Source organism: Paenibacillus eucommiae, assembly GCF_017874215.1.
Lineage (GTDB): Bacteria > Bacillota > Bacilli > Paenibacillales > NBRC-103111 > Paenibacillus_AI > Paenibacillus_AI eucommiae.
This window is the reverse complement of record NZ_JAGGLB010000022.1, coordinates 1-57671: the sequence shown is the minus strand read 5'-3', so window position 1 is coordinate 57671 and position 57671 is coordinate 1. Positions and strand designations below refer to the sequence as shown.

The following is a 57671-nucleotide window of genomic DNA, read 5'->3' as shown; positions in this document are numbered from 1 at the left end:
CCGGGAGGGCGGGGAATCATAGATAAGCTGCAAGCTTTATATGAGCTCAAGGATGAACAAACCCGGGCCAGCCGCTCTGTACTTCGCGATTATGGGAACATGTCATCAGCAACGATTTTGTTCGTGCTTCAAGAAATGAGAGCAGGGCTTCGAAGCCAACTGCCGGTTCTTTCTGGACAAGATCCCAAAAGGGGGATTGCTTTGGCATTTGGCCCGGGGCTTAGTATGGAATTGCAGCGGATCACTTATATCGAGCCCTCGTTTTATTGGGGGGAAGCATGCGATTAAAAGGGTTGAAGCAGCGCGCAGAAGAGCCCGAGCTGATGGACGATTTTACCAGCGGGGGGAGGAGTCTGAAAGAAGCTTTACGGCAGCTTCGCTGGTTAAATCGGATTTTCGGAGCGGCAGGCCCGACACTATACGGCGTAAAGCGCTTATGGCTGGCAGCTGGAAAGCCTAGTCAAATGTCTATTCTGGACATCGGCTCAGGCTCAGGTGATGTGAACAGGATTTTGCTTCGTTGGGCGGATAAGCATCATATTGATCTGAAAATCCGGCTGGCCGACATTACTGAAGAGGCTTGCGGGGAAGCCAGACTGCTCTATCAACATGAATCACGCATTGAGGTTATTCAACATGATGTTTTTGAATTGCAGCAGGGTATGGCTGATGTCATTACGGCCTCTCAATTTGTTCATCATTTTTCTTCCAAAGAACTGCCTGTGATAGTGGGGCGCATGTTAAGTGCTTCCCGATTCGGCATTGTGATCAATGATATCCATCGGCATTGGATTCCTTGGCTGGCTGTTTGGCTCGTTACCCGAATGCTGTCGCGCAACCGTTATATTCGCCATGATGGTCCTTTGTCAGTAGCCAAGGGCTTTCGGCTGGCAGATTGGATGAGCCTAAAGATGAGCCTCAAGGAGGGCTTTCCTGAGATCGCGTTTTCCTTCTCGTGGAGACCTCTGTTCCGATATGTAGCGATTGGCCTGAAAACATCAGAGGAGGGCTCGTTCGAGCCTCTTGCTGACAATAGTGACGATAGGGTTGACTCGGAAGAAAAGGAAGCAATTGGAGCTGATCAAAATGGGACGGATGTATGATGCAATCATACTTGGCGGGGGCCTTGCCGGAGCCAGCATGGCGGGAGTGCTGTCGGCAGGGGGCTGGAGTACAGCGCTGATCGATGGGCATACCTTTCCCCGCCATAAGGTTTGTGGAGAGTTTTTGTCCCCCGAGTCCCAAGGGATTTTGGCTTCTCTTGGTTTAAAGACGTTGATGGATGCACTGCATCCAAGTGCGATAGATCGAGCCCAATTGACTTTAGCCAGCGGACTTTCTCTACATATTCCACTTCCGGGAACTGCTCTGGGGGTGAGCAGATACCTGCTAGACCACGCGCTGCATCAAGCTGTGCGAGATCAAGGGGGAGAAGTTCAGACGGGTGTAGTCGTGTCCTCCATCTGCCGCAGCGAGCAGGGCTATCACGTAGAAACCCAGCTGAATCAAGAACGCAGAACGATGGAAGCACGCATTGTTATTGGAGCCTGGGGGCGAAATCCGCGCTCTGGTCTGACAACTCCTCATGAGCCTAATCTTTCCCCTAATTCTGATCCTGACCCTAATCATAGCCATGGTGCTAAGTCAGGTTCTGCTCCTAAGACCGCAAGCCGGCATTCATATATAGGCGTGAAATCTCATTTTACGGGTATTCAGCAGGGACGGGCTGTAGAGCTTTATTTTTTCCCTGGCGGCTATATGGGTGTTTCACCGATTGAAGGGGGCCGTGTGAATGCAGCCGCTCTGTTGACGCGAGAAGCCTTTAATAAAGCTGGAAAGAGTGTGCACGGGGTTATGGAAGCAGCCTCGCGGCTAAACCCTGCACTGCATCGCAGGCTGGAATATGGCCAAATGGTTCCTGGCAGTCAGGCGGCTACCTTTCCGGTAATAACGGGCCGTAAACCGGCTGCCTGGGACCTCGTTCCTCATATAGGCGATGCCGCAGTTGTTATTCCTCCTCTGTGCGGGGACGGGATGGCGATGGCTCTCAAATCGGTGGAGCTGTGTGCACACTTGGCGGATCGCTATCTAAAAGGAGAAATTTCCTTAGAAAATTGGCGAGACGAATATACCCAGGCTTTGATGAAGGAATTTGCGGCACCACTGAGATGGGGAAGTCTTCTGCAGTATGCGCTCGGCAAACCGCTGCTTGCCTCCATGCTGCTGCGCGCAGGATTGCTGTCACCCCGTCTTGCTTTTCGTCTGGTCCAAGCGACCCGAATATAGAGTATAAGGAAGAAAACAATCAGATGGAGGATAATCCACATGGATAAAAGGGTCGTGATTACCGGAATGGGATGCGTGACACCGCTTGGGCTTAGTAGAGAATCGACCTGGGATCGGATGAGGTGCGGCGTATCCGGTATTGATTTTCTTACTAGGGCATCCTCAGACCTTTTATCGGTGAAAGTCGCCGCTGAAGTAAAGGAGTTCGACGCGCTGCAGGTAATGGAACGGAAAGAAGCGAGGCGAATGGACCGCTTTATGCAATTTGCCGTAGCGGCGGCCGTGGAGGCTGTCCTTGACAGCGGGCTCGATATTGGCGGACAAGCGGATCCGCAGCGGACCGGTGTTTGGATAGGCAGTGGGGTAGGGGGCGTAGGCACATTCCAGGACGGACTTGAGGATGCTCTGCAAAAAGGTTACAAGCGGGTGTCCCCCTTCGCCATCCCGATGTTTATTGCCAACATGGCATCCAGCCAGGTGGCGATGAGGATGGGAGCAGAGGGGCCGGCAGGCTGTTCTGTCACCGCCTGTTCTTCCGGATCGAACTCGATTGGCGAAGCATTCCGCGTCATTCAAAGAGGCGATGCGGATGTTATGATCGCAGGTGGATCAGAAGCTCCGATTTGCAATATCGGGCTTGCCTCTTTTGCAGCTATGCATGCCTTATCGCTAAACCCGGATCCGGCCTCGGCCTGCTGTCCCTTCGATCAAAGGCGGGATGGCTTTGTGATGGGAGAGGGAGCGGGTATTGTGATCCTGGAGTCGCTGGAGCATGCTGCTGCCAGAGGCGCGGACATTTATGCTGAGTTGCTCGGCTACGGCTCCTGCTGCGACAGCTATCATATTACGGCTCCGCGTCCGGATGGACAAGGCTGGGCGCGAGCTATGAAGCTGGCGCTCTCTGACGCCGGTGCAGCGCCTGAGGATATTGATTATATCAACGCCCATGGCACAAGTACGGCCTATAATGATCTGGCGGAAACAAGGGCGATCAAAGCCGTCTTCCAAAAGCATGCTTACGAAGTTAGTATCAGCTCGACGAAATCAATGACGGGGCATTTGCTGGGAGCATCCGGCGCAGTGGAGGCTATCGCTGCTGTTATGGCTATTCGTGATCAGGTGATCCCTCCAACGATCAATTATCAGCTTCCTGATGAGGAGCTGGATCTGGATTATACACCCAACTTGGCCCGCGGCAAGAAAGTGGAAATGACTATGTCCAATTCATTCGCCTTTGGAGGGCATAATGCGGTATTAATTTTCGGGAAATACGAATCTGGACGATAGCTGAGGGGGAGAGCGGCTTGATCTATGACATACTGGCCAACTTCTCAATTCGACATGCCAAGGCGGTCATCCTCATTTGGATTTGTTTTCTGCTGTTTTTTGGACTTTTTGCGGTCAAGCTCCCAAATGCTCTTAAAGGTCATGGTTTGAAGGTAGATGGCTCTTATGCCAAGGTTCAAAGCATCCTTTCCTCGGATTTTCACATGCCAGACAACCCGGTCATCCTCCTTTTTGAAAAGCAAAAACAAGTTTCCCAAAAGCAATTTCATGTATTTATAACAACTGCTTTAGATCGGATGCAGGAAATCGAAGGTTTGCATGAGGTTTTATCGCCTTTGTCCAAAGCAGAGATGGAAGCCGGGAATTTGGCCTATGCCCTGCTTTCTTTTGATCAGGAAGATCATGATTTAAAGCCGGTGATTGCCCGTATCCAACAATTGCTTCCCAAGGATTCGCATATGTCGGTGAAATTGACCGGAAAGCCTGTTGTGCAAGAGGACGTTAATAAAGCCAGTCAAAGCGATTTGCAAAAAGCGGAGATGATAGGAGTTCCGATTGCTTTTGTGGTACTTTTGCTGTCGTTTGGCGGATTGATCTCATCGCTCCTTCCCATACTTGTAGGCCTTATTGGCGTCACAGGCACGATGGGGATCATGTATCTGCTGGGTACAAGGCTCGAATTATCTATTTTTGTTTTAAACGTTATCCCTATGGTTGGACTTGCGCTTAGCATTGATTTTGCTTTGATGCTGGTCAGCCGGTTTCGCGAAGAGCTGCGGGAGCATTCAGTTCAGCAAGCACTCCCTACAGCTATGAGAACGGCAGGAAGGGCAGTTATTTTTTCAGCTTTATGCGTATTGCTTGGATTAGCCGGAATGCTGTATATCCGTATGCCAATTTTTTATACAGTGGCCTTGGGGGCTATGATTGTGCTGGTGATTTCGGTGCTCCTTACCTTGACCTTGCTTCCAGCGCTCTTATCGATAATGGGCAGCCGCATACAGATTGAAGCGAGGGCTCGCTTTGACACTGGAAGGACAAGTCTATGGCTGCTTGCATCGGCTTATGTAATCAAAAGGCCTATTCGCATATGCTTGTTGGCCTCCTTAGCGCTAATAGGCTGTATCATGCCGTTAAGCCAAATGGAGGTAGCGGTTCCTGACGCCGGATCATTACCTAAAGGCTATGAATCCCGCGAAGCTGCTGAGCAGTTCTCCAGGCATTTCACGACTGCGTCCGGTTCCCGGGTGTTTCTGATTAAAGAGGGGGAGGGGGCTGTCTTGCAAAAAAAGGATTGGGCCGCTGCCTACGAGGTTGTGCAAAAGCTGAAACGGAATCCGGATGTGATCAGGGTAGATTCCATCTTCTCACAGCATCCACTTTCAGCTGAGGAATGGGATGTGGTTTACCGGGATGCGGTTTTGAAAAAGAAGTTTGCAGCTGCTCTGGAGCCGTTCGTTCAGGGCAAACGAATCCTGATAGCTGTTACGCTGTATGGGGATGCTTCTTCCAAACAGGTTAAAGATTGGGTGAGAGAATTTGAGGCAGCTTCCTTGGGCAGCTCTTTGCTCATTGGCGGCGAACCCAAGTATGAGCAGGAGGTCTATGACGAAGTATTTACGAACATAGGCCGCGTTCTCCGCTTCATTATTGCCTCCAATTTTATTATTTTGTTTATCGCTTTCCGCTCCATTTTAATCCCGATCAAAACGATTTTTATGAATCTTATGAGCCTTGGGGCCGCATTTGGCATTCTTGTTCTGGTGTTTGAAAAAGGGGTTCACGGTATCGAGCCGTCTAGCATCGCTATCATGATTCCGGTATTTATTTTTGGGTTGACCTTTGGGATAAGCATGGATTATGGCGTATTCCTGTTGTCACGAATTGCCGAGATCTACAGGCGGACCGGGGATAATGACCTCTCTATCCAAGAGGGGCTGGCGTCGACAAGCCAAATTATAACTTCTGCCGCGGCGATCATGATCGCTGTAACTGCCCCCTTTGCATTTGGAGAAGTTTCGGGTGTGAAGCAGCTCGGAGTCGGAATTGCCGCAGCTATCCTCATAGATGCTACGGTCGTAAGAATGATGCTTGTCCCGTCCCTGATGAAGATGCTTGGAAAATGGAATTGGTGGGCTCCTTAGCACCTGTTCGAGCTTAAGCTTAAGCTCAAGTTCAAGCAACTGGCGCCGCTGCAGGAAAACCAAGGGAAATTATTGCACCACCTTGCTTGCGGTTGCCAGCTGTAATCAGGCCGCCGCAGCGTTCGACGATAGCGCGGGAGATCGCCAGCCCGAGTCCTGATTCGCCATCCTTGCCTTTCACAAACCGATGGAACAGATAGGGGAGCAGGTCTTCGGATATCCCCTTGCCATCATCGGAAACGGATAATTCAACACGGTCTCTGCTGATGCGGGCATGAATGTAAATATGTTGATTGGCATACCTGGTTGCGTTGGAAACAACGTTCAGCAGCGCCTGCAGGAGCTTATCCCGGTCCGCCCAAATCGTCAACGGTTCTTGATCATTGTAAGAGGTATGCAGGGTCAGGCCTTTTTTCACCAGTTGCGGATTCATACGTTCGATCGTTTCCTTCAAAAGATCCTGCAAGCAGATGGTCGCAGGCTGGAAAAGATCCTCTTCGCTATCCAGCTTCGCAAGCAGCGTCATCTCTGTGACAATGTTTTTCAATCTTCCGCTTTCACTTAGGATAATGTCCAATCCCTTGCCGATACTTTCACCTTCGAAGATACCGTCACGAATTCCTTCTGCGTACCCCGCAATGGACATTAAAGGTGTTTTCAGCTCATGGGATGCGTTTTGGAAAAATTGCTTCTGTACGTGGTTAAATCTGTTCAATTCACCAGCCATCTCGTATACAGTTTGAGCTACTGAACCGATCTCTCCTCCTGCTTTGACCAGCTTAACCTCTGAGAATTTCCGTGCTCTTACTTTAGTTAATTCAGTTCTTAATCGCATAAGCGGCTTAATCAGCCTGTTCGTCATAAGCAGACTGAGCAGAAACATCATAGCTCCTCCTACGCAGAAAACAATGAGCAGCCGGCCAAGCAGTGCTTGTTCGATAGCTTTGATCTTGCTTACTGGTGTATAAAGGGTCAACGTTCCTTGAGGGATGGCACTTACTTCTGTGATGAAACGCCTATCTGTTCCGTTCTGTATTTGTTGTAAACTCGCAGTGGATGCTTCCAATTGCGAGACTGTGCCTATTCCAATCACTTCTGTTGCTTCTAGCTGTACGGACTTATTTGGTACAAACCCGGTAACAATGTTCCCATTTAAGTCGGTAACAACAGCTTCAACACCCTGTGAAGATGAAATTACCGTTGGAATTGCGGCGGCTGTAGTTCCCCCGTTCAGTGTGTTTAGAGTAGCTGATTGTTTCAGTGTGGCCGTCATTGCTGCTCCCATCGTTTTCAAATCCTCTTTCTGCACCCCGATAAAATGATCCAGCAATACATAATGGATAACGATGGCTGTTACCGAAAGGACGAGCACAAGAGATATGGCAAAAGCGAGATTTATTTGATGTACCAGCTTCATATTAACGGTCACTCCCCTCTGTTCTCATCCTGTAGCCATGTCCCCATACCGACTCGATAGGCAAATGCTCCAATTTTTTGCGCATTCGTTTAATCAGATGATCGACAGCACGATCACTTCCGAAATAATCGTCACCCCAAACGAAAGTCAGCAGTTCATCTCTCGTAAAAGCACGATTCGGATGCTCAGCAAGCACTTTGAGCATGGCAAATTCCTTGCTGGTCATGTCCACCTCTTCGCCGTGCCAGAACACACGTCTTTCTTCCAGCTTCAATAGCAGCTTGTCGATTTCGATCAGAGAGACAACGGCGGCGTCATCTGTAACGGACAGAATGGTTTCTTCGGCATTTTTGAGTTTATACCACCTTTGAAGCTGCCTTTTAATGCGGGCAACGAGCTCACGGGGACTGAAAGGCTTGACCATATAATCATCGCTTCCCAGCTCAAGACCCAATATTTTATCCACCTCATTATCCTTGGCGGAAATCATAATGATCGGCACCTCGGCCTCATTCCGAATTTTCCTGCAAAACTCGTAGCCATCCATGCCTGGAAGCATAATGTCAAGCACCCACATGTCTGGCGGGCAGTTCTTCCACCAAGTCCAAGCCTCTTCGGCGGTTTCCAGACCTATGGTCCGATAGTTTTCCTTTTGTAAATAGGCCTCAACGAGATTGCGTATATGTTTGTCATCGTCGACAACGGCAATGAGATAGTTATTATTCATGTTATTGTTGTTATTCATGGTATTCATTCAAGGTACCTCCCGGTTATTTCTTCTTTAAGTATATCAAGACTTCTGCAATTAGGGTGAAGTGCCATTGTTTTTCCACAAATCAGCCTATGTTCTGCCACACTCGTTCGGTACACTAGGACCTGTAAGACAAATCAAACTCAACGAGGAGTGTTATCCATACTATGAAACACACAATGATTTTCAAAAGAGCTGCCATGTCCGCCTTATTGTTGTCTGCTGTCGCCAGTCCGGTTATAGCCAATGCTTCTAATGTTTCTAATGTTCAAAAGCTAACAGATCTCGGTCCGCTGCCAAGCAGCATCTCCACTCAAATAGATGGAAAGACTGCATCCTTGGCGGTTGTTAGCAGCTTTGATAATCCTCTGGAATTGGCCAAAATCTACGCACCTGACACCGTAAATGACTGGAAAAACACGCTGGACAAGTACGAAAAGCTCAGTGGCATTAAAACATCTAACGTATATGGAACTCTAGAAGCTGTCCCTGCGGTGTTGATGGAAAAAGGTGCCAACAATGAGACTACCAGCCCTGATGCCAAAATCGCTAGCGCGGTAATCACATCAGCTTCTATAGCAGCAGTTGAAAATAGCGGCCTCAAAATCTCCTTTAAAGAAGTCAAAGAGGGAAGCGGGTTAGCTTCAAAAGAAGGGAAAGCCCTACTCATTAATGGAAAGGAAGTTACCCTAAAAGAGGCCACAGGAGTCCCGATGGTGACACTGACTAAAGAAACTGGGGCTAAAACAGTATCTACAGGTACTGCAACTGCGGGCAATAACGAAGCATTTGTGCTTGAACCTGGAACGGTCATTGAGTCCACAGAGGCCACATTAGTGGACGGGGCCGAAGGCACTATGGGACTCTTCAAAGCAGAGATCGAGCTGGCCAAAGCTGCCGAATCCAAAGATTCGGAAGTAATCAAGCAGTCGCTTGGCAAGCTTTTGGAGCAGTACAAGCTGCAGATATCTAATTTGGAAGCTGCAAAATAAAGAACGTAGCGTGGGAACATGTGATAGAAACTGTAATGAGAACATACGTTAAAAGCGTGCATTAGAAATTCAGTAAGAAGGCACAGTAAGATGGTACAATAAGAACATTAAATAAACATGAAGTAGAATCATACAGAGATGGAAGTGGGCAATAACCACTTTCTAGGAGATATAAAAATAAACAATCCCTGCTTCAGCCAGTCAGCTGTCAGGGATTGTTTATTTTTGGTTGTGTCTGCGCTTTCGGTAGGGAGCGGACTCGATTGGAACTATTGAGGGGCAGTTAGTGATGAAAAACATCGTTAACGAGCCAAATTTCCGGGACTTCGTCACTTTAACGATGAAAAACATCACTAAGTAGAGACAATTTGCATGTGTCCGGCATAGATGAGCCTTTTAGTGATGAAAAACATCGTTATCGCGCAGAGTGCTGAAGTTTTCATCTCTATAGCGATGAAAAACATCGTTAAAGTTCATTTTGGCACGCGAGAGTAGCCTTTTACTGGGTGTGATCCCTGGCGGAACAAAGTGGAATGAATGAGAACAGACTATGGAAAAGATATTTGCAGGAGTTGGAAGATGTACAGGCAAGCGGATTTTATTTGAGTGAAAAATGGAATACATCGCGCCAGCTTATCAATGAGGATATCCATAAGATGATTCTCGAGGGTGTGGATATAAACCAAACATTGAAATCGTGGACAAGGTTTGCCTAGGCTCCTAGACTCTAGCTTTTTGATTGCCTTTAATAAAGAAACAGCTGACGCGACATATGAGGTCGCAGCAGCTGTTTCTTTGTGTTATATAAAGTTGGATTGGTTTTAGTTGCTTTCATAACGTACGTTATATACTATATTTGGAAGCACAGTCAGTTCATATAGATGATTGCCTTTGGCTTCGATGTTACCATGATCGGCGGTCGGCTCCGTGGCACTCTGGAAACGTAGCAAGCCAGTTCCTGATCCGGCAGTAACCTTAATATGCTCCTTGCTCACATGAAGCTCGATATCCCCGTCCGGAAGTGGCACGGCACCTTCGAACCAATTCAAGTCGCCAAGCTGAGGCTCGATGAGATAGGTTTCATAGCCAGGAGTTAGCGGGCGAATGCCAAGAACATGCTTGCCTGCCAGATATAATGGACTTGCTCCCCAGGCGTGACAGAGGCTTTTGGCAAAAGGGCGGCCATACATGTCATAGTGCTGGACACCCGATTGCGTGGGATCAAATGTTTCCCAGAAGGAGGTCGCACCGAGATCAAGCATTCCTCCCCAATAGCTGCGGATTTCTTCAAGCACCCAGGAAATATCGCCAACCTCACATAATGATGCCAGCTCATAAAAGCGCATATAAGGAGTGGTGATAGGCTGAACAGCGTCGTTCAACATCACTTTGTGTTTGACCGACTCATACCGCTGCTCATCCAAATAGCCAAAGGACATGGCAAACATATTGGCATATTTGGTTACGTGGTTGTTCAGCTTTCCTTCATAACGGCTGTGCACAAGCCCTCCGGCCTCGTCATTCCAAAACACCGAGAAAATGCGCTCCTTCAGCTGGCGGGCACGCTCCTCATAGTTCTGGGCCAGCTCTGGATTCTGAAAAAGACCGGCAAAATAGCTGCCAATTTCCAGACTGCGGCAGAACAAAATCTGCTCAAAGCAAACCTCGCCGCGGTTATCGATTTCGCTCCAATCAACGAATACCCAGTCATCCTTATAACCTTCCATAAAGCCTTCCTCGTTAGTCCGGCCGATGCAAAAATCCAATAACGTATGTACTTTGTCAGCATTTTTCTGAACGAAAGCCAAATCTCCCGTATATAAGTAATAGTCATACAAGCCAAGAATCCAATAGAAACTATAATCTAAAATATGATTAATATGGGTTTCAACAGGATCTTTGCCGCGGAGAACCGTTAATGTGCGGCGGCACACATCATTGTCAAAAAACGTATAATAATTCATTAAAAAGCTTTGATAAGCGTCCCCTGACCAAACCCAGCGGTCCCGTTTGATACCGTCGAGGAAAAACTCCCTCGTTGTCAAATGCATCGTATACAAAGAAGTATCCCAAATAGTGTTGATCCGTTCATCGGAACAGCGGAAACGTCCCCGATAGTTAACTGGCAAGTATTCATATAACGCCGTCATGTCTCCGATTTGCAGGGTTTCCTCCGCAACGATTTGAACATAGCGGAACGCTCTGGAATTGGGAACGGTGAAGAGGTTCGCATTGGAATTCGAGACGGAATCAGAATTAGAATCGGAATCGGAATCGGAATTTTGGCTAGCAGACTTTTCAGCTAAATGGACCTCATCTAAGGTTTCGCATTGCTCAGTGGCCAGCGCCTCTTCACGTGACTCCCCGTAGTACAAGCTCACTTTACCGCTGCCTTGCAGCTCGTGGAATTGAACGTAACCGAACGTTTCTTTACCGAAATCGAGCAGGGTCGCTGTATGGGATAGTTTTTCCACAGTTAAAGGGCGAATCTCCTCTGTAGCGAGACGATAGGTTGAAGGCTTATATGTGGGAGTGTCAAAAATCCAGGATGCCGCCTGCGGCGATTTGTGGTTATTTGTTGACACGGTCCATGTGTTGTCGGTGGATAAGGTTTTTCCTTGCAGAAAAATAGCTGGAACGACGGTTTCTGCAAATACGGAAATAATCAGATGATGCTTGCCGGCAGGAAGAGTGAAGGTTTCCGGATTGCCATAGATGTACCGACTATCCAGAGCGATGTTGTATACACCTTCTACATACAGGGAGACTTCCTCTTCCTGCTCCAGATCATAGTCCTTGCGAAATTTAACGTTGGCGGTATGTGAATCCAAGCGCCAAAAAGGAGGAATCACTGAACCTCTCTCATCACGTCTTATACTGACCTCTTTATGCAGCCAAAGCTCGAAGTCTCCTGGGTACCAAATCCATGCTGCCTTGCTGATTTCTTGCATTTGTAAGCCTCCGTTGAAAGATTATTAGTAATCCTAGGTCTATTATAGCAGCAAAATATATAAATAACTCATTAATTACTTGTTAATTACTCGTGTTATTGTTTAGGTTTCTGACCGCGACAGTACCGCCTTCAATACGTGCAAATTCAGAAAAAGAATAGACTTCACCATGTTGACCAGGATTATTAATAATTTCGATGAGATAAGACACAGTTTTTTCAATCTCCATTTCACAAACATACAGAGTTGTTAAGGGGGGAATACTCAACTTTCCCAGCTCGGACAAACCTGATCCAATCAAACTTACATCCTTAGGCACGGAAATGCCGCTGTCTTTTAGACGCTGTAAAGCACCAAACTGTATGACTGTATTTGCACAGAATGCTGCGGTGAAATTCAATTTCAGCAGTTGCATCCTTTTGCATAACTCATATCCGTTCTCACCATCACTGACTTGGATCAGAGATTTATCAAGTGGAATGTTGGCATGTTCCAAGGCATCGGTATAGCCTTGGATGGCTTTCTGATGAATAACGTAGTCTAAGCTTCCCAGAAAAAGCGCAATTTCACTATGACCTAGAGAGATGAGATGGCTAACCGCATCAAAAGTTAATTTACGATCGTCGATTGTAATGTGATTAAGATTGTACTTTGTTACTTCAGGCAATAGACCCAGGAATAAATAAGGAGAACTTGAGCTTTCAAGCAGCTCACATAAAGAATCGTCTGCGTCACCTGTAATAATAAAGCCTTCCATTTCGTGGCGATCCAATAATTTATGCAATTTATTCAGTGATTCTCCTGAAGAATCGACACTAATAAACATCAAACCATAATCTGACTTGCTAGCAGCAGCTTCAATTAACTGTAAATATTCAAGATAACGTGGATCGTTGGCCTCGCGGTTGTATAACACAAAGCCTATTTTGGGGCTTATTTCTGTATCGCGGTATCCTAATTCTTTGGCTGCCTGGAGAATTTTCTTTTTGGTTTCCAAAGAAATGGTGCTACTTGGGGTGTTATTTAAAGCTAATGAAACAGCAGTTCGCGAAATACCGAGATGCTCGGCGATATCTTTCTTAGTAACCAACTTTTTTTCGCTCCTTTGTTCAACTAATAACGATAGTTATATTTTAATGTATTTGAACAAGTGGAGTCAAATGCATTATATGTAAAATAACTAGGGAAGATTAGATCGTATAAGGCTCCTAGCTCATAAAATTGCATATAGGGAGCGGTAATAGGCTGGACAGAACTGTTCAACATTGATTTGTGTTTGAAGACTCTTAGTGCTTCTCATTATTAAAAAAAGTAAATTAAATTAATCGTTGACATCACAATATAACGAGTGTTATTATTTTTTCAATAAAAAGTTTACTGGTGTATGCCTGTGAAGAGGGGGAGACAACCACTGTGCGTCAAATTACTGCTGTCCTCATAGGAGCAGGAGCAAGAGGAAGATTTGTTTATGGGAAATATGCCCAAGATTATCCTGGAGAGCTAAAGATAGTTGCTGTTGCAGAACCAATTGAAGAAAGAAGGAGGCTTGCTGCTGAAGCATATAATCTTGAACCATCTCATGTATATGAGAGCTGGGAAGAGGTCTTTTCTAAAGCAAAAGTTGCTGATGTAGCGGTAATTTCCACTCAGGACAGAATGCATTATGAGCCGACGATGAAAGCGCTGTCTAAAAATTATCATGTTTTGTTGGAAAAGCCAATGTCTCCGTTCGAGGATGAAGTTATCGCGATGGCCGATGCATCCTACAGGTACAAACGGCTATTGACAGTCAGTCATGTGCTGCGCTACACCCCTTTCTGGTCAAAGATAAAGGCATTGCTTGCTGAAGGCTCTATCGGACAGATCGTATCGGTTCAACTGAGCGAGAATGTCGGATACTTTCATATGGCGCACAGCTTTGTGAGGGGAAATTGGCGCAATTCGGATGAAACCAGTCCGATGATTTTGCAGAAATCTTGCCATGATATGGACATCATCTCCTGGTTAATAGACCGGCGCTGCCTGCGCATTCATTCTTATGGCTCGCTAATGCACTTTCGGCAGGAGAACGCTCCTGCAGGCTCTACAACGCGCTGCACCGACGGATGTCCTGTTGAGCGTGATTGTCCTTATTCAGCGCTCAAAATATATGCGGAGGGTCCTACCCATGATTGGTCCAGATTTATTACGAACAAACTAACTCCAGAAGGGATCCATGAGGCGCTTCAAGGTGGCCAGTTTGGGCGCTGTGTGTACCGCTGCGACAATAATGTCGTTGATCATCAGGTAGTGAACATGGAGTTTGATAGTGGAGCCACTGCGTCGTTCACGATGTCCGGATTTACACATGATTGCTCCAGAACCATCCAAATCATGGGCACTCATGGTGAAATTAGAGGATATATGGAAAAAAATGAAATTGTTCATTATCCATTTGGAAAAGAGGCCGTAACAATTCCGGTTCAGGTTCACGAAGGAGGTCATGGAGGAGGTGATGAAGAGCTTGTCCGCTCCTTTCTTCGGGAGGTTAGAAATTATGCAGGCGGACAAGGGTTGACGTCAGCAGAAGTGTCAGTGCAAAGTCATTTAATGGCGTTTGCGGCTGAGAAATCAAGGCTGGAAGGCGGCAAATCTGTTGAAATAAACAACTTGCTTCCACAATTATAATAGGGGGTTAACAAAAAAATGAAAAAAGTAAGTGCTATTTTATTGTCATTCATGATGGTTCTTGTGCTGCTGGCTGGATGTACAGGCGGTTCCAAGGATAAGCAAGAGAGTTCAAGTACGCCTGCAGCTACTAGCAATGAAGGGACAAATGCAGAAACAAATGTGTATCCAGAAAATGGTTTGTCCAAGGATGAGAAAGTAACGATCAAGGTAGGTTTCTGGGAAAGTGGAGCTGGTCGTGCCTGGATGGATTTAGCTGTAAAGAACTTTACAGCTAAATACCCGAACGTTAGCTTCGATATTACAGCGACACCGACACTGGAGACCATTCTGGAGCCGAAAATTGCTTCTGGAGACGATAAGGAGATGTTTGATTTATTTTTTCCGAAGTTCTCTGCAGGCGGGCAATTTGAGCGGCTGGTTGAAGCGGGTAAGTTTGAGCCGCAGGATGACTTGTGGGAACGCGATTTACCTGGAGAGACAGGTAAAAAATTGAGATCTGTGATTTCCGATGATGCCTATGAAGGTGCAAAAGCTTCTGGTTATACAGCAAGGGTACCTGTTGGCGGCTATACAGCTGGCTTATTTTTCGACCAAAACCTGTTCGATCAGAAGGGGTGGAATAAAAACCCTGGCACGTGGGATGAGTTTGTTGCCCTGTTAGATCAAATCAAGGCCGATGGGGTCATACCTATCACTTTTCCGGGTGTGTATGCAGGCTACCTGACTGATTATGTGTTCAATTTGATTCAATTCGATTTAGCCAAGTCCAATGGAAGTTTCGATACATACCTTGATAATTTCCGTAATTATGAAGGAGCGCAATACACGACTGAAGAGAACAAGGAAGCATGGAACAGGCTGTATGAATTTGGCAAAAAAGGTTATTTTCCTGCCGGGGTAGCTGCGCTTAATCACACTCAATCACAGATGCAGGTGCTGCAGCATAAGGCTGCACTCGTATCTACGGGTGATTGGGTCGGCAATGAGATGAAGGAAAGTACACCAGCTGACTTCAAATGGGGCTTCATGGCACTTCCTGCAACTAACGATGCAGACCAGACCATTTTTGTGAATTCTGGAGTGGCTGATGTTGGTTTTGTCATTTGGAAGGAAAAACCTGACCTAACCAAAAAATGGGCAAAGGAATTCATTCTCAGTCTGTATGATTTCAGTATTCAAGAAGCGCTGGCAACAGATGCAGGAACATATCCGGGACGGCTTGACTACGGAGATGATCCTGCACGCATTGGGAAGCTGCAGCCTACGCAGGCCGCAGTTATGGAATACGCAACAAAACATAAGATTCAATACTTGTCTTTTAGGCGCAACTTCGGCCTCACAAGTGCAGAGAGCGGACAGGCCGGGAAATTGGTAAGTGAGATGATTACCGGTGTTGCCACGGGTAAGAAGGATCCTGTACCCGTATTGGAGCAAGCGGAAAAGCTGATTCAAAAAGCGATTGAAAAAGATCGTCCGAAGCAATAGGAAGACCGGGAAAGGTTAAGCAGGTTCGGGAGGAAGTTATTCCTCCCGTTTCATTATTCAGGTAAGGAGGAGACTCTTTGAATATAGAGATGAAAGGAAATGAAGGTATCATACGGAAACGGAGCGGAACAAGCCAAGCGAAAAGACAGAGATTCATCTTTTTGCTAGTTGCAGTCGCTCCATCGCTGCTCGGTTATTTGCTGTTCACCTTATATCCGAATGTATTGTCCATTTATTACTCATTGCTGGATTGGGACGGTCTGACCGATCCCAAGTTTGTAGGGTTCGATAACTTTGTCAATATGGTCAGTGATAGTTTTGTTTGGCGGGCGCTGTATCATAACCTTCTATATATGATTGTTGTTCCAGCGTTCATCGTTTTGATTTCACTTGTGCTTGCCTATTTACTGAACAATAAGTCGTATAGGGAAAATCCTTTTTACAAAGTACTCTATTTTTTTACGAACGTGCTTTCCACGGTCGTTATTGCCCTGTTGTGGGCATTTATCTTCGACGGCAGCTTTGGAATGCTTAACGGGATTCTGGGTATTTTCGGGATTGATATGAACAGCTTTTACTGGTTGGGAGATTCGAAAACGGCCTTCTGGGCACTTGTGCTGCCTATGGTGTGGGGGGGCGTTGGTCTATATGTCGTTATTTTCATTAATGCAATCAGTGCGATTCCTAAATCTCTGTATGAGTCGGCTATTCTGGAAGGCGCCCGTCCAATGACGATGCTATTTCGCATCACTATTCCGCTTATTAGAAGTGTTATTCGCGTGTGTGTGGTGTTTGTAGTTCTTGGTACCATTAAAGGATTCGAAATTATTATGATTATGACCAACGGGGGACCGGAAGGTTCGACGGATGTAATTGGTCTGTATATGTTCAATTTGGCCTTTGGAAAAGAATACCACAATTACGGTTATGCATCGGCTATCGGAATGCTTTTGTTCGTTATTTTGATTGCAGCCAAACTAATTATAGATAAATATTATCCTGAGGAGAGCGTCGAGTTTTAGCTCAGAGGATCAAGTGGGGGAGATATCAATGCAAGAGCGACGGACGTTTATGGATGGGATATGGAGACTCTTGCTTTTGTTGTGGGCGCTATCTATTATTTTTCCGGTCGTTTGGATTCTGTACCAGTCGCTGCGAACGAATGTGGAGTTTTTTCAGGATATTTGGGCGCTGCCTACTGAGTTGCATTGGAGTAATTATACGAAAGCCTGGACCGAGTACAACATTGGCCAATCTTTATTAAATACTCTGTATTATGTGGGTGTCAGTCTGGTTTTAGGCACATTTTTAACGACACTTAACGCCTATGCGCTTACGAGGATGAGGTTTCGTGGAAGGAAATTTATCTGGTCTTTGATCATGCTTTCACTCTTTTTACCTGGCATTAACGCATTGGTGCCGCAATATATCCTGATGAAAACACTGAATTTAACGAACAGTCTCACGGGTCTGATTATTCTGGACAGCTTTGGGGAAAATGTGTTTTTTCTCATGCTTCTTGGCGGGTTTATGTCATCACTTCCTAAAGATCTGGAAGAGAGTGGATTTATAGACGGTGCTTCGCTGTTCCAAATGTTCTGGAAAATAATCGTGCCTTTGTCTACACCGGGTATCGTAACGGTCGCTATATTTAAGTTTTTAGGTCTATACAACAACTTTCTGGGACCGTTCATTTATCTAAGTGAGCCATCGAAATATACGATCGGGGTCAATATGTATCAGGCGAATATGAAGATGCAATATACCTCTGATTGGGTGACCATGTTTGCGGGAGTCATTATTGTTATGATTCCATCGATTATTTTTTATGTGATATTCCAAAAAAGAATAATGGCTGGTGCTACAATGGGAGCCATGAAAGGATAGCCATACTAAGATAATGTCATTCTTGGGCTTACCCAGTCATGGATTCGCATGGCAGTTCCCGACTGTCTGGTTGCAGGGGGAACTGTCGCACCTGTTAATCGTTCGCTTTCTTTAAAGATTGAACTGAGATCGCTTTCACAGATGTAGAATATGACTGTGCACAGCGAGGGAGGTGAAATAGCAAGGCTGGGACTGTTAATTTAAAACATTTATTAAGGAGAGATAGCCATGGTTCGAATGAAGAGCAAGAATTGGCGTATATTAGTACGTATTCTCATCGTATGTTTAACGGTACCTTATATCTTAGTTGGGGGATCGGCTTCCAGTGCTCAGGCTGCCACTACAACCAATATAGGACTCGAACAAGGCCAAGAATTGGAGCCGTATCAAATTTGGACGGCTTCCAATACGATCAATATTTTAAAATACCAAACTCCGATTGAGAACAGTAGTCATAGTATTATGTTGGATATGGCAAAAAGGGAGTATGAGAGCGGCCAAGTACTGGTTACTGCAGGAGAAGACGGAGCTGAGGTGACAGGGGTGAGCATTACCGATCTTACCTCAGACAACTCAACAATATCTTCTCAAAACATACAAATTATTGTTCAGCATTACGTAAACGTTACCAAAGGCACAACTGGTATGCTGCCCCTGGGTTGGTATCCGGATGCGCTAATTCCAATCGATTCTTATATGGCACTTCATGGAAAAATTGATGTGGAAAAAGGAGCGAATCAGGCATTTTGGTTTACTGTCCGGACGGATGCAGGCACACCTGCAGGACTGTATTCAGGCTCAATTAACTTAATTGTAAATAATAAGGTGAACACCGTCCCGATTCAAGTAAAGGTTAGAAATTTTGCGCTTCCAGAGGAAAATCATGCAGAGACTGCTTTTACAATCTGGGGTGGAGACATGCTGCTGGCAGGTCATCCTGGTGTTGCATTCAATAGCCCCGAATATTGGGAGCTGATGAGAAATTACTATGCGCTTATGCTGGACTATCATATTACACCAATGGATCTGCCTATACCTTCAGACAATTACGATCAATTTGTGCTTGATGCTGCACAATATGTAAACAATCCACGCGTATCGTCTTATCGGATTCCTTATGAGGCTTCAGACTTTGACAATGGAAAAGCGGCAAAGCTGGTTCATGATTTGGATGCGGCAGGACTTCTTGATAAAGCCTATTACTATTTAGGCAGAGACATTGATGAGCCGACTCCGCCTCTATATCCGAAAGTCATTGATTTTAGCAATAAAATAAAAGCTATTGATCCTTCACTGCGCCATATAGTTACTAGCGGAATAAAGCCGGATTTAATGCCGTATGTAAATACGTTTTCCCCTTTATTTAGTGAGTTTGTAACGGAACAAGACTTTGAAATGGTCAGGCAGCATCAAGCCAATGGGGGGCATATTTGGTGGTACGGATGTATAGCCAACCAAAATCCTTACCCTACGTATCATATTGATGATAATTTGATCAGTGCGCGACTTGTGCCTTGGATGCAAAAGTCATACGGAATTGAAGGCAATCTGTACTGGGCGGTCAATATTTTCAAGAAATATAATGGAGTTCAATATGTGGACCGGGATATTTGGAATGATCCGGTTGGATTTGTCGGGGCAAATGGTGAGGGCACTTTGTTATATCCGGGAGCAAAATACGGTATTCATGGAGCTATTCCTACATTGCGAATGCAAACGATCCGCGATGGCAATGAAGACTATGAATACTTATGGCTGTTAGAACAAAAAATTAAAGCAACTGCCCAATTTTTAAAAGTAGACGTTAGTGAAGACGATATCATGAAGATATATAATGATGTGTTATTTAAAAGTGTGAAATCTTTTACTTTAGATCCGCAGTTGCTCCAAAGCGTGCGCAGTGAAGTGGCAGATATGATAGAACAACTGGATCAGAATCCTGCTGCGCTTCTTGTCATTGGTGACCCTTCCACAGGAGTGATGGAAAAGGAAATCACAGTTTATGCTGAGATAGGTACAAATGTAAAGATCAACGGTGAGGACATTGCAGGAACAACCGTTAGCGGAAGCAGCACAGCACATAAATATGTAACACGTATGCCTTTAAAAGTCGGTAAGAATGAAGTTACGATCGTATTGAATAAAGATGCCCAGCAGCAAGTTATCACTAGAAGCTTTTTGCAAAGCTCACGAACCATGCAACCGATTATGAAAAAAGTTCCTTTGAATGATTTCGAAGATGAATTGTCATTGCAAGGAGTGGGTGTGTATGATGGGGTAACTCTAGAAGGATTGTCGGAAGAACATGTGACTAGCGGCAATAAATCGTTAAAAGTCAAGATTCCCGATACGACGGGTGGATCGTACCCAGGTATAATGCTATCGGTTAGTTTAAATAACAAAGATATTTCAAAGGCTGAGAGCTTGGAATTTGACATGTTTAATGCTTCGCAATCTTCCATGCTGCTTTTTGTCAAGGTTTTTGATAAGTCCGGTCATGCCTCTGATCACCCGGTAGGCGGATTAACGCCTGGAGCTCATCATATTTCCTTTCCTATTTCGCAATTGACAGGTATTGATAATAATAATATAACGTCTATTTTTATTTGGACTTACCCCGGTAATTCGGATGTAACCTTGTATATGGACAATTTTTATTTCTTAGAAATCGATGCAGAAGCGATGAAGCAGATGGAGATCAACTATAGTCCGATCATACCGCGTATTGATGGTGTTTTAAATGATGCGACTTGGAAGGTTGATAAGGAGTTGGCTTACAAAACGGGGGAAACGAATAATGAAGCAAAATTTGGCCTCCTTTATAATGATCAATATTTGTTTGTTGGAGTTAACGTCAAAGACGATTATGTGGTGAATTCGAACTCGGCAAAGCCATGGGATGATGATTCTGTGGAAATCTATATCGACGGTGACGGAATGAAGGGAGCGTATACCGATCATACCGTAAGATATGTATTTCGTTATAATGATGAAAACGTATATGCCTATGGAACAACAAAAAAAGAAACGAATGGCATTAAGCATTACTCGGTTAAAACAGACGAAGGATACATGCTGGAAGCGGCGATCCCATGGCGTGTGCTTGGCGTGACTCCTGGAGATGAGAATGTCATTGGTGTTAATATTCATGTCAACGATAAAAATGTTGAGGATGCAAATAGCCACGCGCAAGGAAAGCTAAGTTTAACAGAAGATATTTCCCAAGATACAGTTTCTTCGCTTCATTGGAAAGACAGAGTGTTCTCGAAAAGAAAATCTACTTTTACAATCCCTAAAATCTTGCAGAATGAAATTCTGATCGATGGCAATCTGGATGAACCGACCTGGGATTTAAATTACAACCTTGGGTACGGTACCTACGGTCAAACCAATAATAAGGCAAAATTAGGTCTGAAGTGGGATTCTAAATTCTTATATGCTGCCTTTGATGTGACAGATGATGTGATTCATGCTCCTCAGGAGCGTCCTGTTTGGGAAGAAGATAGTGTGGAGCTGTTTATTGACGGCGATTTTCTACAAGGCCCGCGTACGGGTGATCATGCACCCCATTATTTGTTCAGATTTGGAGATGACACTGTTTACCTCGATGGTTTTCCGAGCGAATTAACTAAAGGGATCATTCATCATTCCGCACAAACGGATACTGGATATACTGTAGAAATAGCTATACCTTGGGAAACAATCGGCATTACAGCAGCCGAAGAACAATGGATTGGCATTACCTCGCATATAAATGACAACGATAACCCAGACATCGGTGTTCTCGGTTTGACAGAGAATGGGGGCATGGATGGGGCGAATACAAATAATTATTTAGCATTTCAGCTTAAAGGGGTTCCTGTGTTAGAGCAGCCTAATCATATTTCATTGGATCAAGCGGAAGTCATGCTGGCAGTTGGAGAAAGTGTGAAATTAAAAGCAACTGTGTTACCAACAAACGCATATGACAAAAGAGTGAAATGGTCGGTATCTAGTCAATCCTCCGATCATGTGGTCAAGGTGAGTGCAGACGGTGTGGTTACTGCAGAAAATTTGGGTACGGCAGTGATAAGAGCTTCCACGGTCTTAGACAATGTTTATGCAGAGAGTCTCATTACAGTCAATAAACTTCAGGATGTGACCGTGGATGAGATTCAACTCGAGCAGACAGAGGCAATATTGAAAGTCGGAGAATCGCTGCAGCTGAATGCTACCGTATTACCTGAGAATGCCACAAATAAGACGGTGATTTGGTCTGTATATGGCGAACAGCCGAATGGAGTGGCCCAAATTTCGGATACTGGATTGGTTTCCGCACTAACACCGGGGACGGCGGTGCTTCGCGCGATTAGCAAGATGGATGCAACGAAATTTGCTGATTTCAGCTTGACAGTTAAAGCAGTGGATGAACCTGGGGGTCCGGTAGACCCAATTGATCCAGTCGATCCAGTAGGTCCCATAGGCCCGGTAAATCCCGGCAAAACAGATGTTCCTGGTGCTAACGGATCGGCAGTTCTTAAAGTAGAAAACGGTACGATTCAAGTAGAGACTAAAGTAGACGGTGATGGATTAACTGCGAAAGCTGAAGTAAACATGGAAGCTATAGGGAAGGCATGGAAAAGTACTGCTGTAGACAGCTCGGGGCTGGCCACAATTCGGATTGAAGTCAAGGGAGAACAGGGTAAAAAGAGAACGGAAATTTCGATTCCTGCTGAGGCTATTACCGAAATGAGCGCTGAGCAGAACATTGAACTCGTCACACAGCGCGCACAAATTACATTATATTCCAATTTTATCCAAGAAAATGCAGCAAAGAATGCCAAGATCGTTACTATAGTTATGGAAGAGCCAGAAAAAACAAAATGGTCTCAGCAACTGATAGATCAAATTGGCAGCCATCCGGCAATTCGTCTCTCCATGAAAATAGATGACAAGGACTACGCTGGGAGCCAGCTGAATTCACAGATAGAAATAAAAATACCATATGTGTTGTCAGCAATGGAAGCTGAAACGCCGAATCAACTGATTGTAGCGTCGATTAACGAGGCAGGAGAAGCAGCTGTAGTTTTGAACGGTAAATACGATCCAACGACAAAAAGCATTCGCATTAAAGTAAGCCATTTCGGTTCTTATGGGGTTATGTTTGTTCATAAAACCTTCGCGGATCTTGATAAACACACATGGGCAAAGGCAGCGATCGAAGGATTGGCGGCACGAGAAGTCATTCTAGGGATGGATATCGACACATTCGGGCCAGCAAAGAATATCACACGGGCAGATTTTGTCACGATGCTGGTCAGAGCTTTGGATGTAAAAGCATTCTTAAATGGAAACGGTAGTGGACAAGATCATGAAAATTTCAATGATGTATTTGGCAGTGATTATTATTTCGAGGCTGTAAGTATGGCTAAGCTGTTGAGCATCATTGAAGGAACAGGCAACAATAGCTTTAATCCCAAAGGTGAAATTTCCCGTCAAGAAATGTTTACCATCGCTGCCCGTGCATTAACAAAGCTCGAAAAATTACAAATAAGCGGCAACAGGGAATCATTGTCTGGCTTCATTGACTATGGAAGTGTTGCCGATTATGCTGCCAACAGCATAGCGGGGTTAATTCATGCAGGGTTGATTGAAGGAGCGGGCAATTCCCTTCATCCCCAAGCGAAGGCAACCAGGGCAGAAGTGGCTGTGTTCATGGAAAGGATGTTAAACAGTATCGATTAGGATTAAATAAGTGTATAAGGAGCTGTCCCCAAAGTCGTAACATGACTAAGGGACAGCTTCTTTTAAAACATGGAAGAGAGAAGCAGTGATCATGATAGAAGATGGTGAAGACCGGTACTATCCATTGGGTCTCTTCAGACCTTTAGGACAACTCCTTCACGGCAGCAGCCAAACATTCGACTGCCCAATCAAAGCTTTTTTGCTATCGATCAGCTTGACTTCAAGCCTGTGGACTTTACCTGTGCTGAGTGTCACGTCTTCGGGAAGCTCTGCGGTTAAGCGGGTTCCGCTCTGATAACTCGTTGCCAGTTCTTTGCCATCGAGGTATACCTTCGACTGGGGGAAGAATAATCTGCCTTCGACAGTGAGTGCATGATCCGTGTCCGCAGCAGTGGCCTTGACGATAACCGGATTTCCATACCCCAGCATATAATCGGGATCAATGATACTTTCTTTAAAGCCAGCTGCTTCATAAGCATAACGTTTACCGAAGAGAATATCGTACTGCAGCTTGCGGTAGGCGGCTATGTCGCTTTCACTAATTCCTGCTTGCGCCCAGTCTTCAGGCCGCGGTACAACCGGGAACTTTTTGTAAAATTCCTGTAAAAAATCAGTGTAATAGCTTCCTTCCAGGCCGGCCATATTGAGGATGTAGGGGCCTAGGTAGGCCGGGCTTATATGGAGCTCTTCTTTAGCGGCAGGCAGATAATTGTTCCAGATCACGAAAGGCGTCATATGGGTTTTGTTATAAAAGTCCGGATCATCCTCCAGCAAATACCCGCTATCGCGATAAACCATGTAATCATCCCCGAGAGCGGGCATATGATCACCGAAAAATAACAAAATCGTAGGCTCGCCTTTTTCTGTAAAGTAATCGGTCAAAGCTTTTAAGCTATCATCTGAGGCGGAAATGCCCCGTGCTAAAGATTCAAGCATACCCTTGGATAAGTCGGTTATGGGGCCGCTTACCTCGATATCCGTATCCCTGAACTTTCCTGGAGGAAAGGGGCCGTGATTTTCCATCGTACTTGCAAAGATGAAATCGGGACCAGGGCTTTTCTCGGTTTCCTCGATCACTTTTTGTACAATTGTACGGTCAGCGTAATTAGGTCCTGAGAAATCATTGGGAAAATATTCGCTGCTAATAAAGCGTTCAAAGCCCAGATGCTTATTGACCTTCCGCTGCTCAAAAAACCAGCTAAAAAACGAATTCGTTGCCATGCTTGCGTAGCCTTGTCTGGACAGGATGCTAGCCATCGAATCTATGCCATGATTGATATATTGAATGTAAGGCAGAACCTTATCCGGATCAAAAGGGAGCAGACGCATCGAGTTGCCGGTCAACACCTCAAATTCAACATTGGCTGAACTCCCGCCGAATTGAGGGGTTAGCAGCGTTCCGCTTGTATAGGTTTTCTGAAGGGAACGGAAGTAAGGAATAGGATCTTTGCTAAAGCTGACATTGGTCATCTGTGTTGGATCCCAGAACGACTCGCTCAGCACGAAGATGATGTTTGGTTTTACTGGTTCTGTCTGCTTGTTCGGTGTATTCTGTTCGATCTGTTTATTCACTGGAATATTGTCCAGAATGCTGAGAATCTCTTTTTTGCTGTAATTCTCTGGCTTCTCCGTTTTCAGGAAATCGCTCATCATCATCGTCGAAAGCACTAAGCCATTGATATCATAGGTTAATGTTGGATCCCAGGGAACGGTGTAAATGCTGTTGGCGTTCTTGAAAGGGATCGGCTTGTCCGTGACAAGGCTGAATAGGAGAAAGATAGCGATAACAGCGTATATCCCGCGTTCGAGGCTGACAAGCTTGAAGAGCTCAGACTGTCGGCGCCGCGCCGAGAAATGAAGCAGTATATAACAGATTGCCGCAACAATCACGATATACACAAAGATACGAAAGCTGAAATATTGGCTGAAAAAAGCCCCATACCGGACATCCTGATTGTTGAAAAAAATATCCCAAGGATACAAGGGAGCCCCGATGGCTTTAAGCTTGCTCCCGCTGAAGGCGGCGAAAGTAAACAGCAAGCAGCCAAGCACCCAGAATGAAATTCTGCTGTAGCCTGTCGCGCCAATCAATAGCAGATAAAGCGCGAGAACTATAAGATATGCCAGAAAGAAAGCAGGAGGGTTCTCGGCAGCCCACCCAAAGGTTTCACCTATCGTGCCACGGTTGAGAAATTCGGTAAACATCATCAAAATGAGAGGCAATACTAAGATCCATATTCGCGATAGGAAACGTTGAACAATTATGTACATGACTTTGCTACTCTCCTGTTTAACTAAACTGAAGCTATTATAGCATAAATGTATGATTTGGTAGAGTTTGATAGCATATTTTGAAACGCCTTTTGAAACAACGTGGGTACAAATAAGTCCCGATTTTCAGCAAGAGTTGAAGGGCTTCTGCTTTTGTTCTATTATAGTAGGTGTAGCAGCAATTTTAGATTAGAAAAGAACCTGACTTGATGATATGGGAAAACATAAACGATTTACGATAACGATTTACAATGCGCGATATTCATGCAGATGAATTTATTTTATAGATAAGAAGAACGGCTGCCAAGAGGCGGCCTATTGCACTAATGGGGGACATACTCAGCTGGCTATAAGCTTTCTTAGCTCTTAATCAGCTCTTACCATCATAAAATGTGAATAGGCAACGAACTATTTAAGAAAATGGTTGAAGTGAACAATGGAATAACGGGGGAAATTTGGGAATACGATGGAAATGGAAAATAGGAATGGAGGGGGAGCCGCTATGGAAAGCAGTATTGGCAAAAGGTATTTGCCAGAAAAAGCAATGCTGCCGCTGCCGAACGGCATGATTTATACGGGTGTTGACCTTTCATTGAAAAGGAAAGTTTTTCTTTATACCATTGATAGCGCGGATCAAGCTTATTTGACTAATTATCTCCGTCAGCTTAGAGAAGCTTCGCGTTTTTCTGGGGAAACGTTTATGCATATCCTTGATATTGATCTTGATGAGAAGTCTAACCGGCTAATGGTTGTGCTTAAATATAGTAAAGGGAGCTTTTTGCGTCGGGAAATTGAACTGCAGGCCTTGACATTTCGCGAACGGGTCAAAATAATTTATGAATTGTCTTTGGCGACGCAAACTGCGTTAAAGGAAGGTATTGTTGAATTTTCGGTCGGAGCGGACAATCTATGGCTGGATGATGAGAAGCATCTGGTCGTTATGAATTATTGGGAACAGGGATCCAGCCGGGAAAGAGGCGTGACAGGGCTTAACGGCCTGCTGTATCAATTGGTAACTGGAACTTCTTCGGTTCCGGATGAATGGGGAACGATGGAAACCAATCTGCGAAATTCGCTTCGTGGAAATCCGGTTCAACATGAGCAAAAGGATTCTTTAATGTGGATTATGCAGCGTGTCATGCAGGAGGATTGCACATTAGCTTCCTTTACCGTGCACCTTGAGCAATTATTGGCTTTTAATGACCAGCAAACCGGGGAACGAATATCTTCTACTGCGATGCTTCAGCGGAGTCAGATGGAGCGAATTAGAGGCGGTTTTTCTCATGAAATGACTAGAACGGCGATTTCTGCTCTGAAGGAAGAGGATTCCGAGGATGAGCTTACAGAGCATGAGGAATTGCAGGGGAGCGGAACGTCACCGAAACGGCGAAAGCGAGTATTAATGATAGGTACTGCATCAGCAGGATTTGTGTTAGCTACATTTATTATTATCGGAATTTTGAACCGCGACTCAGATCCAGAGCCAGCAGGGAAAATAACAGACACAACCATTGTCAAGCAATCGCCTGCACAAGAAACGTTAAAACCACAAGAAACTGTCTTGGTGACAGATGCGGAGCCAGATCCAGCCCCAGCCCCAGAGTCGTCTTCTATCCCTGAGGAGGGTTATATCCAAACTCCCAATTTAGTTGGCCTTCAGCGTGAAGAAGCCGAGGAACAAGCTCTGGCTGTAGGGCTGCGCTATGAATTCAAAATGGAAGAAAACAAACAGGGGCGTGGTGTTGTATTCAGACAAGATCCAGAGCCAAAGACGGAGATTCCTACTGGTGGGAGAGTCACATTCTGGGTGAGTAAAGGACAATGACCATCATTCCCCAGGAAATATTAACTAAATGAACATGTAAGGCTCTCAAAATCAAAAATGAGGGTCTTTTCGTGCATGCAAAAAGCGTAATAAAATCGTTGTGAAGCGCAGTATTACAAAACGCTGTAAAGGTAATGTCTGGTGAGGTATAATAATAAAAAATGGCTGCATGATTATTGAAAGTGAGGATACGATGGAACATCAGCACAGCACTTATAATGAAGCATTAATTATTATTTCCTGCATCATTGCAGTAGTGGCCTCTTATTCAGCACTTGATTTGGCTGGGAGGATCAGTACGACAAAGGGCAAGGTTCGCAGTCTCTGGCTGATTTGCGGTGCTGTTTCCATGGGACTTGGGATATGGTCGATGCATTTTGTCGGTATGCTGGCCTTATCTTTGCCGATGGATATTTACTATGATATGAATTTGGTTTTTTTATCTGTGGTATCAGCTATCTCCGTGTCCTGTATTTCCCTGTACATAGTGAGCCGAAATGAGCTTGGCCCGAAGCAAATGTTAATTGGTGGCGCATTAATGGCTACGGGTATATCAGCCATGCATTATATTGGTATGGCGGCTATGAACGTAGATATTACATATAGCTTTGGTTGGGTTGTTCTTTCAATTGTGATTGCAGTTGTTGCCTCCATAGCAGCTTTGTGGCTTTTGTTTTATTTTCGAAAAGATCAGTCCAGATTCACAGTTTTTTATAAATTAGGCAGCGGTCTTGTTATGGGGGCAGCTATTTCCGGGATGCATTACACTGGAATGGCTGCGGCCCATTTTCATCAGGCAAAGCAGTCGATGCTTTCTTCCGGCATGCGGATTGAACCTGAGGTTTTGGCCTATTTGATTATTGCCGGAACTTTTATTATGCTTGGGATGACTCTGTTTGGTGTATTCATTAACAAGCGTCTAACTCAGAAGGACTCAGCTATTCAGGAGCATGAAAGATGGTATACGTCTCTCTACAACAACAACTCGGATGGCATTATTTCAGTGGATATCGAAGGAAAGATTATTGGTTTTAACCCTGCGGTTTTTAGGATAACCGGATTTAAAGAAGATCAGTTTCAGAACAAACACATTTCCAGCTTCGATATGTATATGTCTGAGGATATACAAGAAGAAAAACAAGTATACAAGATGGATGCCGATCAAAATCAAAGCCCTCACGAAACCACACTTATTCGCAAGGATGGCAGTCTTGTCGAACTATATATTATAAATGTACCTGTCGAGATTGAGGAAAAGGTCGTTGGCAATCATATTATTATAAAAGATATAACCAAAGAGAAGCATTCGCGGGAACGCATTCAATATCAAGCTTTTCATGATGAATTGACAGGCCTTCCGAATCGGAGGATGTTTAATCAAATGCTTGCCCAATCGATCGATACACGTCATGATCGGCCATTCAAATTTGCTGTGATGGTTCTGGATATTGACCGCTTCAAGATGATTAACGACTCCCTTGGACACACCTATGGAGATCTTTTCTTGCAAATGGTGAGTTCACGGATTAGTAAAGCTGCAGAGCAATTTGATGTGACCCTGGCACGTATGGGCGGAGATGAATTTACTGTTATTTGCAATAATTGTGATAATGAAGCGGAGGCTTCCCTCTTAGCGGAGCGAATCGTGAGAGAGATTCAACTACCTTATCGTTTGAAGGATAATGACTATTTTGTTTCGGCCAGCATTGGAATTGCTTTCTATCCCGAGCATGGGACAGATGCCGTGCAGCTTCTCAAGAATGCAGATACAGCTATGTACGAAGTGAAAAAAAATGGGAAGAATGGCTTTCAGTTTTTTACTCCTGAGCTGAATGCCCAATTGCATGAGAAGATTGAATTGGAAGGCGAATTGCGCAAAGCGATTGAACGCAGCGAGCTGCTGCTGCACTATCAGCCCCAAATTCGCACGGGTGACAGTCTTATGGTTGGGGTCGAAGCTTTGGTGCGCTGGAATCATCCGGCCAAAGGTCTTTTGGCTCCAGGCGTGTTCATTCCTATTGCTGAAGAGACCGGCATGATTTACGATATCGGAACATGGGTGTTGAGAGAGGCATGCCGTCAAATGCGCGAGTGGCATCGCGGAGGGGGGCCGTTAATCCCGGTTTCCGTCAACTTGTCAGCCCAACAATTTCACCAGCCTAACCTGGTTGGCTATATCCGCAATATTTTGGAGGATACAGGTCTGGACCCGCAATATTTGGAACTCGAAATAACGGAAAGCATGATGATGGATGCCGCGGTTTCGGCTGAAATTCTTAATGAGCTGAGCCAATTTGGAATTCGAATCAGTCTGGATGATTTTGGAACAGGCTACAGCTCACTTGGTTATTTAAAGCTACTGCCGATAGACAAGCTGAAAATTGACCGCTCGTTTATTACCGATATTACAATGAATGAGAGTGACAAAGCGATTGTATCCACAATTATTGCAATGGCTCATCATCTTAAGATGGATGTTATTGCAGAAGGAATTGAGACGAAGGACCAGCTGGATATTTTAACAGCTAACAAGTGTGAAGAAATTCAAGGCTATTATTTCAGCCGGCCCTTGTCAGCTACGGATGTGGAGGCTGCATTCTTTGCCCCGATGAGGATAAACATATCGGGGGATGATCCTAAGCTCTAGAGATCCCTTGCTGGTTTTCCGTTTGAAGTACCGTGTTCCTGCTCAGTAGGCTGAAAGAGGAGATGGACGATGGGGTGGAGAGCGGTAGCGTCCGCATTTAAAGATGGGTTCCTTCCGCTACTTATAGTATATATTCAGGGAACCCATCTTTAACAGCGGTGGAATCCATCGTTCATTTCCTCTCCCAGCACTGGCGCCAGGAACACGCTCCTCAAAGGAAGCCACAAGGCATCTTTCTTTTTAAAAAACATTTGACCTTGAGAATCATTATCAGTTAAAATAGAACTAAGAAAGACACACTTGCAAGTTCAGCCCGCTCCATCCGGTAACGTTCAGGAGGATGAATAAATGAAATTGCTGCTTGGCATGATATTAGTCTTGTTATTTATGAATATAGCGCTGGTGGTACTCTATATCTGGAGTAATCGAAAAGAGCGTATAAAACAGAAATAGGACATTAAATGTTAACCCTCACGTTTTTGCGTGAGGGTTTGTTGTGTGAGCAGCTAATTTGACAGGCTCTTTTCATTTTGCCTGAAATATGCGGGCCTTCTTGTTTCGAGATAAGGGCTATATTTGGGCTGAGAACCGAACAGCAGCCAGGAGTTGCGGAAGTATTTGTGAGCCAGACCTACCAGAGCCCAAGATATCAGCAGGCTTGCTAAATAGCCGCCTCCTACATAGAGATAATAAATGACTGGTTTATAAACCGCAGATATTTTGAAATAGAAGAACAATACTCCTGCATGGACAATATAGATTCCAAAAGAAGCAACACCTAAGTGAATCAGGACATTGGTCACCCTGGGATGCAGCTTGCGGTACAGCAGACTGGATAGCTGCATAAGCACAAGCGACGTTGTATAGGCGTGTACGAAGGTTAGGCCTTGATAGTATAAAGAATTGGTGGTGGAGTCAGTTACCCTTGTCCAATACCACAGATATACATCGCCTAGGCTTGCAGTGATCCAAATGATCCAGAGAGCTATCCAGACGAATGCTTTGCTCGTGAACAATGCTTTTTTCGTAATGATGATCCATTCTTTTATGGAATTATAGTAAATACCACAGTAGGCACCCAGAAAATAATTGGCGATATAACTGATGGCGAGCTGCCCGGTATCCGCGTACTTTAAGCTAAAATGATTGTACAGGGCAAAGCCTAGCTGCAGGACGAAACCGATCCAAATTAAATGTTTGGTAATCGAGGGCTTACGTTGAAAAATCCACAGTAAAATTGGGAAAAGCACGTAGAACTGTATACTGATAAAAACAAAATAAAGATGATAGAACGCTTTGCCCCACAAGAGCATGTGAAGAAAATCAGCTAATGATGCCTGCTGTGCAAACTGCTGCCAAGTCTCACCATAAGAATAATAGATTTGAATGACATAATAATAGATCGAGCAGAAAAGGTAAGGCAGTAAAATATACAGGAATCTCCTCTGGAAAAAGGTAAGCATCAATTTTTTGTTCATAGGCCGGTCATAATAATTGTAAAATAAAACGAAAGCGCTTAAAAAGATAAAGGTTGGCGTACCGAATCTATTGAAAATATTAAGAAAGTTAAAGTATAGAAACATGAACGAGGTTTTGTCGACAATGGCTCCGATGGGAATCGAACTGACATGAACAAAAATGACGCCCAAAATAGCGAAAGCACGAACTAAATAAATCATATGGAGATGCTCTTTCGCTGCGAGTTGTGGATGGCTCAGGCGAATCATTCCTTTCTAATGAGAATGGGATGGCGCGACGACAGACAGGCAGACATAAGTTTTCTTCATGATTATGAAGTTCGAAACTTAAATTAAGCTTAAATGCATGTAAAGATATTGTTAATACCAGGAAATAAACAACTGAATTTTTGCCGGGGAAATGACGATAAGATTAAAGGAGCGATGCATATTTACACAAAAAAAGTAAAGCTGAAAGCGGGAAATGGAGCTAACCATCATGAAGAAATTTGTAGCTAATTGCAAGAAAATCAGGCAGGACAGAGGTATTTCAATTGAGCAAATTACCCGCTTTAGTGGAATACCTGCTTCAAGGATTGTGGATTTTGAAGAAGGAGACCAGAACCTGACTGTGGATGAACTGGAAAAATTACTTAATTTCTACAGTTTAACATATAATGAAATATTATCCTATAAAAGTTTCTCTAAAACCATGAGATTGTCGCTTATAGCAGCATTACTAATTGTTTTAAGCACAGCCATTATTTATAGATCCCAGATGCAGCCAGACAGCAATTCTGCTACAAATAATGGTGTCACGACAGCAGTTGTAGAGTCTTCTCCAACTGAAAATAAGGCAGATGAGGTCGATGAACCAAACAAGCAGCAAGTGGCCTCTCAGGAAACAGACGCTACGGATGGGCAGAAGCTGGAAAAGGAATTGGAGGAGGAGAAGGCACAAGATAAAGTGACATTCCGATTTTGGGGAAACTCGCTTTATAATTCCGTCAGCTTGCCAGAAGTCCAAGACCAGGACCAGGACCAGGACCAGGACAATGATAAAACCATTGATATTGTTCCAATCGAACAATTGGACAGCCTTCAACCTGCATGGTTAAAAGAACGCAATGTGGAACATTTCATTTTAAATGCAGGTACTTCTGACATCTGGACCCCATCAACTATTGAAGCCTACCAACAATTAAAGAAAGAGAAATATAACTTGCTTGGCTTGGGAACTGCTCCAGAGGTATACGAGCCTTTGATTTGGCAAGTGGATGCAAAAAAAGTAGGATTTCTCTCTTTAGCCGGGCTTATTCATAAGCCGAATGAAGTAGCAGAACGCTCTAGGGTCGGACTTCCTAAAGCTTACATCAAAAATGATGTTCTGCAGATTGTAAAGGATGCCAAGTCCAAGGTTGACTATTTATTCGTTTTGATTGATTGGGGGAAAACCTGGGAGAATACGCCCAATTCAGCGCAAAAGCAGATGGCTGAGACGCTGGTTCAGGGAGGCGCTGATTTTATCGTGGGGAATCATCCCTTTGAAGCTCAAGATATAGCATTTGTCGGTGAAACACCTGTTTTTTATGCTCTAGGCCATTCGGTTTCGGCTTTTAAGAAGGAAGGTTCCTACCATTTTGTTCTGGAGGTCGATTTTACTTCGAAGCTGGAAGAAATCCGCTTGAAAGCCGGGAAAGTTTCCAAAGGAAAGCTTGATTTCACTTTAAGCCCAGAGGAAAAAAATGAGGTCACCAGCCTGTTTGGCAGGTTGAATCAAGCAGAAGATGCAATCAAGCTGGAATATGAATAAAAGACAGATTAAAGATTTGTCTTTATACCATGAATTCTCCTACAATAGAGTTGAAAGTCTGGCAGTCTTATAAAAGTCTGCTTGCCAAATCACTTTTTAAATCAATGAATACTTACGAGGCAAGCTTTATACCAGAACTCACCCGAGGAGGATGAATGGATGAAATACCGGGCAGCGATTGTAGGCGGAGGGGGCATTGCCGTAGGGCACCTTGAAGCGTTAGCAGGAATGGACAGAATTGAGTGTGTAGCGGTTGCGGATGTACAGGAGGAGAGGGCGCAGAAGCTGGCGTCAACTTATGGGATTCGTCCGTATGTACAATATAAAGAAATGATTGAGCGTGAGAAGCCTGATATTGCCGTAATTACACTGCCGCACTTTCTGCACAAGGAAGCGGCCGTTTTCTGCGCGGAGCAAGGCTGTCATGTGCTGTTGGAGAAGCCGATGGCATTGAATACAGAGGAGTGCGATGAGATCATAGCAGCTGTCCGCCGCAGCAAAGTAACCTTGCTTGTTGGTCACACGCAGCATTATATTGCGGAAAATCGTGAAGCCAAGCGGATTATGGAGCAAAACTGGCTAGGAGAGCTGGTTATGATCATCGATGCCAGACACACGAATTATTTCCAGGCGCAGCGTCCTCGATGGTTTCTGCAAAAGGAGCTGGCTGGCGGCGGGATTTTGACGAATCTTGGATCCCACTCTGTGGATAAAATTCAATGGCTTGGCGGAGCTCCTATTGCCAGAGTCAGAGCAGCGGTTAGCTATGAAGCGGCGGAGGGGAATGTAGAGGGAAGCGGCCTTGTCTTCCTGGAAAATAATAATGGAGTGCCGGCTACGGTTTCCCAATCAGGCTATGGCGGTGCACCGAAGGATGAAACGGAGCTGATTTTCACCAAAGGCATGATTAAGCTGCATACGGGACAAAGTCTCTGGATCAGCGAAGGCGGCACTTACGTTCAGGTCCCTGTGGAGCCCCAGGAGGCACCCTTTGTCCTGCAGTTTAACGATTTATTGAACTGTATAGAGACAGGTGCGGAGCCGGAATGCTCCATGGAATACTCGCGCAGTATCGTAGCGGTTATACAATCGATTTACCGCTCGCATGAGCTGAAGGAAGAGCAAACCGTACCAATGTAAATGTTGCTCCTATGGCAGTTGGATGATGAATATCATATAATTGTTAATAAACGCATTCAAAGGATGACGGACCTATGATCATTGATTCTCATCAGCATTACTGGAAAATCTCACGAACCGATTACGGCTGGTTAAAGCCGGAGGTGGGACGGATTTACCGGGATTATTTGCCGGAGCATCTGACGCCTCTGCTGCAGCAGTATGGCGTACATCAAACGGTAGTCGTACAGGCGGCTCCAAGTACTGAAGAGACAGAGTTTATGCTGCAGTTGGCTGATAATGAGGAGACGATTGCGGGTGTCGTCGGCTGGCTGGATATGGAAGCCGAGAGTTTCGGGCAGCAGTTGAATCATTACCGGAAGCATCCTAAGTTTGTCGGAATAAGACCAATGATTCAGGATCTGCCTACAGAATGGCTGCTTCAGGATCGGGTGCTTGGACATTTAAAGCTGCTCGCAGAAACTGGTTTTCCCATTGATTTGCAGGCTAATACGCGGCATCTGCCAGTTATTGTAGAGGTTCTACGGTACATTCCGGAGCTTCACGCTGTTATTGATCATTTGGCCAAGCCTGACAGGCTTGGAGGCGCTCTGCAGCCGTGGGGAGCGCAAATGGCTGAAATTGCCGCTTATCCTAACATTATGTGCAAGCTTTCCGGTATGGTGCCCGAAAGCGAGGACGCTCCCTGGTCGCAAGCAACCATTTCCCCCTTTGCTGAGCATGTAATCCGCATATTTGGCAAAAATCGGGTGATGTTTGGCAGCGATTGGCCAGTATGTTTGTTCTCGGCGACTTATGAACAGGTCATGGAGTTGTTTGCCTCGTTTATCGGCGCTGATTGGACTGAAGCTGAGATTGAAGCCGTTTATGCGCAAAATGCGATTCGTTTCTATCGTTTGGGATAAAATTGCTCTTCTATAGCTATTTTCGCTAAGCCAAGGCTCTCCTTTTGCGAGCCTTGGCTTAGCTTCGATTTCTGCTGCTATTTTTTTGCCATACAATACCGAACACAGAAAGCGAAATACTATAAAGCACATGACCGGCAATCCACCAGCACAGCGCAGATACATCATAAATAGAGGGTGTCCGGTGGGACAATAGCGTTAACGGAATAAATAAAGGAACTGGAACAAGACCAAGCAGTGCTCCCCACAGCCAGGGATTTGGGCGATATTGTATCAGCAGAGTAAAAACAATGCCAATAACGATTGCAACGATTAAATGAAAAGAAAATTCCTGCCACTCCGGCAGCGGTTCTGGGAAAAAAGGGAGAAAATCAACATTAAGAAGCAGCGTGTATACGTCTGCAAGCCCGTTTGCTTCAATGAGTTTGAAGAAGAACCCGAGAATGAAGCCGGTTATTAAGCCATAAACGGATCCCCGAAAAACGATTTTAATCATTGGCATAGAGGCAGACTTCCTTTTTAGCTAATATATTTTATATCATTCCATAAGTTTTCAAAGTTTCTGATAGTTTGTCACATCCTGATCATGGATTGTATTCGGGAAAGGAAAAACATTTCCTGCTCTTTATATGAAAAAAGATTGAATGTGGTAAAGCTCTGAAGCAAATGGTACAATAATGCAAGTGCTAGCTATATGTAGGAGGCAAAGTTTATGACAGTAACGAACAAATCTATTGAAGAACTCGCGGTCAATACGATCCGCACACTAGGTATCGACGCGATAGAAAAGGCCAAATCGGGTCACCCTGGAATCGTAATGGGCGCCGCGCCAATGGCTTATGTACTTTGGACTGAGCAAATGAAGCATAACCCGGCTAATCCTGAGTGGATCAACCGCGACCGCTTCGTTTTATCTGCAGGTCATGGCTCTATGCTGCTTTATAGTCTGCTGCATCTGTGCGGCTATGACTTACCTATTGAAGAAATCAAGAATTTCCGCCAATGGGGCAGCAAAACACCGGGGCACCCGGAATTTGGCCACACTGCAGGCGTAGATGCTACAACGGGTCCACTTGGTCAAGGTATCGGTATGGCAGTTGGCATGGCTATGGCTGAGGCTCATCTGCGTGCAACTTATAACAAAGAAAATTTCCCTGTTATTGATCACTACACCTTCGCAGTTTGCGGGGATGGCGATATGATGGAGGGCATTTCTTCCGAAGCCGTTTCTTTAGCTGGACATCTAAAGCTGGACAAGCTGATCATGCTGTATGATTCTAACGATATCTCCCTAGATGGAGAGCTGAATATGTCTTTCTCTGAAGACGTGCAGAAGCGCTTTGAATCTTATGGCTGGCAGGTGCTTCGCGTTGAAGGGCAGAATGATCTGGAAGCAATCGCTAGTGCATTAAGCGAAGCCAAGGCAGATACAACCCGTCCGACATTGATCGAGGTCAAGACGACGATTGGTTACGGCAGCCCGAACAAAGGCGGCAAAGGCGGTCACGTTGGCCCCCATGGTTCACCGCTTGGTGCTGATGAGACCAAGCTGACTAAGCAGTTCTACGGCTGGCCTGAAGAGCCGGATTTCTATGTGCCTGAAGAAGTGAAGGCCCATTACGCGCTCGTTAAAGAGAAAGGCATTCAATCTGAAGCATCATGGAACAAGATGCTTGCAGAATATATAGAAGCTTACCCGGAGCTGGGCAAGCAATTCAATCTGGCTGTCAGCGGCGAGCTGCCTGAGGGCTGGGATGCTGAGCTGCCTGTTTACACGACTACAGACAAGCCTATCGCGACACGCGCAGCATCCGGAAATGCCATCAATGCCATTGCCAAGCATTTGCCGCAATTATTCGGAGGCTCTGCAGATTTGGCCAGCTCGAACAATACGATGATTAAAGCAGACCAGGATTACACGGCGGCAAATTACTCTGGTCGCAATGTCTGGTTTGGGGTTCGTGAATTTGGCATGGGCGCGGCTATGAACGGGATAAGCCTGCATGGCGGACTCAAGATCTACGGAGCTACATTCTTCGTATTCTCTGACTACCTGCGTCCTGCTATCCGGCTTGCTGCCCTAATGAATCAGCCTGTCGTTTATGTGTTTACACATGACAGCATTGCTGTGGGCGAGGACGGACCTACTCATGAGCCGATTGAGCAGCTTCCCGCACTTCGTGTCATTCCAGGTATTACGGTCCTGCGTCCGGCTGATGCGAACGAAACCTCCGAAGCATGGCGTTATGCGCTGGCACAAGCGGATGGGCCTACTGCCCTGCTGCTAACCAGACAGAATCTGCCGATTCTCGAAGGTTCTGCAGAGCTTGCCAAGGCGCATTTAAGCAAAGGAGCATATGTCATTTCCGATGCGGAAAATGGTCAGCCTGCTGCCCAAATTCTGGCTACCGGCTCCGAAGTGCAACTGGCTGTAGCGGCTCAAAAGCTGCTGGCCGAAGAAGGCATCCAAGTTCGCGTGATCAGCATGCCAAGCTGGGAGCTGTTCGAGAAGCAGTCGCAGGCTTACAAAGATTCCGTTATTTTGCCTGATGTGAAGAAACGGCTTGCTGTGGAAATGGCACAACCTCTTGGCTGGGAACGTTATGTTGGAGATCAAGGAGCTATTCTTGGCATCACAACCTTCGGAGCTTCGGCGCCTGGAGATACAGTGCTGAAAGAATATGGATTCTACCCCGAGAACGTGGCGGCTAAAGTAAAGGCTTTGTTGAATTAAGATTTATAGAGGAGGAAGAGCGGCATGTCAAGCTTTGACAACGTACAAGTCGTAAAGAAAGCCAACGTATATTTTGATGGTAAAGTCACGAGCCGCACGGTAGTATTCGCCGATGGTACCAAAAAAACTTTGGGAATCCTGTTGCCAGGCGAATATGAATTCGGTACTGATACTGAAGAAGTGATGGAAATTCAATCAGGCGAGCTTAAGGTACTGCTTCCTGGGGAAACTGAATGGATCAACATCAAGGAAGTTGGCGTCTTCACGGTTCCTGCCAACACCAAATTCAAGCTCGAAGTACTCACAGTAAGTGACTACATCTGCTCTTACAATTAGGCATAGAAGCCTTAATAATAGCAACGTCAAAATGCGCCTCTCCTTTTTCCAGGAGAGGCGCATTTGCTTTAAGTGCACAGAGGCAGGGGGGAGGGCGGCATTTAATCATCTTCAAGAAGCCAAACACTTCTTTAACGATGAAAAACATCGTTAAAGAGACAGATTTACGGCAAAAGCCTGACTTAGCGATGAAAAACATCGTTAAAAGTCCAGAAGTCAGCCAAAAGTGGAGTCCAAGGCTGATTTAACGATGAAAAACATCGTTAAAGAGCCAGATTTATGGCAAAGGTCTGACTTAGCGATGAAAAACATCGTTAAAGTGCAGAGAGTCTTTTTTTCACTCTTCCTCTTCCTCTTTCTCCCTCTCAGCTCAGCTCCAATAGATCGCAACGCTGCACTAACTAGTTAGGCTTCCTGTGACTCTCATGACTCTCATGACTCCTGTAATCCTGTGACTCCTATAACTCGCATAGATCCCATAACTCCCATAATTCCCATAATTCCCATAATTCCCAGAACTCCCGTGGCTCCTCTGTGACTATCCTTGCAGGGAATGCTGGTTAGAATGATCAATATGATCATCTATGTACTGCTCAAGCTTAATCTGCACATAAGGAGGAATGCCGGATAACAAACAGCCGTAGTGGAACAGGCCGCCGCTGGATTTGATTCGAATTACTTTAGATGTGATGGGTGGAAGCTTGGCATCCTGTGGAAAATGAATAACAATGAACATATCAGGCGCCAGTGGAAATTCCGATGTAATTTGCAGCCCGCTTTCTGATAAATCAATAAGTGTGCCGTCAATATTCTGCCCGGAGAAGGAGCCTTCCTGCTCCCATTGGTAGATGGACAGCTGCAGCTTAATATTCAGCTGTACTCTCGTGTCGCGGCGGCGGTTCCGGGCAGCGGCCGGACCGTCCGGCTTGTCTGACAAGTACATGGAGGAAGCGGTAGAAGCATCCGGCCGTCGAATGGCCTGCTGCTGCATCCAACTCTCGTAGCATACGATTACAGCGCATAAATCTTCTTCGCCAAGGCCTTTGCTCATGCCTATCTGGAACATACCGGTAGCAGCATGCAGAAGAGGGGCAGGAACGCCCATTTGTCCGCTTAAATCAGAAGCAAGCAGCATATCCTTGAGCATCAGCTTTAGCGAGAATTGATTGCTGAAGTCACGATCAATGATTTTATCTCCTTTGAGCTCAGCTTGCTTGCTGTTGGCGCCTCCAGCTTTGACGATTTCTAGGAAGCTTGCCGGATCTATGCCTGCTTTGGTGGCAAGGGAAAGTCCCTCGGCCAAACCAACGGCATTGATACCGACCATGGTATTGTGGGCAATTTTGGCATAGGAGCCAGAGCCTGAAGCTCCCAGAAAGAGCGCTTTGCTGCCCAGCACATGGAACAGGTCGATCTGCTCTTCGAAGGCTTCCTTGCGGCCGCCAATCATGAATGTCAATGTGCCGGCCTCTGCGGCAGGCGTGCTTCCAGTAACAGGCGCATCCAGAAAGTCCACAAGGTGGCTGGCCAGCTCCTCAAACAGGCGTTTGCTCGTCTTAGGTGAGACGGTACTGCAATCAATAACGGTCAGTCCAGGATGAACGCCTTCAAGAACGCCTTGCTCCTTGTAGAAAATATCAAGAAGGGCATCATCATTACTTACCATGGTGAACAATACATCTGAGTTCCTGGCCGCGTCAGCCGGTGTTAATACGACTTCTGCGCCGAGCTGTGCGAGCTCTTCCGCTCTCTCTACGGTCCGATTATATACGATTACGGAATAACCATTGCTTAGCAGGTTTGCCGCCATAGGTTTGCCCATAGTGCCAATACCAATAAAACCGATACGTTTCATAACAATCACCTCAAGCTTAATATATCATGCCGTGAGGTTGCTGTGAATAACGAGTTGACTTGCATTCGCGCTTGCAAATAAGTATGCTAATAAAAGAGTACATAATGTAGTAGGAGGGAACCTGGAGTGACAAAATTACAGTTTGATTATAGCAAAGCTTTATCTTTTTTAGGGCAGCATGAGGTAGATTATTTGACGGATCAGGTTCGCCTGGCTCACGACCAACTACATAATGGAAGCGGAGCAGGCTCCGACTTCCTGGGCTGGATCGATTTGCCTGTTGATTACGATCAAGCGGAATTTGCCCGCATTCAAGCTTCTGCTAAGAAGATTCAAGGGGATTCTGAGGCTCTTGTCGTGATTGGGATCGGTGGATCCTATCTTGGGGCCAGGGCTGCTATCGAGATGCTTTCGCATTCTTTTTATAACTTACTGCCTAAAGACAAGCGGAAAACACCGGAGATTTACTTTGTCGGTAACAATATCAGCTCCACCTATGTAACACATTTGATACAGCTATTGGAAGGGAAAGACTTCTCTGTCAATGTCATTTCCAAATCAGGAACAACTACTGAGCCGGCGATAGCTTTCCGTATTTTCCGCGAGCTGTTGGAGAAGAAATATGGGAAGGAAGAGGCCCGGGGGCGTATTTATGCTACAACGGATAAAGCCAAAGGGGCGCTTAAGAAGCTAGCTGTAGAAGAAGGCTATGAATCTTTCATCATTCCGGATGATGTTGGCGGGCGTTATTCTGTACTTACTGCTGTGGGGCTTTTGCCAATCGCAGCCGCAGGCATTGATATAGAGTCGATGATGAAAGGCGCGGCGGATGCGCGTGCTGAATTTGCAAATCCTCATTTGCATGAAAACCTCAGCTACCAATATGCAGCCGTGCGTAATGCGCTTTACCGCAAAGGCAAGACGATTGAAATACTCGTTAATTACGAGCCTTCACTGCACTTCTTCTCCGAATGGTGGAAGCAGTTGTTTGGCGAAAGCGAAGGAAAAGACAATAAGGGGATTTATCCGGCAGCCGTGGACTTCTCAACAGATCTCCATTCCATGGGGCAATTCGTCCAAGAAGGCAATCGGATCTTGTTCGAGACTGTAATTCTGGTGGATCAAGCTACAGAGCAGATTACAATCGGAACGGATGCGGATGATCTGGATGGACTTAACTTCCTGAGCGGCAAGACGATGGATTTTGTTAACAAAAAAGCGTTCGAAGGTACTATGCTTGCGCATTCCGATGGAGGCGTGCCGAACCTGATTGTGACGATTCCGGACATTTCGCCATACACCTTTGGTTACTTGGTTTATTTCTTCGAGAAAGCCTGCGCGGTCAGCGGCTACCTGCTCGGAGTCAATCCATTCGATCAGCCTGGTGTTGAGGCTTACAAGAAGAATATGTTCGCCTTGCTTGGCAAGCCGGGCTTTGAAGAAGAGAAAGCGGCTCTTGAAAGCCGCCTGCAGAAATAATACCGTATGAAGCATCCATCCTTAGGGGTGGATTTTTCTTTAACATCCATGCTTTTTTGATATAATATGAACATGCAGGTCAATATCAGTATTCGGAAAGGGCGGCCATGATCGCACATTACAAAACACTTCGGCAGTACGGTACCTCTGAAATTATCATTAAGAAATCGCGCTTCATCGGACATGCCAGGCCGGTTCAATCGGAAGAGGAAGCACTTGCTTTTATTGAGGGAATTAAGAAGGAGCACTGGTCCGCAAGCCATAACTGCTCGGCGTACATCATCGGTGAAAAAGACCAGATCCAGAAGCAGTCCGATGACGGGGAGCCGAGCGGTACAGCCGGGAAGCCGATACTTGAGGTGTTGAAGCAGCAGGGAATGAAGAATGCCGCAGTAGTGGTTACCCGCTATTTTGGCGGCATCATGCTGGGGGCTGGTGGTTTAATTCGTGCGTACACGGATGGTACTGTAGCAGGCATTGAAGCTGCGCAGCCGATATATATGGTTAATCACCGCGAAGTCAGGATCGAGGTCGACTATACCTGGTACGGCAAGCTGGAGAACGAGTTTAGAAACAGGGGACTGCTGCTTGGAGATGTCCGGTTTACGGACAAAGTGGAAGTGACCTGCTATCCGCTGGATGCCGAAGCAGAAGCATGTATGAACTGGATAACGGATGTTACACAGGGCCAGAGTATGGTCCATTTCGGTGAGAATGAGTATAAAATACATACGGAGTTACCAGGTTAAAGTCTAATAAGCTAACACCAGGCAGACAAACGTGCTACAATGGTAGGCAAACAGGGTAACAGAAATAGAGAGGATGAACGATCTATGGATTTAACGCAGCAGTCTGAAGAAAGCGTACAGTTTATGTATGAGAGCATTACGAGAAAGCTGAGAATGGCAACAGGGGGTTCCATTAAAGCGGGGCTGCTGAAAGAAGAGGCTTTTGAGGATTTAAAGGACTTATACGATATTGTGATGAGCAAAAGCAATTTTAGTATCAGTGAGATTGATGCGATTACTTCTGAGCTTGGTAAGCTTAGAAAAGTTTAGACCAGCGTTTCAATAAAGCCTGCGAGAAAAGTATGCTCCTGCGTATTTTTAGTTACTACCGGACAACTAACCACTCCACTTCTGTATAGATGTCATATCCTATAGAGCAATGCTATCCCTGATAGCGAAGGAGGTGGACGTTCGTGGAATCTAAAATCCGCAAGGAAGAAATAAAGAAGCTGATCGGCAAACAAGTTTACGCTTTGAAAAAGGATGGATCGGTGCATACTGGCAAGCTCGTCCGAATCAAAGGAAGTACGCTAATCCTTGCGCCCAAAAAAGCAAAAGGGGTTCAAACAAAGGCTATTATTCCGCTCGTATTGTTTGATCTTCTTGCCATAGGTACTGCACCTTATGCTTACGGTGGTTATGGTGGTGGATTTGGCGGCGGTTATGGCGGTTTCGGAGGTGGCTATCCAGTCAATGGGTTTGGTGGCGGCTTCGGAGGCGGCTTTGGCGGATATCCAGGATTTTGGTAAGCTTCAAATAAAACAAGAGCAGAGACTCCTTTCAGGTGAAAAGGGGTCTTTGCTCTTGTTAGAGGGAAAGGATATGGGAGGAAGAGCGATAGTAGCGGTCCGCCTCCCCCCGAAAAAATGAAGTGTGCGCTTCACATAACGATGTTTTTGATCATTAAAGGGAGTGTTTCCCGGTCAACCGTCATGTTAATGATGATTTTCATCGTTAAAAGAGGAAGGATGGCCTCTCTGGGTGGCTAAAAGGATTTTAACGATGTTTTTCATTGTTAAAGTAAGGTTGTGGAGGGGAACTGGTGCTTTTAGCTATGAAAAACATCGTTAAAGCACCAGTTCCTTCTCAGCTGCGCGCGCTTTTCATTCCCAGCGCCTGCGCGCTAGGAAATCTCCTCTAATCAAGAGAAAAACCCTTGCTGGCTGTCCGTTTGAGCTTGGTGTTCGTGCGATTGTAGCTAGAGAGAGGGAAGGGGTGTGGGCGGAAGAGCGGAAGCGTCCGCCTTTAAAGATTTGTTCCAACCCCCTCATCCATTCCATTAAAGGGAACAAATCTTTAACAGCGGCTGGAGCCCACACCCCTTCCCTCCACAACGCTCCCACGTCACGAACACGCTTATCAAAGGACGTCGCAAGGCGTCTTCTCAATCAACGATGCAGTGATCGCTCATCTGCCAGCTTTTGCTGAGCCATTCGCACCATTTCCCGTACCATAGCGCCGCCAATCGGACCGCCGATTTTGCCGGCATCCTCAGACCTCAGATCCCCGTTGTAACCGGGCTGCAGGGGTATGCCCAAGGAGCGGGCTACTTCATATTTCACGGCGTCAGGGCGGCTTGGATTCACGTTGTAGCCCTTATCTTTCATCACTTTCATTTTAAGCTGGTCAAGACTGGACTCAGCTCCGGGGACAAGAGCCCGATGATTTCTTCTTCTGGCCATTGTAATCTCACCTCTTTGAGGTTAGGATATCCCAGCGAATACAATTCTATCAGCGTTAACGAAGCGATAACGAAGAATTAACTAAGAGTTAACGATCCGAACCTCGCCCGCGCTCTAAACTTGACACGCTCAATTCCTTGGCGGGCAGCGCAGGAGTGCGGAATGTGAAATATTTATGACCTAAGTAATTGCTAATCGTGTACATACCGTTACCGAAAAGAATGGCTGCGTTATGAACCCATGTTTGGTTAGTGGACGGAAACAGGGAGGACCACAGGTTTCCGAGCAGCAAGCTGGTGCCGTAGGAGAAGCCGTAGCAGCACAAAATAACAAGAGCGAACTTCCACCAGCTGTTTTGAACGCTGACCTTAGAACGAAAGGTGAAGCTCCGATTCAACACAAAGCTGAATGCAGCACCAATCGTATTTCCTAAAAATGTTGAAGGCCAATATCCGAGATGAAGCACATTGTACAGCACAAAGCTTAGTCCTAGCCCAACAAGCGTGTTGAGGATGCCAACTAATAAAAAGCGGGCAAAGCTGCTTTTGTACCAAGAGGAACCCGCCGCTGTCATTGTAATCTCCCTATAGTCGTGGTTTCCATTTGCTGAACCGGCAGGGGGGCTTTATTGGTGTTTGCAGCTGCAAGCACCTCTTTTTCGATAATAAACAGGGGGCGCTGCTTCACTTCTTTATAAATTTTGCCGATATATTCACCAATCAAGCCTAAAGCAAGCAGTTGGACTCCGCCGATAAACCAGACAGATAGAACCAGAGAGGTCCAACCGGTCACGTTAGCACCTGTCAGCTTGCCCACAATTGCATAAATAGCCGCTCCAATGCTGACAACGAACAGTAGAAAGCCCATCAACGTAACAAACCGGATCGGAGTTATACTAAATGAGGTAATTCCGTCAAAAGCGAACCCCAGCATCTTTTTTAATGGATATTTGGATTCACCGGCAAAGCGTTCTTTGCGGTCGTAATGAACCTTGGTGCTGGGAAAGCCGAGTAAAGGTACGATGCCGCGCAAGAAAAGATTCACTTCTTTAAACCGCTCAAGCTCCTCCAGGGTTCGTTTGCTCATTAACCGGAAGTCAGCGTGGTTGTTATGAATATTTACGCCCATTTTGATCATTAGCTTGTAGAAGCCTTCCGCAGTTGCTCTTTTGAAAAAGGTATCGGTTGTACGGCTTTGCCTGACACCGTAGACGATATCATAGCCTTCATGGAACTTGATAACAAATTCGCGAATCGCTTGAACATCATCCTGAAGATCCGCGTCTATAGATACTACACAATCCGAGTAGGCTTTCGCTTTCATAAGCCCTGCTAACAGCGCGTTCTGATGACCGGCATTTTTGGCCAGCTTCAGGCCCGTAACACAAGGATTGGCGAGATGGAACTGTTCGATTAATGACCAGGTCCGGTCTCTACTTCCATCATCAACGAACAGCAAAGTGCTGTTGTCTGTGATAAGACCTTCTTGAATCATATCTTTTAATATTTTATTTAGCTGTGTGATGGTTTCAGGAAGCACTTCTTCTTCATTGTAACAAGGGACTACTATAGTTAAAACGGGTTTAGACACAAAATTCGACTCCATCCTAAAGTGTGCTTGAGCTTGCTTGGAACTATTATAGCTTAATAGCAGCAGGGTTGCTATTGCTCCGGCCTTCAAATCGCTTTCCGTGTGTGTTATGCTTTTGTTCATTAATTAGTAATTCATTAATTAGAATTATCGCTACACTAAATTATTATTACGAAATGACAGGTGATTATGAAGACAGGACAGCAGCAACGGATTTACCGATTCTCACAAGCACCCATCTGGGAGCTGCAGCGAAAATATTTCGAAGAGCAGGGAATCCAGGCTTGGCAGTCTGGGGAGGTCCCTCAATATATTACCAGCAATCCAACGATGGCCCAAGCTTATGCCGAGATCATTTTTGGTTTTTTACGCGACAGGGCCGTAATGGGACTTACCGCTGATCCGGTATATATACTTGAGCTTGGCGCCGGGTCCGGCCGCTTCGCTTATCATTTAATGAAAGCATTGTGCAGGCTTCTGGATGATTCAGGGATTAAAGCTGCCCGCTTTTGCTACATTATGAGCGATCTTCCTGCTAAGAACGTCGCCTATTGGCAGCAGCACCGCTATTTGCAGCCTTTCGTTCAGGCGGGTCTTCTTGACTTTGCGCAGTTTGATGCTGAGCATGCTTCTGCTCTGCAGCTTACCGAATCGGGTCTGAGCATCCATCCTGGTGATTTGCAGCAGCCGCTGCTCATTGTGGCCAATTACTTTTTTGACAGCATTCCTCAAGAGCTGCTTTACGTAAATGAAAATCAGATCTATGAATGTGGAATATCTTTGCAGTATCCTGAAGAGGCTGCTGATCTGAGTACGGGTGAGCTGCTGGAAAGCTTGAATCCGGAATATCATTACCGCAGAGCAGAGGAATACGAAGCCAATTCGTATGTTTATAAAGATCTCATAGAGTTATACAGGCTTCACCTTGATGATTCTCACTTTTTATTTCCCGCGGTTGGACTAAGCTGCCTCGAAAGGCTTGGCCGGCTTTCCAGCCAGGGCTTGATGCTGATTTCTGCTGACAAAGGCGATCATAGATTGGAATACTGGGAGGATCGGGAAGCTCCCAAGTTAATTCGTCACGGCAGCTTCTCACTGACTGCTAATTATCATGCTCTGCAGTACATATATGAGCGCAAGGGAGCCAAGACCTTGTTCACCTTGCATCATTACAATCATTTGAATATAGGCTGCATACTTATGCTTGACGATCCTGAAGGTTACAAGGACACCAGGCTTGCCTACCGCCGATTTGTGGAAAATTTTGGACCCGATGATTTTTTTAGCTTGAAAAATATGCTTGACCTGCACATGGACAGTATGGAGCTGGTACAGCTGCTTGCCGTTTGGCGGTTAAGCGGGTATGATGCCCAATTGTTTATTCAAAGCTTCAATCGAATCCTGGCTATGCTTCCCACAAGCACTGAAGCCGAAATGCAGGATATAGCCAGAGCCATTGATTTTATGTGGGAAGGCTACTACCCTATTGAGGAAAAGCATGATTTAGCCTTCGACTGTGGACTGCTGTTGTATGAAATGGACATGCTGGAGGAGGCTCTTGTTTTTTTTGAGCATTCCCTAAGCGCTTATGATGCCCATGTTGCTGTTTACTACAATACGGCGATTTGCCACTATCAACTGGGCTCTGATGAACAGGCTGAAGCTTTTGCTCTGCAGTCGTTAAGCCTTGAGCCTGAGCATGAAGGAGCCCTTGCGCTTATAAAGCTGCTGAAAGCTCCGTAAGCGCTGCTCTGGTATTTTATTTTTGAAAGGGCCGCATAAATTTCTCCGGAATGCGGCTCTCGAATTTCAGCGCTTTGCCAGTTGTTGGATGCTCAAAAGCAAGAATGCGGGCATGAAGCCCAAGACGGCCAATGATGTTCGTTTTCGATCCATACTTCTTGTCGCCAACAACGGGATGTCCAATGTCTTTCATATGCACGCGAATCTGGTTTTTTCTGCCCGTCTCCAGTTCGACCTGAAGTAACGAAAATTCGCGGGTTGTTTGCATAACCGTATAATGCGTAATGGCTTTTTGTCCGTCATCCTCTTTGTGACTGGAATACATAAGTAGTGTCTTGCTTTCTTTGAGCCAGGAAGTGATCGTACCCTCAGGCTTCTTAACCTCACCTTCGACTAACGCGATGTAACTGCGCTCCAGCACGGCATCCTGCCAGGCGTTCTGCAGCGCCTGCTGGGTCTTCTCATTTTTGGCGAACATCATCACACCAGATGTATCGCGGTCCAGTCGATGTACGACAAAGATCCGATTTTTGGGATTGCTCCTGCGTACGTACTCCATAAGCTGACGGTATGCAGTTACTTCCTCCACATCTTTGGTCGCTGAGACAGACAGCAGCCCTGCCTCCTTCTGAATGACAATCAGATCCTCGTCCTCATGCAGGATATGAACCCCAACCAGCTTAACTTGCTCCATGACCTTAGCCCAATGAATGCTAACCTGCTGTCCTGGCTGCAGGGGATGATTATATTTCGTGACAGGCTTGCTGTCGACGAACACTTGACCACGGGCGAGAATCGATTTGAGTGCATTACGGCCCCGGCTTGGCATCGCCTCGATTAAGAAGCTCATCAGTTCAGCAGGCTCTTGAACCTTTAGTATCGTTATTTTTTCCTGAGCAGGGCTCGATTTGCTTGTTTTATGCTTATTCATACCAGTTGTTAGGCTCCCCATACTATATTTCCTTCCAATATATCACGCCATAGGGGGCAAAAGAAACTTTAATGTCGACAAATGATGACCCAAGTGCTCCGCAGCTCAGCCCCCTAAGATCCAAATTACAGGGAAGTAATTCCAGTTTGGCCAGGCTACTATGCTATAATAAGCGTAATTCAGGGACGGGAGGCAGTCAGATGCACAATAAAATCGTGATGATTACCGGTGCGAATTCGGGCATGGGATTAGCTACAACGATTGAACTTGCGAAGCTGGGGGCCAGAGTCATTATGGTCTGCAGAAGCAGGGAGCGGGGCGAAGCAGCGCTTCTAGAGGCAGTCAAGCAAAGCGGTTCCGAGCAGATCGAGCTGATGCTTTGCGATTTGGCATCGCTTGCCGATATAAGAGCGTTTGCGGAGGCGTTTAAAGCCAAATATGATGTGCTGGACGTGCTGATCAATAACGCAGGGGTAGTTTCAATAAAGCGGGCGAAAACCAAGGATGGCTTTGAAATTCAGCTTGGTGTGAATCACTTGGGGCACTTCCTGCTGACGAATTTACTGCTTGAAGAGCTGAAGCGTTCGCCACAGGGCAGAATCGTGAATGTATCATCTGCTGCGCACAAATCAGGAGATATCAATTTCGATGATACGCTTTTCCCAAAAGGATTTAATGTGTGGACGGGATATGCCCGCTCTAAGCTTGCCAATGTACTTTTTACCAAGGAGCTGGCCAGACGATTAAAAGGGACTGCCATCACTGTGAATTCTCTTCACCCGGGTGCTGTTGGTACGCATATTGGCGTTAATCGGGAAAGTGGTTTTGGAAAGACGATTTGGAAATTGGTCCGCCCGTTCTTTCTTTCAGCGCTCGAAGGCTCACGAACCGCGATCTATCTGGCGACTAGTGATCAAGTGGCAGATGTGAACGGAGAATACTTTTACAAAGAAAAAATTGCACCTGTGTCCAAAAAAGCAAGCGATCAGCAGCTGGCAGAAAAGCTATGGATTTGGAGCGCAAAGCAAGTCATGCTGTGAGTGTAAGGGAATGTAAGAAAGTATGAGGAATTGTAATCATGCCTGCACCGAAGGGTAACGAGTGGTCTGCATGTATGTTTTTTGAAGCAGGGGGCATATTGAGTGCTAAATACTTCAATACTTCAAGAAAAGGTGACAGCCATGCTATTGTACAAGCTTACCCAGCAAATGGAGGAGCGTTCAGCCCTGCAGCAAGCTTTAAGAAGCGGAGATGAGGGGTCTGATCTTTTGCAGGCGAAGATTCAGCAATTGGAAGCCGAGCTTCATACCCAAGCGGAATACTGGAAAAACTCGATCGAACAGCCCATTGCCTTTGAGCAGCCTTATGAAGCGCCTTATCTGGATGAAGAAATAAGCTTTTAGTCCGGATAAGCTTTCCTTTTGTAATTCCTTGTTTTTCCGTGTAGAATTAAAGGACTATAAACGTGGACAAAAACGAGGGTATCCCATATGAAAATTATTCTATCTACATTAAATGCCAAATATATTCACACTTCGCTTGCTTTGCGCTATTTAAAGGCATTTTGCGGCAATGATTTCGATGTGGAAATTACCGAATATACGATTAAAGACCCGGCTATGAACATCGTCTCTGATTTGTATCAGAAGGCTCCTGATGTGCTGGGTTTTTCCTGTTATATCTGGAATATCGAAGAAACGATTCAGATTATCCGGATGATCAAGAAGGTCAGGCCTGAGCTGCTGATTGTTCTTGGTGGTCCCGAGGTTTCCTATGACACTGAATATTGGATGCAGCGCATACCTGAGGTCGACTTTATCGTCATGGGTGAAGGGGAAGAGACCTTTCATCATCTGCTGCAGGAAATTACTATGACACGTAAATATCACTTTGTATATGGAGCCGCTTACCGTAAAGGGGCAGAGATCGTGCTCAATCCCGGCAGGCCCAAGTTGAAGCTCAGCGATATTCCTACTCCGCACCGGTTTGCCGAGGATCTTCCCAGCCTGGGGAACCGTGTCGTCTATTTTGAGACGAGCCGGGGCTGTCCTTTTTCCTGCCAATTTTGTTTATCGAGCATCGAAGTGGGGGTTCGTTACTTTGACATGGACCGCACGAAGAGCGACCTGCTTTTTCTGATCGATTCGGGGGCAAAGCTGATTAAATTTGTCGATCGTACCTTTAATATTAAGCGGGACTACGCACTGGAAATGTTTGATTTCTTAATTCGCAATCATCGTGGTACCGTCTTCCAATTTGAGATTACTGCGGATATTATGCGTCCTGAAGTGCTGGACTTTCTTGCCGAGAATGCCCCTCCAGGGATTTTCCGCTTTGAGATCGGTGTGCAGTCCACGAATGATCTTACCAATGAGCTGGTGCAGCGCAGACAAAATTTCACGAAGCTAGCGCGCACTGTCAGCAAGGTCAAAGCAAGCGGCAAAATCGACCAGCATCTGGACTTGATTGCCGGGCTTCCTGAGGAGGATTACGCTTCTTTCCGTAAAACCTTCAATGATGTGTTTGCGCTGGGACCTGAAGAGCTGCAGCTCGGATTTCTGAAAATGCTCCGCGGCACTGGAATGCGCCAGGATGCAGAGAAGTACGGCTATGTATATATGGATCATGCGCCATATGAGATTCTAGGCAATGACATTCTGCCTTTCACGGATTTAATACGCATCAAACGGGTTGAAGATGTGCTGGAGAAATACTGGAATGCGCACCGCATGGACCATACGATGAACTATTTGATTAAGCGTGAATTTGCTTCTGCCTTTGATTTCTTTCAGGAGTTCGGTGACTATTGGGAGGAGCGCGGCTGGCAGAAAATCGGCCATCAGCTGGAGGATTTGTTTACAAGGCTTAGAGCTTTCCTGCTGGACCGGGGTACCCTGCAAATGGATGTGATAGAGGGGCTTATGAAGCTCGATTATTTCCTCGGGCACAAGTACCGGCCGCGTAAAATTTGGTGGGAATTCTCTCTTAGCAGGGAAGAGCAGTCCGATTATATGAAGCTGATTGCCGATCACCCTGAGCGGGTAACGGGAGATTTCAGCAGCATCAACATTGCTAAGAAGGATCTGCAGAAGCATGTAATGATTGAGCGGCTTCCTTTCCAGCTTGAGCATTATCTTCAAAGCGGCATCGTGGATGCGGAGGAGCAAGAGCTGTTGATTATTTTCTATCGGCTGGATGCTGGCGGCAGCGCTGAGTTTTATACAATGCCTATCAGGCAGCCTGCAGCAACATAACATTTACAGAGGCCAAGGCCATGATTTTCTACTAAGGTAGAGCATCATGGCCTTGGTTGATTTATTGGCTGCTTGTCAGCATGTATTTCCATTTTTCGAATATCTTTAGATATTAGATAAATGAGGAGTGGAGATAGGGCATGGTGCTGCACAAGCAAACCTTTACTCGAGGCACGTTCATTTTGACCGTATCCTCGTTTTTTACACGGGTGCTTGGATTTGTGAACGGAATTTTGTTGGCTCGCTTTTTGGGGGCGGAAGGCGTTGGGCTGCTGATGATTGCACATCCGCTGCTTCCGCTTTTCATCACATTAACTGAATTGGGGCTGCCGGTTGCGATATCGAAGCTTGTTTCCGAAGCAGAGGCTCAGAAAAACACTGCGCGAGTAAGGCGTATATTGGTCGTATCCCTGACAGTTACAGGAACGCTGAGCATCGTTCTGACGTTATTTGCATTGTTTGCGTCTAAGTGGATTGCTTCCGTGTTTTTGGCGGATCAGCGGGCTTATTATGCTATGGTCGCCATCACACCGATTATTCCGATCATCGCCATGTCTGCTGTGCTAAAAGGTTACTTCCGTGGCAAGCAAAACATGAATCCGCTGGCACTTTCCGACATTATAGAAAATGTGGTGCAAATCGTTGTTATCATCGGCGTTGTTAACTGGCTGCTGCCGTACGGAATTGCTTATGCTGCAGCAGGTGCAATGGCCGCCGTCGTAATCGGGGAAGGCTTCGGCCTGTTCTATTTATTCGCCATGTTCAAATGGTCGGGCAGGGGCAGACAGCAAAACGTTATTGCCGATGCAGCCCAGCCGCTTTCAAAGCAGGGAGACCGAACGCTGTTTGATCTGCTCCGAATCGGATTACCGATGACGGGCAGCGGCTTTATCCATTCCATTTACCGTGCGTTTCTGCCTATGCTCATCACCAAAAGCCTCGTCCTGTACGGTGTTAGCACAGAAATGGCGACGAAGCAATTTGGACTGCTCGCAGGCTATGTCATCCCGCTGCTGCTGCTGCCTGGCTTTTTTACGCAGTCTCTGTCCACGGCTTTAATTCCCGCTATCAGCGAGGCTTCGGTTGACAGCAACCTCCGGCTTATACACAGCCGAATGGATGTCGCCATGCGTATGGCGCTCATTGTTGGTCTGCCATGCACCATAATTTTATTTCTATGGGCTGAGCCATTGGTTACAGTCATCTATCATGCTCCGGAAGCGGGCATTTTGTTGAAGCTTATTGCGCCGATGTTTCTTCTGTATTATTTTGAAGCGCCGCTGCAAGCGATCCTGCTAGGCTTGGGGAAAGCGTCGACCGTTATGTGGAACCATGTCCTGACGAATATTTTTGAAGTGATCGCCATTTTTGCGTTGGGCTCCAGATTCGGCATCGAAGGAGTAGCCTGGGGATTCGGCTTCGGGATTTGTATGCTGACCCTGCTTAACTTTTTGTCCGTATCCAGCTCGATCGGGTTTTATTTTGATTTCCGCATCGTGCTTAAGGCGGGCGCAGGCGTAATCGTCATGACGATTTGCGGTATGGCCACTTATTCGATCCTGACGCGGTATGGCCTAGGTCAAACGATTGAAGTTTTAGGTGCAGTGCTTGTATCGCTGCTCACTTATGTCGCGATGCTGCACGTAACTCATGTGCTGAGTATCCGGCCGAAACCGCCGGCTCTCACACCGATCCCATAAGAAAAACATCGTGAGGCGTCCATTGAGGTGGGTGTTTATGACGTTTGTGCTAGGGGGAGGGGATGGATGTGGGCTCCAGCCGTTGTTAAAGACCACACGAACACCAAGCTCAAGCACAAACGGACAGCCAGTGAGGGTTTGCTTTTGACTTGAAGGGATTTCCTGGCGGGTGAAGGCGCTGTGGATGAAGAACGCCCCTGCTAGAGCTTACAACTAAAAAGGATCTGCTACTTTAGCGATGTTTTTCATCGTTAAATGCAGCAGATCCTTCGACATTCTTGCTTTAACGATGAAAAGCATCGTTAAAATCACTTCTAACCGCCCAGAGTGGCCATCGGACCTCTTTTAACGATGAAAATCATCATTAAAGTGGGGGAGTCACCTGGAAAACACTTGCTTTAATGATGAAAAACATCGTTAAGTGAAACCGTAGTTCCTTTCTGATTGCCTTTGGAGAAAGAATGGTAATACCGGTAAAGTGTCTGATTCAACCTTATGGCAAATAGCTGCGGATTACAGTCATACTGCCTTCTAACGTGTAGGCTCCCAGATTGGCAGGGAGCAGGAAGCAGTCTCCTGGCTTGGCTGCCAGTTCGCCTTCATCCCATCCTAGGCTGCCCGTGCCGTCTATAATCATAAGGATAACGAAGCTGGCGGGTGAGGTGTGGAGCTGCCATTTGGATCCGACAAGTCCTTTTTCTACAATGAAAAAAGGAGATTCAGCCAAAGTAAGCCACGTGCCAGCTTCGGTGATACTCGTTGTCATTCGAGTTGAGCCTGAGCCTTCATAAGCGATTACGTTCAAAGAATCCTCAATATGAAGTTCCCGAAGCTTGCCATCAAGCCCCAAGCGATTATAATCATGGAGCCGGTAGGTAGTGTCCGAGTTTTGTTGAATTTCAGCCACCAGCACTCCGCCTCTCAGTGCATGAACGGTTCCGGCCGGAATATAGAAGGAGTCGCCTGCTTGTACGGGCACCTCCTGAAGACAATCCATAATCCGATCTTCAGCAATGGCTTTTGCCAAGCTTTCTCTGGTGACGCCTTCGTTTAACCCATAAATAATTGTAGATCCCCGCTTGGCATCTATTACGTACCACATCTCCGTTTTGCCCAGTTCCCCTGGAGCAAGCTTGGCATAATTGTCATCCGGGTGAACCTGGATGGATAGATCTTCGGCACAATCCAGCAGCTTGATGAGCAGTGGAAATCGGCCGTTTTTCTCTGAAAAGCCCTTCGTACCGAAAAACAGAGAGCCGTAGTCCCGCCTGATCTCATCGAGTCCAAGCCCTGCCAGCTCTCCGTTGCGCACCTTGGTCGTGCCATGGGGATGGTCGCCGATCATCCAGCCTTCTCCAATTACGCCTGCTGGCAGGGTAAAGCCGAATTGCTCCAGAGCTCTGCCTCCCCAGACACGTTCTTTCATTTCCGGATCAAATTGTAATGGGTATGGTTTCATATAATTCCTGCTTTCCTCTTGCTTGTGTTTCCAGCTTTCTTCTCTATGGCAAGCAAATAAGGCGGATGATTTTGTTGATTTGCGAATTGATACCGCAGTACCTCATATTCATTTTGGGGCAGCTGCTGTGCCCATGTCTCTACTGCTTGTGCTTCCTGGGCCCCGCCATGATGTCCTGTATATAGAACTATGGTTACAAGCCCGCCAGGACGAAGAAACTGCAGAGCTGTATGTAAGGCAGGGAGAGTGGAAGCCTCCGTTGTTGTAACATCCCGCTCCCCCCCAGGTAAATAGCCCAGATTGAACGTGACGGCAGCCACAGTACCGATGTGATCTATGGGAATGGCTCTGGCCATAAGAGCATGATTGCATAAGGAAAGCCGGACAAAAGAAGCCGCATCCGGAAATTCCTGCTCTAGGCGCAGCATGGTCAGATCAAGCGCTTGCTGCTGGACATCGAAACCATACACACAGCCCTTTTCTCCCACAAGCTTCGCTAATAATAAGGTATCGGCGCCTTTACCAAGAGTAGCGTCGATAACGGTATCGCCTGGATGAATGCACTGCATCAGTAAATGATGCGAGAAGCTTAGTACCGAAAGTAAATTCATTGTTATATCCTCGCTATTTGAGAAAAGTTAGGCCGGTCAGTTGAGTCCTCAGGCCTTTACCCATTTCTTTCCTTGCCATGTATTTCTTGCTGTCAGTTCTGCATCAAAGGCGTTCAGCACCTCCCATTTGTTCAGGCTCCACATCGGTCCGATCAGCAGATCACGCGGCGCGTCCCCAGTTAGACGGTGTACAATCATTTCGGGAGGCAGCAGTTCAAGTGTATCGACGACTAACTGAACATATTCCGTTTTTTCCAGAAACTGCAGCAGCCCGGCTTCGTATTGCTTCACCATAGGTGTTTTGCGCATGAGATGCAGCAAATGAATTTTAATTCCCTGCACATCCATTTGAGCGACAGCGCGGCCTGTATCCAGCATCATTTCATGAGTTTCTCCCGGAAGTCCATAAATAATATGAGCACAGGTTCTTATATTATGCTTCCTTAATTTGGCGACAGCGTCCAGATAGCACTGCGTGTCATGGGCTCTGTTAATTAGAACGGAGGTTTCCTCATGGACGGTTTGCAGTCCCATTTCCACCCATAGATAAGTACGCTCATTCAGCTCAGCTAAATACTCAACGACATCGTCAGGCAAGCAGTCTGGTCTGGTGGCAATCGACAGACCAACCACACCAGGCTGCTCCAAAATGAGTTCGAAATATTCGCGAAGCTCAGACACTGGGGCGTAAGTATTCGTGTAGGCTTGAAAATAACCGATATATTTCGCTTCCGGCCACTTCTGATGCTGCAAATCGCGAATTTTGTTGAATTGTGTAACCAGGTCATCGCGGCGGCTTCCGGCAAAATCACCGGAGCCCCTGGCGCTGCAAAATGTGCAGCCGCCTTTGGCGATCGATCCATCCCGATTGGGGCAGGTAAATCCGGCATCGAGCATCACTTTGAATATTTTGCCGCCAAAATGCTCACGCATTTCATAATTCCATGTATGGAAACGTTTATCTCCCCAAATCAAAGGAGAAGCTTCAGTTATTGAGGTCATAGGAAAAAGCTCCTTCAGTTTTTCTTATCAATTACCCTTATTGTAACGAAAATCAGCTGTGAAAGCGAACATTCTTACTTTCCAGCAAGTTCCCCGATAAAAGGAGAGGCGTTGGTGAATCCTATCTTTTGTACGATACTTTCTCGAAAGGGGTTCAACCATGAAAAAGCTTAAATACCTCACTCTTACAGTAGCCCTTACCTCTGCAATCACTTTAGGTGGTGCAGCAGCCCATGCCAATATGGCAGGTGGTGCGGCAACAGGCACTCCAACAACAACAGGAGCTGCAACAGGATTGGGAGCTGCTGCGACCCTCACTCCAGGAACCTATACGGGCAGCAACTATGATGCCACTACGGGAACCACTACTGGAACAACTACTGATGGAGTTAGGAATACCACTCGTGGTTATGGCAACAACATGATGGATCGAATGAATACAACTGGAACAGGAATTAAATCAACAGGTAATTATGACACATCTTCCTACAGGTCATACGCTGCTACTAACACTAACAGGGGTATGAACTGGGGATGGCTGGGACTTGTTGGACTTCTTGGCTTAGCTGGTTTGCGTGGAAATAACAGAAACAATGATGAAGCTCGTCATCGTTAAAAAAGGTTTACCAAACCTCTCCAACTGGAGAGGTTTTTTAATGGTTTGCGCGCCTAGGCAATCGAGGTAGGAGCCAATTCACCTCGAATTGTCTAGAATTGCCCCGAATTGTCCCGTATTGCCCACAATTGAGCGCAGGCTTGATTTAACGATGTTTATACGAAAATAAAACTGAACTCCTTGGCTAAAATGATGTTAGAAGGCAAAAAAAGGCCTTGTGCTTTTAAAAGTAGTTAATG

At 45.9% G+C, this 57671-nt stretch carries 44 protein-coding genes (1 of these 44 running past the window's edge); 29 read left to right on the top strand and 15 right to left on the bottom strand.

The features are described from left to right. The 5 genes in view from J2Z66_RS26680 to J2Z66_RS26660 are tightly spaced (at most 39 nt apart) and all read left to right on the top strand, a layout consistent with a single transcriptional unit that may run on beyond the window. A protein-coding gene (locus J2Z66_RS26680; RefSeq protein WP_209975792.1) for a type III polyketide synthase crosses the window boundary here: on the top strand, positions 1 to 288 show its 3' end. The gene continues 867 nt to the left of window position 1, outside the view; only the last 288 of its 1155 coding nucleotides appear in the window; the start codon falls outside the window, past its left edge; the stop codon is at positions 286 to 288. Continuing rightward, positions 279 to 1103, top strand: coding sequence for a methyltransferase domain-containing protein (locus J2Z66_RS26675; RefSeq protein WP_209975791.1), 825 nt, complete (start codon positions 279 to 281; stop codon positions 1101 to 1103). Before J2Z66_RS26680 ends, J2Z66_RS26675 begins: the two co-directional genes overlap by 10 nt. Next, positions 1087 to 2286 (top strand): NAD(P)/FAD-dependent oxidoreductase, encoded by a 1200-nt coding sequence (locus tag J2Z66_RS26670; protein ID WP_209975790.1) that lies wholly within the window; start codon positions 1087 to 1089, stop codon positions 2284 to 2286. Before J2Z66_RS26675 ends, J2Z66_RS26670 begins: the two co-directional genes overlap by 17 nt. Positions 2287 to 2325: 39 nt before the next feature. Next, complete coding sequence (gene fabF, locus J2Z66_RS26665) at positions 2326 to 3573, top strand: beta-ketoacyl-ACP synthase II (protein ID WP_209975789.1); 1248 nt, start codon at positions 2326 to 2328, stop codon at positions 3571 to 3573. A 17-nt stretch (positions 3574 to 3590) separates the two neighbouring features. Then, positions 3591 to 5717, top strand: coding sequence for an MMPL family transporter (locus tag J2Z66_RS26660; RefSeq protein WP_209975788.1), 2127 nt, complete (start codon positions 3591 to 3593; stop codon positions 5715 to 5717). Positions 5718 to 5748: 31 nt separating this feature from the next. On the opposite strand, the gene J2Z66_RS26655 is transcribed toward J2Z66_RS26660, so the two are convergent. Continuing rightward, positions 5749 to 7134 (bottom strand): sensor histidine kinase, encoded by a 1386-nt coding sequence (locus J2Z66_RS26655; RefSeq protein ID WP_209975787.1) that lies wholly within the window; start codon positions 7132 to 7134, stop codon positions 5749 to 5751. A 1-nt stretch (position 7135) separates the two neighbouring features. Then, positions 7136 to 7861 (bottom strand): response regulator transcription factor, encoded by a 726-nt coding sequence (locus tag J2Z66_RS26650; protein WP_209975903.1) that lies wholly within the window; start codon positions 7859 to 7861, stop codon positions 7136 to 7138. 191 nt (positions 7862 to 8052) lie between these two features. Here J2Z66_RS26650 and J2Z66_RS26645 point away from each other — a divergent pair, with 191 nt between their 5' ends. Together J2Z66_RS26645 and J2Z66_RS26640 are read left to right on the top strand one after the other, a co-directional pair. Further along, on the top strand, positions 8053 to 8877 hold the full coding sequence (locus tag J2Z66_RS26645) for a hypothetical protein (protein WP_209975786.1): 825 nt from the start codon (positions 8053 to 8055) through the stop codon (positions 8875 to 8877). Between the two features lie 533 nt (positions 8878 to 9410). Beyond that, the gene (locus J2Z66_RS26640; RefSeq protein WP_209975785.1) at positions 9411 to 9593 is read left to right on the top strand and encodes a hypothetical protein; all 183 of its coding nucleotides are present in this window, start codon (positions 9411 to 9413) and stop codon (positions 9591 to 9593) included. Between the two features lie 105 nt (positions 9594 to 9698). On the opposite strand, the gene J2Z66_RS26635 is transcribed toward J2Z66_RS26640, so the two are convergent. Beyond that, positions 9699 to 11828 carry an alpha-L-rhamnosidase-related protein gene (locus J2Z66_RS26635; RefSeq protein WP_209975784.1) on the bottom strand — a complete coding sequence of 710 codons (2130 nt, stop codon included), beginning with the start codon at positions 11826 to 11828 and terminating at the stop codon, positions 9699 to 9701. An 82-nt stretch (positions 11829 to 11910) separates the two neighbouring features. Then, on the bottom strand, positions 11911 to 12918 hold the full coding sequence (locus tag J2Z66_RS26630; protein ID WP_209975783.1) for a LacI family DNA-binding transcriptional regulator: 1008 nt from the start codon (positions 12916 to 12918) through the stop codon (positions 11911 to 11913). A gap of 323 nt (positions 12919 to 13241) precedes the next feature. Here J2Z66_RS26630 and J2Z66_RS26625 point away from each other — a divergent pair, with 323 nt between their 5' ends. The 5 genes from J2Z66_RS26625 to J2Z66_RS26605 all read left to right on the top strand — a co-directional run bounded on the left by J2Z66_RS26625 (position 13242) and on the right by J2Z66_RS26605 (position 23594). Next, positions 13242 to 14495, top strand: coding sequence for a Gfo/Idh/MocA family protein (locus tag J2Z66_RS26625; RefSeq protein ID WP_209975782.1), 1254 nt, complete (start codon positions 13242 to 13244; stop codon positions 14493 to 14495). Between the two features lie 18 nt (positions 14496 to 14513). Beyond that, the gene (locus J2Z66_RS26620; RefSeq protein WP_209975781.1) at positions 14514 to 15983 is read left to right on the top strand and encodes an ABC transporter substrate-binding protein; all 1470 of its coding nucleotides are present in this window, start codon (positions 14514 to 14516) and stop codon (positions 15981 to 15983) included. A 77-nt stretch (positions 15984 to 16060) separates the two neighbouring features. Then, positions 16061 to 17005, top strand: a complete 945-nt coding sequence (locus J2Z66_RS26615) for a carbohydrate ABC transporter permease (protein ID WP_245375864.1) — start codon at positions 16061 to 16063, stop codon at positions 17003 to 17005. 28 nt (positions 17006 to 17033) lie between these two features. Continuing rightward, a complete protein-coding gene (locus tag J2Z66_RS26610; protein WP_209975780.1) occupies positions 17034 to 17870 on the top strand; it encodes a carbohydrate ABC transporter permease in 837 nt (278 codons plus the stop codon). A gap of 228 nt (positions 17871 to 18098) precedes the next feature. Further along, the gene (locus tag J2Z66_RS26605; protein WP_209975779.1) at positions 18099 to 23594 is read left to right on the top strand and encodes a sugar-binding protein; all 5496 of its coding nucleotides are present in this window, start codon (positions 18099 to 18101) and stop codon (positions 23592 to 23594) included. A gap of 156 nt (positions 23595 to 23750) precedes the next feature. On the opposite strand, the gene J2Z66_RS26600 is transcribed toward J2Z66_RS26605, so the two are convergent. Then, positions 23751 to 25865, bottom strand: a complete 2115-nt coding sequence (locus J2Z66_RS26600) for an LTA synthase family protein (protein ID WP_209975778.1) — start codon at positions 25863 to 25865, stop codon at positions 23751 to 23753. Positions 25866 to 26367: 502 nt separating this feature from the next. Here J2Z66_RS26600 and J2Z66_RS26595 point away from each other — a divergent pair. Together J2Z66_RS26595 and J2Z66_RS26590 are read left to right on the top strand one after the other, a co-directional pair. Beyond that, positions 26368 to 27690: a PASTA domain-containing protein gene (locus J2Z66_RS26595; RefSeq protein ID WP_209975777.1), complete on the top strand. Its 1323-nt coding sequence runs from the start codon at positions 26368 to 26370 to the stop codon at positions 27688 to 27690. A 193-nt stretch (positions 27691 to 27883) separates the two neighbouring features. Next, on the top strand, positions 27884 to 30337 hold the full coding sequence (locus J2Z66_RS26590; protein WP_209975776.1) for a bifunctional diguanylate cyclase/phosphodiesterase: 2454 nt from the start codon (positions 27884 to 27886) through the stop codon (positions 30335 to 30337). A gap of 506 nt (positions 30338 to 30843) precedes the next feature. Here J2Z66_RS26590 and J2Z66_RS26585 read toward each other — a convergent pair. Further along, on the bottom strand, positions 30844 to 32016 hold the full coding sequence (locus J2Z66_RS26585) for an acyltransferase (RefSeq protein WP_209975775.1): 1173 nt from the start codon (positions 32014 to 32016) through the stop codon (positions 30844 to 30846). Positions 32017 to 32293: 277 nt separating this feature from the next. On the opposite strand from J2Z66_RS26585, the gene J2Z66_RS26580 reads away from it, so the two are divergent. The 3 genes from J2Z66_RS26580 (at position 32294) to J2Z66_RS26570 (ending at position 35652) form a co-directional block, all read left to right on the top strand. Continuing rightward, the gene (locus J2Z66_RS26580) at positions 32294 to 33607 is read left to right on the top strand and encodes a CapA family protein (RefSeq protein ID WP_209975774.1); all 1314 of its coding nucleotides are present in this window, start codon (positions 32294 to 32296) and stop codon (positions 33605 to 33607) included. Positions 33608 to 33766: 159 nt separating this feature from the next. Beyond that, positions 33767 to 34747, top strand: coding sequence for a Gfo/Idh/MocA family protein (locus J2Z66_RS26575; RefSeq protein WP_209975773.1), 981 nt, complete (start codon positions 33767 to 33769; stop codon positions 34745 to 34747). 74 nt (positions 34748 to 34821) lie between these two features. Then, complete coding sequence (locus J2Z66_RS26570; RefSeq protein ID WP_209975772.1) at positions 34822 to 35652, top strand: amidohydrolase family protein; 831 nt, start codon at positions 34822 to 34824, stop codon at positions 35650 to 35652. A 58-nt stretch (positions 35653 to 35710) separates the two neighbouring features. Here J2Z66_RS26570 and J2Z66_RS26565 read toward each other — a convergent pair whose 3' ends face one another. Then, complete coding sequence (locus J2Z66_RS26565; protein WP_209975771.1) at positions 35711 to 36154, bottom strand: hypothetical protein; 444 nt, start codon at positions 36152 to 36154, stop codon at positions 35711 to 35713. Positions 36155 to 36364: 210 nt separating this feature from the next. Between J2Z66_RS26565 and tkt the strand changes: the two genes are divergently transcribed. Further along, on the top strand, positions 36365 to 38386 hold the full coding sequence (gene tkt, locus J2Z66_RS26560) for a transketolase (RefSeq protein ID WP_209975770.1): 2022 nt from the start codon (positions 36365 to 36367) through the stop codon (positions 38384 to 38386). Between the two features lie 24 nt (positions 38387 to 38410). After that, a complete protein-coding gene (ppnP, locus tag J2Z66_RS26555) occupies positions 38411 to 38722 on the top strand; it encodes a pyrimidine/purine nucleoside phosphorylase (RefSeq protein ID WP_209975769.1) in 312 nt (103 codons plus the stop codon). 538 nt (positions 38723 to 39260) lie between these two features. Here the strand turns inward: ppnP and J2Z66_RS26550 are convergent. After that, positions 39261 to 40577 carry an NAD(P)-binding domain-containing protein gene (locus tag J2Z66_RS26550; RefSeq protein WP_209975768.1) on the bottom strand — a complete coding sequence of 439 codons (1317 nt, stop codon included), beginning with the start codon at positions 40575 to 40577 and terminating at the stop codon, positions 39261 to 39263. Positions 40578 to 40703: 126 nt separating this feature from the next. On the opposite strand from J2Z66_RS26550, the gene J2Z66_RS26545 reads away from it, so the two are divergent. The 4 genes from J2Z66_RS26545 to J2Z66_RS26530 all read left to right on the top strand — a co-directional run bounded on the left by J2Z66_RS26545 (position 40704) and on the right by J2Z66_RS26530 (position 43593). Further along, complete coding sequence (locus J2Z66_RS26545; protein ID WP_209975767.1) at positions 40704 to 42056, top strand: glucose-6-phosphate isomerase; 1353 nt, start codon at positions 40704 to 40706, stop codon at positions 42054 to 42056. A gap of 107 nt (positions 42057 to 42163) precedes the next feature. After that, on the top strand, positions 42164 to 42805 hold the full coding sequence (locus tag J2Z66_RS26540) for a YigZ family protein (RefSeq protein WP_209975766.1): 642 nt from the start codon (positions 42164 to 42166) through the stop codon (positions 42803 to 42805). A gap of 84 nt (positions 42806 to 42889) precedes the next feature. Then, positions 42890 to 43114, top strand: a complete 225-nt coding sequence (locus J2Z66_RS26535; protein WP_209975765.1) for a DUF1128 domain-containing protein — start codon at positions 42890 to 42892, stop codon at positions 43112 to 43114. 143 nt (positions 43115 to 43257) lie between these two features. Then, entirely contained in the window at positions 43258 to 43593 is a 336-nt protein-coding gene (locus J2Z66_RS26530; RefSeq protein WP_209975764.1) for a hypothetical protein, read from the top strand. Positions 43594 to 44232: 639 nt separating this feature from the next. Here J2Z66_RS26530 and J2Z66_RS26525 read toward each other — a convergent pair. The 3 genes from J2Z66_RS26525 to J2Z66_RS26515 all read right to left on the bottom strand — a co-directional run bounded on the left by J2Z66_RS26525 (position 44233) and on the right by J2Z66_RS26515 (position 46131). Continuing rightward, positions 44233 to 44526, bottom strand: a complete 294-nt coding sequence (locus J2Z66_RS26525) for an alpha/beta-type small acid-soluble spore protein (protein WP_209975763.1) — start codon at positions 44524 to 44526, stop codon at positions 44233 to 44235. Positions 44527 to 44614: 88 nt separating this feature from the next. Further along, entirely contained in the window at positions 44615 to 45100 is a 486-nt protein-coding gene (locus J2Z66_RS26520; protein ID WP_209975762.1) for a GtrA family protein, read from the bottom strand. Further along, complete coding sequence (locus J2Z66_RS26515; RefSeq protein ID WP_209975901.1) at positions 45097 to 46131, bottom strand: glycosyltransferase family 2 protein; 1035 nt, start codon at positions 46129 to 46131, stop codon at positions 45097 to 45099. Before J2Z66_RS26515 ends, J2Z66_RS26520 begins: the two co-directional genes overlap by 4 nt. 174 nt (positions 46132 to 46305) lie before the next feature. Between J2Z66_RS26515 and J2Z66_RS26510 the strand changes: the two genes are divergently transcribed. Further along, a complete protein-coding gene (locus J2Z66_RS26510; RefSeq protein ID WP_209975761.1) occupies positions 46306 to 47859 on the top strand; it encodes an SAM-dependent methyltransferase in 1554 nt (517 codons plus the stop codon). Between the two features lie 16 nt (positions 47860 to 47875). On the opposite strand, the gene J2Z66_RS26505 is transcribed toward J2Z66_RS26510, so the two are convergent. Next, on the bottom strand, positions 47876 to 48811 hold the full coding sequence (locus tag J2Z66_RS26505) for an RluA family pseudouridine synthase (RefSeq protein WP_209975760.1): 936 nt from the start codon (positions 48809 to 48811) through the stop codon (positions 47876 to 47878). A gap of 179 nt (positions 48812 to 48990) precedes the next feature. On the opposite strand from J2Z66_RS26505, the gene J2Z66_RS26500 reads away from it, so the two are divergent. The 4 genes from J2Z66_RS26500 to spoVB all read left to right on the top strand — a co-directional run bounded on the left by J2Z66_RS26500 (position 48991) and on the right by spoVB (position 53744). Then, entirely contained in the window at positions 48991 to 49830 is an 840-nt protein-coding gene (locus tag J2Z66_RS26500; RefSeq protein WP_209975759.1) for an SDR family oxidoreductase, read from the top strand. 102 nt (positions 49831 to 49932) lie between these two features. Next, entirely contained in the window at positions 49933 to 50193 is a 261-nt protein-coding gene (locus J2Z66_RS26495) for a hypothetical protein (protein ID WP_209975758.1), read from the top strand. Positions 50194 to 50280: 87 nt separating this feature from the next. Continuing rightward, on the top strand, positions 50281 to 52044 hold the full coding sequence (locus J2Z66_RS26490; RefSeq protein WP_209975757.1) for a B12-binding domain-containing radical SAM protein: 1764 nt from the start codon (positions 50281 to 50283) through the stop codon (positions 52042 to 52044). Between the two features lie 140 nt (positions 52045 to 52184). Continuing rightward, complete coding sequence (gene spoVB / locus J2Z66_RS26485) at positions 52185 to 53744, top strand: stage V sporulation protein B (RefSeq protein ID WP_209975756.1); 1560 nt, start codon at positions 52185 to 52187, stop codon at positions 53742 to 53744. A 493-nt stretch (positions 53745 to 54237) separates the two neighbouring features. On the opposite strand, the gene J2Z66_RS26480 is transcribed toward spoVB, so the two are convergent. Genes J2Z66_RS26480 through mnmL form a run of 3 tightly spaced genes read right to left on the bottom strand, consistent with a single transcriptional unit; the run spans position 54238 to position 56816 of the window. Then, positions 54238 to 55203 carry a type I phosphomannose isomerase catalytic subunit gene (locus J2Z66_RS26480; RefSeq protein ID WP_209975755.1) on the bottom strand — a complete coding sequence of 322 codons (966 nt, stop codon included), beginning with the start codon at positions 55201 to 55203 and terminating at the stop codon, positions 54238 to 54240. Then, entirely contained in the window at positions 55200 to 55814 is a 615-nt protein-coding gene (mnmM, locus tag J2Z66_RS26475; protein ID WP_209975754.1) for a tRNA 5-(aminomethyl)-2-thiouridylate-methyltransferase MnmM, read from the bottom strand. Before mnmM ends, J2Z66_RS26480 begins: the two co-directional genes overlap by 4 nt. 48 nt (positions 55815 to 55862) lie before the next feature. After that, on the bottom strand, positions 55863 to 56816 hold the full coding sequence (gene mnmL, locus J2Z66_RS26470) for a tRNA modification radical SAM protein MnmL/YtqA (RefSeq protein WP_209975753.1): 954 nt from the start codon (positions 56814 to 56816) through the stop codon (positions 55863 to 55865). Between the two features lie 160 nt (positions 56817 to 56976). Here mnmL and J2Z66_RS26465 point away from each other — a divergent pair, with 160 nt between their 5' ends. Continuing rightward, on the top strand, positions 56977 to 57432 hold the full coding sequence (locus tag J2Z66_RS26465) for a WGxxGxxG-CTERM domain-containing protein (RefSeq protein ID WP_209975752.1): 456 nt from the start codon (positions 56977 to 56979) through the stop codon (positions 57430 to 57432). Positions 57433 to 57671: the final 239 nt, after the last annotated feature.

Excerpts from the sequence above, each read along its gene's own strand:
- J2Z66_RS26675 (WP_209975791.1), top strand. The coding sequence starts at position 279 with ATGCGATTAAAAGGGTTGAAGCAGCGCGCAGAAGAGCCCGAGCTGATG.
- J2Z66_RS26670 (WP_209975790.1), top strand. The coding sequence starts at position 1,087 with ATGGGACGGATGTATGATGCAATCATACTTGGCGGGGGCCTTGCCGGA.
- fabF (WP_209975789.1), top strand. The coding sequence starts at position 2,326 with ATGGATAAAAGGGTCGTGATTACCGGAATGGGATGCGTGACACCGCTT.
- J2Z66_RS26655 (WP_209975787.1), bottom strand. The coding sequence starts at position 7,134 with ATGAAGCTGGTACATCAAATAAATCTCGCTTTTGCCATATCTCTTGTG.
- J2Z66_RS26650 (WP_209975903.1), bottom strand. The coding sequence starts at position 7,861 with ATGAATAATAACTATCTCATTGCCGTTGTCGACGATGACAAACATATA.
- J2Z66_RS26645 (WP_209975786.1), top strand. The coding sequence starts at position 8,053 with ATGAAACACACAATGATTTTCAAAAGAGCTGCCATGTCCGCCTTATTG.
- J2Z66_RS26640 (WP_209975785.1), top strand. The coding sequence starts at position 9,411 with ATGAATGAGAACAGACTATGGAAAAGATATTTGCAGGAGTTGGAAGAT.
- J2Z66_RS26635 (WP_209975784.1), bottom strand. The coding sequence starts at position 11,828 with ATGCAAGAAATCAGCAAGGCAGCATGGATTTGGTACCCAGGAGACTTC.
- J2Z66_RS26620 (WP_209975781.1), top strand. The coding sequence starts at position 14,514 with ATGAAAAAAGTAAGTGCTATTTTATTGTCATTCATGATGGTTCTTGTG.
- J2Z66_RS26610 (WP_209975780.1), top strand. The coding sequence starts at position 17,034 with ATGCAAGAGCGACGGACGTTTATGGATGGGATATGGAGACTCTTGCTT.
- J2Z66_RS26605 (WP_209975779.1), top strand. The coding sequence starts at position 18,099 with ATGGTTCGAATGAAGAGCAAGAATTGGCGTATATTAGTACGTATTCTC.
- J2Z66_RS26600 (WP_209975778.1), bottom strand. The coding sequence starts at position 25,865 with ATGTACATAATTGTTCAACGTTTCCTATCGCGAATATGGATCTTAGTA.
- J2Z66_RS26595 (WP_209975777.1), top strand. The coding sequence starts at position 26,368 with ATGGAAAGCAGTATTGGCAAAAGGTATTTGCCAGAAAAAGCAATGCTG.
- J2Z66_RS26590 (WP_209975776.1), top strand. The coding sequence starts at position 27,884 with ATGGAACATCAGCACAGCACTTATAATGAAGCATTAATTATTATTTCC.
- J2Z66_RS26585 (WP_209975775.1), bottom strand. The coding sequence starts at position 32,016 with ATGATTTATTTAGTTCGTGCTTTCGCTATTTTGGGCGTCATTTTTGTT.
- J2Z66_RS26580 (WP_209975774.1), top strand. The coding sequence starts at position 32,294 with ATGAAGAAATTTGTAGCTAATTGCAAGAAAATCAGGCAGGACAGAGGT.
- J2Z66_RS26575 (WP_209975773.1), top strand. The coding sequence starts at position 33,767 with ATGAAATACCGGGCAGCGATTGTAGGCGGAGGGGGCATTGCCGTAGGG.
- J2Z66_RS26570 (WP_209975772.1), top strand. The coding sequence starts at position 34,822 with ATGATCATTGATTCTCATCAGCATTACTGGAAAATCTCACGAACCGAT.
- J2Z66_RS26565 (WP_209975771.1), bottom strand. The coding sequence starts at position 36,154 with ATGCCAATGATTAAAATCGTTTTTCGGGGATCCGTTTATGGCTTAATA.
- tkt (WP_209975770.1), top strand. The coding sequence starts at position 36,365 with ATGACAGTAACGAACAAATCTATTGAAGAACTCGCGGTCAATACGATC.
- ppnP (WP_209975769.1), top strand. The coding sequence starts at position 38,411 with ATGTCAAGCTTTGACAACGTACAAGTCGTAAAGAAAGCCAACGTATAT.
- J2Z66_RS26550 (WP_209975768.1), bottom strand. The coding sequence starts at position 40,577 with ATGAAACGTATCGGTTTTATTGGTATTGGCACTATGGGCAAACCTATG.
- J2Z66_RS26540 (WP_209975766.1), top strand. The coding sequence starts at position 42,164 with ATGATCGCACATTACAAAACACTTCGGCAGTACGGTACCTCTGAAATT.
- J2Z66_RS26535 (WP_209975765.1), top strand. The coding sequence starts at position 42,890 with ATGGATTTAACGCAGCAGTCTGAAGAAAGCGTACAGTTTATGTATGAG.
- J2Z66_RS26525 (WP_209975763.1), bottom strand. The coding sequence starts at position 44,526 with ATGGCCAGAAGAAGAAATCATCGGGCTCTTGTCCCCGGAGCTGAGTCC.
- J2Z66_RS26520 (WP_209975762.1), bottom strand. The coding sequence starts at position 45,100 with ATGACAGCGGCGGGTTCCTCTTGGTACAAAAGCAGCTTTGCCCGCTTT.
- J2Z66_RS26515 (WP_209975901.1), bottom strand. The coding sequence starts at position 46,131 with ATGGAGTCGAATTTTGTGTCTAAACCCGTTTTAACTATAGTAGTCCCT.
- J2Z66_RS26510 (WP_209975761.1), top strand. The coding sequence starts at position 46,306 with ATGAAGACAGGACAGCAGCAACGGATTTACCGATTCTCACAAGCACCC.
- J2Z66_RS26505 (WP_209975760.1), bottom strand. The coding sequence starts at position 48,811 with ATGGGGAGCCTAACAACTGGTATGAATAAGCATAAAACAAGCAAATCG.
- J2Z66_RS26500 (WP_209975759.1), top strand. The coding sequence starts at position 48,991 with ATGCACAATAAAATCGTGATGATTACCGGTGCGAATTCGGGCATGGGA.
- J2Z66_RS26490 (WP_209975757.1), top strand. The coding sequence starts at position 50,281 with ATGAAAATTATTCTATCTACATTAAATGCCAAATATATTCACACTTCG.
- spoVB (WP_209975756.1), top strand. The coding sequence starts at position 52,185 with ATGGTGCTGCACAAGCAAACCTTTACTCGAGGCACGTTCATTTTGACC.
- J2Z66_RS26480 (WP_209975755.1), bottom strand. The coding sequence starts at position 55,203 with ATGAAACCATACCCATTACAATTTGATCCGGAAATGAAAGAACGTGTC.
- mnmM (WP_209975754.1), bottom strand. The coding sequence starts at position 55,814 with ATGAATTTACTTTCGGTACTAAGCTTCTCGCATCATTTACTGATGCAG.
- mnmL (WP_209975753.1), bottom strand. The coding sequence starts at position 56,816 with ATGACCTCAATAACTGAAGCTTCTCCTTTGATTTGGGGAGATAAACGT.
- J2Z66_RS26465 (WP_209975752.1), top strand. The coding sequence starts at position 56,977 with ATGAAAAAGCTTAAATACCTCACTCTTACAGTAGCCCTTACCTCTGCA.